At 69.1% G+C, this 56,119-nt stretch carries 52 protein-coding genes, 4 tRNA genes and 2 pseudogenes (1 of these 58 cut by a window edge); 31 read left to right on the top strand and 27 right to left on the bottom strand.

The annotated features are described in order from the left end of the window. From ACV530_RS25395 to ACV530_RS25385, 3 genes are all read left to right on the top strand, one after another. Positions 1-260, top strand: the 3' portion of a protein-coding gene (locus tag ACV530_RS25395; RefSeq protein ID WP_494334924.1) for a DUF6415 family natural product biosynthesis protein. It extends 82 nt beyond the left edge of the window; only the last 260 of its 342 coding nucleotides appear in the window; its start codon lies beyond the left edge, outside the window; it ends in the stop codon at positions 258-260. Between the two features lie 251 nt (positions 261-511). Then, positions 512-1,198, top strand: a complete 687-nt coding sequence (locus tag ACV530_RS25390; protein WP_494334925.1) for a hypothetical protein — start codon at positions 512-514, stop codon at positions 1,196-1,198. 154 nt (positions 1,199-1,352) lie between these two features. Then, positions 1,353-2,252: a hypothetical protein gene (locus ACV530_RS25385; RefSeq protein WP_494334926.1), complete on the top strand. Its 900-nt coding sequence runs from the start codon at positions 1,353-1,355 to the stop codon at positions 2,250-2,252. 10 nt (positions 2,253-2,262) lie between these two features. On the opposite strand, the gene ACV530_RS25380 is transcribed toward ACV530_RS25385, so the two are convergent. Further along, complete coding sequence (locus tag ACV530_RS25380) at positions 2,263-3,426, bottom strand: AAA family ATPase (protein WP_494334927.1); 1,164 nt, start codon at positions 3,424-3,426, stop codon at positions 2,263-2,265. 104 nt (positions 3,427-3,530) lie between these two features. Further along, positions 3,531-4,421 (bottom strand): transcriptional regulator CynR, encoded by an 891-nt coding sequence (gene cynR, locus ACV530_RS25375; RefSeq protein WP_494334928.1) that lies wholly within the window; start codon positions 4,419-4,421, stop codon positions 3,531-3,533. Positions 4,422-4,548: 127 nt separating this feature from the next. Here cynR (ACV530_RS25375) and ACV530_RS25370 point away from each other — a divergent pair, with 127 nt between their 5' ends. From ACV530_RS25370 to ACV530_RS25360, 3 genes are read left to right on the top strand one after another with little or no spacing between them, the layout of a single operon-like run. Next, a complete protein-coding gene (locus ACV530_RS25370) occupies positions 4,549-5,139 on the top strand; it encodes a carbonic anhydrase (protein ID WP_494334929.1) in 591 nt (196 codons plus the stop codon). A 56-nt stretch (positions 5,140-5,195) separates the two neighbouring features. Then, complete coding sequence (gene cynS / locus ACV530_RS25365) at positions 5,196-5,666, top strand: cyanase (protein ID WP_494334930.1); 471 nt, start codon at positions 5,196-5,198, stop codon at positions 5,664-5,666. Between the two features lie 19 nt (positions 5,667-5,685). Next, positions 5,686-6,150, top strand: a complete 465-nt coding sequence (locus tag ACV530_RS25360; protein WP_494334931.1) for a nucleoside deaminase — start codon at positions 5,686-5,688, stop codon at positions 6,148-6,150. Between the two features lie 49 nt (positions 6,151-6,199). Here ACV530_RS25360 and clpX (ACV530_RS25355) read toward each other — a convergent pair whose 3' ends face one another. The 5 genes from clpX (ACV530_RS25355) to ACV530_RS25335 all read right to left on the bottom strand — a co-directional run bounded on the left by clpX (ACV530_RS25355) (position 6,200) and on the right by ACV530_RS25335 (position 10,864). Beyond that, positions 6,200-7,486, bottom strand: coding sequence for an ATP-dependent Clp protease ATP-binding subunit ClpX (clpX, locus tag ACV530_RS25355; protein ID WP_494334932.1), 1,287 nt, complete (start codon positions 7,484-7,486; stop codon positions 6,200-6,202). 164 nt (positions 7,487-7,650) lie between these two features. Then, on the bottom strand, positions 7,651-8,322 hold the full coding sequence (locus tag ACV530_RS25350; RefSeq protein WP_494334933.1) for an ATP-dependent Clp protease proteolytic subunit: 672 nt from the start codon (positions 8,320-8,322) through the stop codon (positions 7,651-7,653). Positions 8,323-8,380: 58 nt separating this feature from the next. Then, positions 8,381-8,986 (bottom strand): ATP-dependent Clp protease proteolytic subunit, encoded by a 606-nt coding sequence (locus tag ACV530_RS25345; RefSeq protein WP_494334966.1) that lies wholly within the window; start codon positions 8,984-8,986, stop codon positions 8,381-8,383. Positions 8,987-9,283: 297 nt separating this feature from the next. Further along, positions 9,284-10,654 (bottom strand): trigger factor, encoded by a 1,371-nt coding sequence (gene tig, locus ACV530_RS25340; RefSeq protein ID WP_494334934.1) that lies wholly within the window; start codon positions 10,652-10,654, stop codon positions 9,284-9,286. Positions 10,655-10,787: 133 nt separating this feature from the next. After that, positions 10,788-10,864 (bottom strand) — tRNA-Pro (locus tag ACV530_RS25335). 166 nt (positions 10,865-11,030) lie between these two features. Here ACV530_RS25335 and ACV530_RS25330 point away from each other — a divergent pair. Then, positions 11,031-11,104 (top strand) — tRNA-Gly (locus tag ACV530_RS25330). Positions 11,105-11,178: 74 nt separating this feature from the next. On the opposite strand, the gene ACV530_RS25325 is transcribed toward ACV530_RS25330, so the two are convergent. Next, positions 11,179-11,373: a hypothetical protein gene (locus tag ACV530_RS25325; protein WP_494334935.1), complete on the bottom strand. Its 195-nt coding sequence runs from the start codon at positions 11,371-11,373 to the stop codon at positions 11,179-11,181. Positions 11,374-11,577: 204 nt separating this feature from the next. Here ACV530_RS25325 and ACV530_RS25320 point away from each other — a divergent pair, with 204 nt between their 5' ends. Further along, on the top strand, positions 11,578-12,666 hold the full coding sequence (locus tag ACV530_RS25320) for an acyltransferase family protein (RefSeq protein WP_494334936.1): 1,089 nt from the start codon (positions 11,578-11,580) through the stop codon (positions 12,664-12,666). Between the two features lie 220 nt (positions 12,667-12,886). Here ACV530_RS25320 and ACV530_RS25315 read toward each other — a convergent pair whose 3' ends face one another. Further along, positions 12,887-14,023, bottom strand: coding sequence for a PP2C family protein-serine/threonine phosphatase (locus ACV530_RS25315; protein ID WP_494334937.1), 1,137 nt, complete (start codon positions 14,021-14,023; stop codon positions 12,887-12,889). A gap of 208 nt (positions 14,024-14,231) precedes the next feature. Between ACV530_RS25315 and ACV530_RS25310 the strand changes: the two are divergent. Continuing rightward, positions 14,232-14,504: pseudogene (locus tag ACV530_RS25310) on the top strand (GNAT family N-acetyltransferase); the annotation flags it as partial. A 63-nt stretch (positions 14,505-14,567) separates the two neighbouring features. Here the strand turns inward: ACV530_RS25310 and ACV530_RS25305 are convergent. Next, positions 14,568-14,981: pseudogene (locus tag ACV530_RS25305) on the bottom strand (GNAT family N-acetyltransferase); the annotation flags it as partial. Between the two features lie 148 nt (positions 14,982-15,129). Between ACV530_RS25305 and ACV530_RS25300 the strand changes: the two are divergent. Continuing rightward, positions 15,130-16,266, top strand: coding sequence for a PP2C family protein-serine/threonine phosphatase (locus ACV530_RS25300; RefSeq protein ID WP_494334937.1), 1,137 nt, complete (start codon positions 15,130-15,132; stop codon positions 16,264-16,266). A 220-nt stretch (positions 16,267-16,486) separates the two neighbouring features. On the opposite strand, the gene ACV530_RS25295 is transcribed toward ACV530_RS25300, so the two are convergent. Continuing rightward, on the bottom strand, positions 16,487-17,575 hold the full coding sequence (locus ACV530_RS25295) for an acyltransferase family protein (RefSeq protein ID WP_494334936.1): 1,089 nt from the start codon (positions 17,573-17,575) through the stop codon (positions 16,487-16,489). Positions 17,576-17,779: 204 nt separating this feature from the next. Here ACV530_RS25295 and ACV530_RS25290 point away from each other — a divergent pair, with 204 nt between their 5' ends. Continuing rightward, a complete protein-coding gene (locus tag ACV530_RS25290; protein WP_494334935.1) occupies positions 17,780-17,974 on the top strand; it encodes a hypothetical protein in 195 nt (64 codons plus the stop codon). 74 nt (positions 17,975-18,048) lie between these two features. Here ACV530_RS25290 and ACV530_RS25285 read toward each other — a convergent pair. Next, positions 18,049-18,122, bottom strand: a tRNA-Gly gene (locus ACV530_RS25285). 166 nt (positions 18,123-18,288) lie between these two features. Here ACV530_RS25285 and ACV530_RS25280 point away from each other — a divergent pair. From ACV530_RS25280 to clpX (ACV530_RS25260), 5 genes are all read left to right on the top strand, one after another. Beyond that, positions 18,289-18,365, top strand: a tRNA-Pro gene (locus ACV530_RS25280). Between the two features lie 133 nt (positions 18,366-18,498). Then, positions 18,499-19,869 carry a trigger factor gene (gene tig, locus ACV530_RS25275; protein WP_494334934.1) on the top strand — a complete coding sequence of 457 codons (1,371 nt, stop codon included), beginning with the start codon at positions 18,499-18,501 and terminating at the stop codon, positions 19,867-19,869. Positions 19,870-20,166: 297 nt separating this feature from the next. Next, positions 20,167-20,772, top strand: coding sequence for an ATP-dependent Clp protease proteolytic subunit (locus ACV530_RS25270; protein ID WP_494334966.1), 606 nt, complete (start codon positions 20,167-20,169; stop codon positions 20,770-20,772). Between the two features lie 58 nt (positions 20,773-20,830). After that, entirely contained in the window at positions 20,831-21,502 is a 672-nt protein-coding gene (locus ACV530_RS25265) for an ATP-dependent Clp protease proteolytic subunit (protein WP_494334933.1), read from the top strand. 164 nt (positions 21,503-21,666) lie between these two features. After that, positions 21,667-22,953, top strand: a complete 1,287-nt coding sequence (clpX, locus tag ACV530_RS25260; protein WP_494334932.1) for an ATP-dependent Clp protease ATP-binding subunit ClpX — start codon at positions 21,667-21,669, stop codon at positions 22,951-22,953. 49 nt (positions 22,954-23,002) lie between these two features. Here the strand turns inward: clpX (ACV530_RS25260) and ACV530_RS25255 are convergent, their stop codons facing one another. Genes ACV530_RS25255 through ACV530_RS25245 form a run of 3 tightly spaced genes read right to left on the bottom strand, consistent with a single transcriptional unit; the run spans position 23,003 to position 24,604 of the window. Then, positions 23,003-23,467 carry a nucleoside deaminase gene (locus ACV530_RS25255; protein ID WP_494334931.1) on the bottom strand — a complete coding sequence of 155 codons (465 nt, stop codon included), beginning with the start codon at positions 23,465-23,467 and terminating at the stop codon, positions 23,003-23,005. Between the two features lie 19 nt (positions 23,468-23,486). Further along, positions 23,487-23,957, bottom strand: a complete 471-nt coding sequence (gene cynS, locus ACV530_RS25250) for a cyanase (RefSeq protein WP_494334930.1) — start codon at positions 23,955-23,957, stop codon at positions 23,487-23,489. Positions 23,958-24,013: 56 nt separating this feature from the next. Then, positions 24,014-24,604, bottom strand: a complete 591-nt coding sequence (locus tag ACV530_RS25245) for a carbonic anhydrase (protein WP_494334929.1) — start codon at positions 24,602-24,604, stop codon at positions 24,014-24,016. A 127-nt stretch (positions 24,605-24,731) separates the two neighbouring features. Between ACV530_RS25245 and cynR (ACV530_RS25240) the strand changes: the two genes are divergently transcribed. Together cynR (ACV530_RS25240) and ACV530_RS25235 are read left to right on the top strand one after the other, a co-directional pair. Further along, positions 24,732-25,622 carry a transcriptional regulator CynR gene (gene cynR, locus ACV530_RS25240; protein WP_494334928.1) on the top strand — a complete coding sequence of 297 codons (891 nt, stop codon included), beginning with the start codon at positions 24,732-24,734 and terminating at the stop codon, positions 25,620-25,622. A gap of 104 nt (positions 25,623-25,726) precedes the next feature. Beyond that, positions 25,727-26,890, top strand: a complete 1,164-nt coding sequence (locus ACV530_RS25235; protein WP_494334927.1) for an AAA family ATPase — start codon at positions 25,727-25,729, stop codon at positions 26,888-26,890. Positions 26,891-26,900: 10 nt separating this feature from the next. Here ACV530_RS25235 and ACV530_RS25230 read toward each other — a convergent pair whose 3' ends face one another. From ACV530_RS25230 to ACV530_RS25220, 3 genes are all read right to left on the bottom strand, one after another. Continuing rightward, positions 26,901-27,800, bottom strand: coding sequence for a hypothetical protein (locus tag ACV530_RS25230; RefSeq protein WP_494334926.1), 900 nt, complete (start codon positions 27,798-27,800; stop codon positions 26,901-26,903). Positions 27,801-27,954: 154 nt separating this feature from the next. Beyond that, positions 27,955-28,641 carry a hypothetical protein gene (locus tag ACV530_RS25225; RefSeq protein WP_494334925.1) on the bottom strand — a complete coding sequence of 229 codons (687 nt, stop codon included), beginning with the start codon at positions 28,639-28,641 and terminating at the stop codon, positions 27,955-27,957. A 251-nt stretch (positions 28,642-28,892) separates the two neighbouring features. Then, positions 28,893-29,234, bottom strand: a complete 342-nt coding sequence (locus ACV530_RS25220; RefSeq protein ID WP_494334924.1) for a DUF6415 family natural product biosynthesis protein — start codon at positions 29,232-29,234, stop codon at positions 28,893-28,895. Positions 29,235-29,452: 218 nt separating this feature from the next. Here ACV530_RS25220 and ACV530_RS25215 point away from each other — a divergent pair, with 218 nt between their 5' ends. Together ACV530_RS25215 and ACV530_RS25210 are read left to right on the top strand one after the other, a co-directional pair. Beyond that, on the top strand, positions 29,453-30,682 hold the full coding sequence (locus ACV530_RS25215; RefSeq protein WP_494334923.1) for an NsdA family TPR-like regulatory protein: 1,230 nt from the start codon (positions 29,453-29,455) through the stop codon (positions 30,680-30,682). Continuing rightward, entirely contained in the window at positions 30,679-31,227 is a 549-nt protein-coding gene (locus ACV530_RS25210) for a GNAT family N-acetyltransferase (RefSeq protein WP_494334922.1), read from the top strand. The genes ACV530_RS25215 and ACV530_RS25210 overlap by 4 nt, the downstream gene beginning before the upstream one ends. A gap of 6 nt (positions 31,228-31,233) precedes the next feature. Here the strand turns inward: ACV530_RS25210 and ACV530_RS25205 are convergent, their stop codons facing one another. The 4 genes from ACV530_RS25205 to ACV530_RS25190 all read right to left on the bottom strand — a co-directional run bounded on the left by ACV530_RS25205 (position 31,234) and on the right by ACV530_RS25190 (position 34,773). Further along, positions 31,234-32,091: a hypothetical protein gene (locus ACV530_RS25205; RefSeq protein WP_494334921.1), complete on the bottom strand. Its 858-nt coding sequence runs from the start codon at positions 32,089-32,091 to the stop codon at positions 31,234-31,236. Between the two features lie 39 nt (positions 32,092-32,130). Beyond that, on the bottom strand, positions 32,131-32,895 hold the full coding sequence (locus tag ACV530_RS25200) for a hypothetical protein (RefSeq protein ID WP_494334920.1): 765 nt from the start codon (positions 32,893-32,895) through the stop codon (positions 32,131-32,133). Positions 32,896-32,932: 37 nt separating this feature from the next. Next, entirely contained in the window at positions 32,933-33,892 is a 960-nt protein-coding gene (locus ACV530_RS25195; protein WP_494334919.1) for a hypothetical protein, read from the bottom strand. A 149-nt stretch (positions 33,893-34,041) separates the two neighbouring features. Then, entirely contained in the window at positions 34,042-34,773 is a 732-nt protein-coding gene (locus ACV530_RS25190; RefSeq protein ID WP_494334918.1) for a hypothetical protein, read from the bottom strand. A gap of 92 nt (positions 34,774-34,865) precedes the next feature. On the opposite strand from ACV530_RS25190, the gene ACV530_RS25185 reads away from it, so the two are divergent. Then, positions 34,866-37,487, top strand: a complete 2,622-nt coding sequence (locus ACV530_RS25185; RefSeq protein WP_494334917.1) for a valine--tRNA ligase — start codon at positions 34,866-34,868, stop codon at positions 37,485-37,487. A gap of 190 nt (positions 37,488-37,677) precedes the next feature. On the opposite strand, the gene ACV530_RS25180 is transcribed toward ACV530_RS25185, so the two are convergent. From ACV530_RS25180 to ACV530_RS25160, 5 genes are all read right to left on the bottom strand, one after another. Further along, positions 37,678-38,862 carry a hypothetical protein gene (locus tag ACV530_RS25180; protein WP_494334965.1) on the bottom strand — a complete coding sequence of 395 codons (1,185 nt, stop codon included), beginning with the start codon at positions 38,860-38,862 and terminating at the stop codon, positions 37,678-37,680. A gap of 130 nt (positions 38,863-38,992) precedes the next feature. Then, positions 38,993-40,357, bottom strand: coding sequence for an XrtP-associated glycosyltransferase (locus tag ACV530_RS25175; RefSeq protein WP_494334916.1), 1,365 nt, complete (start codon positions 40,355-40,357; stop codon positions 38,993-38,995). Between the two features lie 70 nt (positions 40,358-40,427). Next, positions 40,428-41,558 (bottom strand): non-hydrolyzing UDP-N-acetylglucosamine 2-epimerase, encoded by a 1,131-nt coding sequence (gene wecB, locus ACV530_RS25170; protein ID WP_494334915.1) that lies wholly within the window; start codon positions 41,556-41,558, stop codon positions 40,428-40,430. Positions 41,559-41,733: 175 nt separating this feature from the next. Continuing rightward, positions 41,734-42,438: a response regulator transcription factor gene (locus ACV530_RS25165; protein WP_494334914.1), complete on the bottom strand. Its 705-nt coding sequence runs from the start codon at positions 42,436-42,438 to the stop codon at positions 41,734-41,736. Beyond that, a complete protein-coding gene (locus tag ACV530_RS25160) occupies positions 42,435-43,553 on the bottom strand; it encodes a PAS domain-containing sensor histidine kinase (RefSeq protein ID WP_494334913.1) in 1,119 nt (372 codons plus the stop codon). Before ACV530_RS25160 ends, ACV530_RS25165 begins: the two co-directional genes overlap by 4 nt. A 75-nt stretch (positions 43,554-43,628) precedes the next feature. On the opposite strand from ACV530_RS25160, the gene folC reads away from it, so the two are divergent. From folC to ACV530_RS25110, 10 genes are all read left to right on the top strand, one after another. Further along, positions 43,629-45,164 carry a bifunctional tetrahydrofolate synthase/dihydrofolate synthase gene (gene folC, locus ACV530_RS25155; RefSeq protein ID WP_494334912.1) on the top strand — a complete coding sequence of 512 codons (1,536 nt, stop codon included), beginning with the start codon at positions 43,629-43,631 and terminating at the stop codon, positions 45,162-45,164. A gap of 1 nt (position 45,165) precedes the next feature. Further along, positions 45,166-45,519, top strand: coding sequence for a DUF4233 domain-containing protein (locus ACV530_RS25150; protein WP_494334911.1), 354 nt, complete (start codon positions 45,166-45,168; stop codon positions 45,517-45,519). An 89-nt stretch (positions 45,520-45,608) separates the two neighbouring features. Beyond that, a complete protein-coding gene (gene ndk, locus ACV530_RS25145; RefSeq protein ID WP_494334910.1) occupies positions 45,609-46,022 on the top strand; it encodes a nucleoside-diphosphate kinase in 414 nt (137 codons plus the stop codon). 282 nt (positions 46,023-46,304) lie between these two features. Beyond that, positions 46,305-47,324 carry a rod shape-determining protein gene (locus ACV530_RS25140; RefSeq protein ID WP_004950903.1) on the top strand — a complete coding sequence of 340 codons (1,020 nt, stop codon included), beginning with the start codon at positions 46,305-46,307 and terminating at the stop codon, positions 47,322-47,324. A 124-nt stretch (positions 47,325-47,448) separates the two neighbouring features. Next, positions 47,449-48,387 (top strand): rod shape-determining protein MreC, encoded by a 939-nt coding sequence (gene mreC / locus ACV530_RS25135; protein ID WP_494334909.1) that lies wholly within the window; start codon positions 47,449-47,451, stop codon positions 48,385-48,387. 10 nt (positions 48,388-48,397) lie between these two features. Beyond that, a complete protein-coding gene (gene mreD / locus ACV530_RS25130) occupies positions 48,398-49,075 on the top strand; it encodes a rod shape-determining protein MreD (RefSeq protein ID WP_494334964.1) in 678 nt (225 codons plus the stop codon). Beyond that, the gene (gene mrdA, locus ACV530_RS25125) at positions 49,072-51,210 is read left to right on the top strand and encodes a penicillin-binding protein 2 (RefSeq protein ID WP_494334908.1); all 2,139 of its coding nucleotides are present in this window, start codon (positions 49,072-49,074) and stop codon (positions 51,208-51,210) included. Before mreD ends, mrdA begins: the two co-directional genes overlap by 4 nt. Before the next feature lie 104 nt (positions 51,211-51,314). Continuing rightward, on the top strand, positions 51,315-52,493 hold the full coding sequence (gene rodA / locus ACV530_RS25120) for a rod shape-determining protein RodA (protein ID WP_494334963.1): 1,179 nt from the start codon (positions 51,315-51,317) through the stop codon (positions 52,491-52,493). A 40-nt stretch (positions 52,494-52,533) separates the two neighbouring features. Next, positions 52,534-54,051 carry a CYTH and CHAD domain-containing protein gene (locus ACV530_RS25115; protein WP_494334907.1) on the top strand — a complete coding sequence of 506 codons (1,518 nt, stop codon included), beginning with the start codon at positions 52,534-52,536 and terminating at the stop codon, positions 54,049-54,051. Positions 54,052-54,122: 71 nt separating this feature from the next. After that, positions 54,123-56,057, top strand: a complete 1,935-nt coding sequence (locus ACV530_RS25110; RefSeq protein WP_494334906.1) for a TIGR03960 family B12-binding radical SAM protein — start codon at positions 54,123-54,125, stop codon at positions 56,055-56,057. Positions 56,058-56,119: the final 62 nt, after the last annotated feature.

Raw genomic sequence — 56,119 nt, 5'->3', positions numbered from 1 at the left:
CCCGCCGCAGCGAGATCGACGAACTCACCCGCACCCTCCGCGAGCACCTCGAGCTGATGCTCGCCGAGGCTCAGTCACGCGCCGAGCAACTCACCATCGGCACCGTCCCCCGCGACCGCTGGGACGCGCTCATCGACCACATCCGCACCGACCTCGACTTCGCCACCGGTAGCGAACGCCCCGTCCTCTGCGCCGCCGACGCGTACATGCAAGTCCTAGCCCGGGATGCCCGTTTCCTTGCGGATTGCCTCGATGAGTGAGCGAAGCGCGGGGCGAGGAGAGGTAAGTGCCATAACTCACCCTCCGCGCCGGTCATAAGCACCCTTCCGGTACAAGTCCACGGCCACCGCCAAACGGCCCCCCTGCTCAGCGGCGTAACCGCTGGTAACCTCCGCCACCGGCAAAGCGCTCCCCACCTACGCCCCGCCTGCATAGCGGACGGCTGTAGTGCGCAAGGTCCGTAACGAGAAGTAGCCGCATGCCCAAAGCGGTTGGACCCGAAGGGAACCTCATGAAGAAGACGGCCGGGCTCACGATCGGCGCCGTTGCGCTCCTGGGCGCGACGGCGGGTGGCGCATACACCTTCCTTGGCAAGGGAAGCAGCGACGACAAAGTGAAGCCCTACACCATCGCGCTGACGGACACGTTGCTCGACGGGAAGTACTCGAAGCTGACCACGAAGGCGGCGACCGACCAACTCGCCCAGAACGCCGACATACCTGGCGGCACGACCGTCGGCGCCGCCTATGAGACCAGCGACAAGCTGGGGCTGGCGGTCACGGGCACCTACGGCAAAATCACCGATCCCGGCAAGGCCGTTGACGACTATGCGGCACGTCTCGACAAGCAGGAGAAGACGTACGCGGACAAGGTCAGCAAGAACAAGGCGAACGTCAGGGTCAGTACGGTGACCCCCCTCAACGAATTCCACCCGTCAGGCTTCGACGGCAGCAGCGCGGTGATGAAGTGCAAGGCCACAACGTTCACCTCCACGGTTGTCGACAATGCGGTCAAGGTTGAGGTCTCGACGTGCATATGGGGAGATTCCAGCGCCGTCGGGATCGTCCAGAACACGGTCAGCAAGAGCGACGCCGCTGTCGGCATCGGCAACAGCAACATCACGCCCGACGTGATGACGGCGAAGGACCTGGCCGACGCAACGGCCACCGTGCGCGGCGAGGTTCGTAAGGCGAAGTAGCCGCCAGGCCGGGGCACGGCCGGATAGCGACCGCCCGTGCCCCGCTCCCCCCCACCACCAGCAGCATCATGTCCGCCAAGAGGGCTGTCCGAGGCCACGGCTAAGATCCCAAAATGGCAGCCTCGGCACGGCGATTGGCCCCGAAGGGAACGACATGAGCTACAACCAGCCCAACCCATACGGCCAGCCCCCGCAGCCGAACCCGTACGCCCAGCAGCCCCAGCAACTCCCTTACGGGCAGCCACAACAACAGCCCGGCCCCTATGGAGCACCGCCGCCGTACGGCCAGCAGCCCGGCATGCCCCCGCCGTACCTGCCGCCGCCCATACCCCCGACGGGAGACAGTGGCGGCAAGGGCAAGGCCTTAGCCATCGGGATCGGTGCTGCGGTTCTGGTCGGGGCGATCGTCGGCGGCGCCTTCTACCTCATAGGTGACAACGGCTCCGACTCGCCCGCCCGGCACGGCAAGCACACAACGGCCAACGGTGGCACTCCGTCCCCCACCCAGAGCGGCAGCGGCAAGCGCTACAAGCTGACCGCTCCCGACACACTGGCCACCGATTTCCGCAAGGACGCCTCCAGCACACCGCAGGACTTCAACTCCGGTGACAAGGCAGACTTCGAAGGGAAGGGCGTCCACAACGCGGAGGGAACCATCGCCGAGTACAAGGCCGGCGTGGACACGGGCACCACGAAGCGCCTCCATCTCATCGGCGTCTGGGGCGAGATCAAGAACCCGGAGTGGGTGGTGGACAGCTCGCTCGACTCCCTGAAAGTGAAGCTCAAAAAGGGGAAGATGGAAGGCTTTTCCGCTCGGTTCTCGCCGAGCGGGCTCGATGACGACGCCGTCGTCAAGTGTCAGTACTACGCCTCCCCGGTGAGCACCGGCAAGGAACTCAAGCTGCCCATCTGTGTCTGGGCCGACCACAGCACCACCGGCATCATCATGTTCACCGATGCCGCGGCTCTGCTCAGCGGCCAGGCCACCCCTCTGGACCAGGCGGCGGAGCTGGCCGTCAAGGTCCGCCATGACGCCCGCGTCGAAATCCCCTGAGCCCCGTGCGTCACCGCTTGGGCCAGTGCCACGACGGCTCGTCGAGCGGGCCCTCCCGGCCCGCAACGCCCGTCTGCCCGAGGGCGTCCTTGACCAGGCCGATGGAGTTGACGTCGAGCCGGTGGCGCCGGGCACCTCGGGCGAGGGCCTCGGCGAGGCCCGGCGCGTGCGTGACCACGACGATCTGGGTGTCCCGGGCGGCGGTGAGGAGCAGGTCGGCCAGCGGGGGCAGCAGGTCCGGGTGGAGGCTGGACTCCGGCTCGTTGAGAACGAGCAGCGCGGGCGGCCGGGGCGTGAGCAGCGCCGCCGCCCACAGCAGGTAGCGCAGGGTACCGTCCGACAGCTCGTCCGCGCCGAGCGGGCGCAGCAGGCCGCTCTGGCGCAGCCGCAGCTCGAACCGGCCGCTCTCGCCGTCGATCTCCACCCGGCTGCCGGGGAACGCCGCGTCCACGGCGGCATCCAGGGCCTCGTGGTCGCCGATCTCGCGGATCGTCTGCAGCGCGGCCGCGAGGTCCGCACCGTCGTGGCCGAGCACGGGCGTACGCGTACCGATCCGGGCGCTGCGGACGGGGGCATGGGCATCGGTGCGTACGTGGTCGTAGAACCGCCAGGACCGCAGGTGCTCGCGCAGCCGCAGCAGGTCGGGGGCGAGCTGCGGGTCGGCGAGCTCGCTGAGCATGCTGTCGTACGGGCGGAGGGCGTTCACCGACTGGTGCCAGGTGCCGTCGGCGGTGCGGGTGCGTACGGCGGGGCCGGAGCGGTCCGACAGCAGTGCGGCGGGACGCAGCACGGGGCCTGCCCAGGTGCACTCGCGCTTGATCTCGGGGTCGAGGTTGAACAGGGACGGCGCGCCCCCACCGCCCGAGGTCGGGATGGGGTGCCCGAAGTCGACCGCGTAGCTGAATTCGTCCCCGGAAAAGCCGAGGCGGAGGCTGACGGCCGGCGAGCGGCCTGTGCCCTTCCTCTCCCCCGCCCACAGCACCGAGGGCAGCCCGCCCTCGCGCGCCAGCGCCGCCACCGCGCCGCCCTGGGCGGACGCGGCGAGCAGCCGCAGGGCCCGGTAGAGGCTGGACTTGCCGGCACCGTTCGCGCCGGTGATCACGTTGAGGCGGCCCAGCGGGACGATCAGGCGGCGCAGGGAGCGGTAGTTCTCGACGGCGAGGGTGGTGAGCATGGTGCCAGTGTGCCGAGGGGGTCGGACAGCGCGGGCGAACCGGGTACCGCTTTCCTCACGGCTGAGGGCAGTTCTCGGGCGGAAACCGGTACCCGATTCGTCAGTCACCCATCGCGGCGCGACCCCGTTCCCGCCGCCCTCGCGAGCTCCGCGAACGCCCGTGCCGCAGCGCTCTGGTACGCGGTGTCGCGCCGGAGCAGGGTGACCGTACGCGCGGGCAGCGCGGGCTCCAGGGGTACGGGGTGCAGGTCGGGCCGGGCGTGGGCGATCGCGTCCGGGAGCACCGTGGCGAGCCCGGTCCGGGTGACGATCTCGACGAGCGCGTGGACGGAGTCCGCCTCAATGGCGATCCTCGGGCGCACCCCGCATGCCGCGAAGTGCTCGTCGATGTGGCGGCGCGTGGCGAAGTCGGTGCTGAGCAGCGCGAGTTGCCGCTGCTCCAGCTCGGCCACGGGCAGCGGCGCACGACAAGACCCGTCGCCCACGACCAGGCTGAGCGTCTCCGTGAACAGCTCCTCGGCGGCGACCCCCGGCAGGTGCGCGCCGCCAAAGGCGATGCCGAGGTCCAACTCGTCGCCCATCAGCGCCGATTCGATCCGGTCCTGGGTCATCTCCCGCACCGTCAGCGCGATCCCGGGGTGCGCGGCGTGGAACCGCTCCACCAGCGGGCCGACCAGGTACGCCGTGAACGTCGGCGTCACGGCGAGGCGCAGGCTGCCCCGCGACAGGTCCTGGACGTCCAGCACGGCCCGCTCGCCCGCCGCGAGGTCCTGCAGGGCGCGCTGGGCGTAGTGGACGTACGCCTGGCCGGCGTCCGTGAGGCGCACGGTGCGGCCGGTACGGTCCAGCAATTGGACGCCCAAGGCCTTCTCCAGCTGCCTGACCTGCTGGGACAGGGTGGGCTGCGAGATGCGCAGCTCTTCGGCGGCGCGGGTGAAGTTGGCGTGCTCGGCGACCGCGAGCAGATAGCGCAGGTGACGTAGTTCCGGCTTCATATCCCCAACCATAGATGGCATCGATAGCAGCCAGTGGTATTGAGTCTTGGACACTATAGGTCGAGGTCATGCACAGTGAATGACGTCGGCCCCCCACCGACACCCCGATCGAAGGGAGTGAGAGGTCATGCGTCATCTCGCCCAGGGAATCGACCGCTTCCAGCGGGAGGTCTTCCCCGCCAAGGCCGGGCTCTTCGCCCACCTGGCCACCCACCACACGCCGCACACGCTGTTCATCGGCTGCTCCGACGCCCGCGTCGTCCCCGAGCTGATCACCGGCTGTGAGCCCGGCGAGCTGTTCGTCATCCGTACGGCAGGCAACCTCGTGCCCGCCTACGCACCCCGCACGGACGGCATCGCGGCCAGCATCGAATACGCGGTCGCCGCCCTGGGCGTGACGGACATCATCGTCTGCGGGCACTCCGCCTGCGGCGCGATGACCGCCCTGGCCGAAGGCCACGACCTGGGCGCCATGCCGACGACCGCGGACTGGCTGCGCCACGCCGACGCCGCCCGGGCCCGCACCACCGCTCCCGGAGTGGACGCTCTCGTACGGAGCAACGTCCGCGCCCAGCTGGCGAACCTGGTCACCCACCCCTCGGTGGCCCGCGCCCTGGAACAGGGCACGGTCACGCTGCACGGCTGGTGCTACGACATCGGCAGCGGCACCGTCGACGAACTCGACCTCGCCGGCCGGTCGTCCGCCCTCGCGGCCTGACCCCTTCGAACCACTCCCCACAACCCACAACCCATCCCCGAAAGGAAACCCTTCCCATGGTGCACGCCCAGTTCGACAACACCGCTCGCCAGGCCCTGGCCGCCAAGGCCGTCGAGGCGAAGGTCCGCAAGGACCTGTCCTGGCAGCAGATAGCCGACGCCGCGGGCCTGTCGGTCGCCTTCGTCACCGCCGCCGTGCTCGGCCAGCACCCGCTGCCCGAGGCCTCGGCCAAGGCCGTCGCCGAGCTCCTCGGCCTGGACGCCGACGACGCGATGACGCTGCAGACCATCCCGAACCGCGGCTCCATCCCCGGCGGCATCCCCACCGACCCGACCATCTACCGCTTCTACGAGATGCTCCAGGTCTACGGCACCACCCTCAAGGCCCTGGTCCACGAGCAGTTCGGTGACGGCATCATCTCCGCGATCAACTTCAAGCTGGACGTGAAGAAGGTCGCCGACCCCGAGGGCGGCGAGCGCGCCGTCATCACGCTCGACGGCAAGTACCTGCCGACCAAGCCGTTCTGACACCCGGGAGACCGAACCCATGGACTTCATCCAGCGCACCATCGATCTCGCCCGGGCCAACATCGCCGAGGGCGGACGGCCGTTCGCGACCGTCATCGTGAAGGACGGCGAGATCCTCGCCGAGAGCGCCAACAAGGTCGCGCAGACCAACGACCCCACCGCGCACGCCGAGATCCTCGCCATCCGCGAGGCATGCACCAAGCTCGGCACCGAGCACCTCACCGGCACGACCATCTATGTGCTCGCGCACCCGTGCCCGATGTGTCTCGGCTCGCTCTATTACTGCTCGCCCGACGAGGTCGTCTTCCTCACCACCCGCGACGACTACGCGCCGCACTACGTGGACGACCGCAAGTACTTCGAACTCGGCACGTTCTACGAAGAGTTCGCCAAGCCGTGGCAGCAGCGCCGACTGCCGATGCGCTACGAGCCGCGTGACGCCGCCACCGACGTCTACCGCGAGTGGCAGCAGCACAACGCGTGAACGTACGAAAAGGGGCCCGGCACAGGATGCCGGGCCCCTTTTCGCGAAATCACGCGCTCTTCTCGTGCCGCTCTCCCGGCTCGCTCCCGCGAGACCTCGGCACCAGAGTCGGGTTCACATTCGACTGCACCACGTCCGCGGTGATGACGACCCGGGCGACGTCCTTGCGCGAAGGCACCTCGTACATGACGGACATCAGCACCTCCTCCATGATGGCGCGCAACCCTCGCGCACCCGTGCCACGGAGGATGGCCTGATCGGCAATGGCCTCGAGCGCCGGGCGGTCGAAGTCCAGCTCCACTCCGTCGAGTTCGAAGAGGCGCTGGTACTGCTTCACCAGCGCGTTGCGCGGCTCGACGAGGATCTGGAGGAGAGCCGCACGGTCGAGGTTGTGCACGGAGGTGATGACCGGGAGCCGGCCGATGAATTCCGGGATCATCCCGAACTTCACCAGGTCCTCCGGCATGACCTCCTGGAACTGGTCGCTCGCCTCGATCTCGCGCTTGGAGCGGATGGTGGCGCCGAAGCCGATGCCCTTGGCGCCGGCCCGGGATTCGATGATCTTCTCCAGGCCGGAGAAGGCACCGCCCACGATGAACAGCACGTTCGTCGTGTCGATCTGGATGAATTCCTGGTGCGGGTGCTTACGGCCGCCCTGAGGGGGGACGGAGGCCGTGGTGCCCTCCAGGATCTTCAGGAGCGCCTGCTGGACGCCCTCGCCGGAGACGTCCCGGGTGATCGAAGGATTTTCGCTCTTACGGGCGACCTTGTCGATCTCGTCGATGTAGATGATGCCGGTCTCGGCCTTCTTGACGTCGTAGTCCGCGGCCTGGATCAGCTTCAGCAGGATGTTCTCGACGTCTTCGCCGACATAGCCGGCCTCCGTCAGCGCGGTCGCGTCGGCGATCGCGAACGGGACGTTCAGCATGCGCGCGAGCGTCTGCGCGAGCAGCGTCTTGCCCGAGCCCGTGGGGCCGAGCAGAAGAATGTTGGATTTGGCCAGTTCGATACCGTCGTCGCGGCCGCCGTGACCGGTCTCGCCGGCCTGCACCCGCTTGTAGTGGTTGTAGACGGCGACCGACAGGGCCTTTTTGGCGGCTTCCTGGCCGACGACATAGCCCTCGAGGAATTCGTAGATCTCACGGGGCTTGGGGAGTTCCTCCCAGCGCACCTCGGAGGTCTCCGCCAGCTCTTCCTCGATGATCTCGTTACAGAGATCGATGCACTCGTCGCAGATGTACACACCAGGACCCGCGATGAGCTTCTTCACCTGCTTCTGGCTCTTCCCGCAGAACGAGCACTTGAGCAGATCGCCGCCGTCACCGATGCGTGCCACGAGGTGCTTCCCCTTCGCCTGGGATCCGCCTTGTTCTGCGAACCCGAGTGCTTGCCTATCGACGGTACCTTGCCGGGCCCCCCGTGCGGGCCCCCCTTGCACTCTCCTCGGGCCAAGGGGGGTACCGGCGGCACTGTGTCCGAGACACCGTACTCAGACGGGCATCAGACGGATACTGACGACTTGCGCGTCGAAACGATCTGGTCAACGAGACCGTACGCGAGCGCGTCCTCAGCGGTGAGAATCTTGTCGCGCTCGATGTCGTCGCGGATCTTCTCGACGGGCTGGGTGGAGTGCTTGGCCAGCATCTGCTCCAGCTGGGTACGCATGCGCATGATCTCCTTCGCAGCGATCTCCAGGTCGGAGAGCTGCTCCCGGCCGGTCTGGCTGGACGGCTGGTGGATCAGCACCCGGGCGTTGGGGAGCGCCATGCGCTTGCCCGGCGTACCGGCGGCCAGCAGGATGGCCGCGGCGGAGGCCGCCTGGCCCATGCAGACCGTCTGGATGTCGGGCTTCACGAACTGCATCGTGTCGTAGATGGCGGTCAGCGCGGTGAACGAGCCGCCGGGCGAGTTGATGTAGATCGAGATGTCACGGTCGGGGTCCATCGACTCCAGGCACAGCAGCTGCGCCATGACGTCGTTGGCGGAGGCGTCGTCGATCTGGACGCCCAGGAAGATCACGCGCTCCTCGAAGAGCTTCGCGTACGGGTCGTACTCGCGGACACCCTGGGAGGTGCGCTCGACGAAACGCGGGACCACATAGCGGGCCTCGGCCTGGGGGCCCGTGTAGAGGCCGCTGGGGGCGGAGAAGTTGTTCATGCGGGTGTTCACCATCCTGATGGCGATCGGTGCGGTGGGCTGGGATACGGCTGTAGAGCGGTACTGCCGGGGATCAGGCCCCGGTGCCGCCGCCGCCCGGAACGCCGGCCGCGTGCGTGATGATCTCGTCGATGATCCCGTACTCCTTGGCCTCGTCCGCGGTGAACCAGCGGTCGCGGTCGCCGTCGCGGATGATCGTCTCCACGGTCTGGCCGGTGTGCAGGGCCGTGATCTCCGCCATGCGCTTCTTGGTGCGGAGCAGCTGCTCGGCCTGGATCTTGATGTCCGTGGCCGTGCCGCCGAGGCCCGCGGAGCCCTGGTGCATGAGGATGTCGGTGTTCGGCAGCGCGAAGCGCTTGCCGGGGGTGCCGCCGGTCAGCAGGAACTGGCCCATCGAGGCGGCCAGGCCCATGCCGATGGTGACCACGTCGTTCGGGATGTACTGCATGGTGTCGTAGACCGCCATGCCCGCCGTCACCGAACCGCCGGGGCTGTTGATGTAGAGGTAGATGTCCTTGTCCGGGTCCGCGGCCAGGAGGAGCATCTGCGCCGTGATCTTGTTGGCGATGTCGTCGTCGACCTGCTGGCCGAGGAAGATGATCCGCTCGTCGAGCAGCCGGCTGTAGACCTGGTCGCCGAGGCCACCACCGATGGAAGGCCCGCCGGCGGCGGAAGGCATCAGATTCATCACGTGATCCACCTGCTCGTCTCTGACGGCAACGGGCCGTCTCCGCGTCTTCACTCGGGGCCGGGGGTCGCATGGGCCGGTACGCTCCGGCGCACTCCAAGTCTTCCCCTGCCCTCGTATCTACGGACCCTAACGCGCTGGTCGGCGGGCGCCATCCCGCATGGGGAACTGTTCGCTCTGAGCGCAGGTTCCGGGCGGCGGCGGGAGCGCGTACGGGCCCGGCCGCGCCCCCGGGGCAGGGGACGCGGCCGGGCCCGTACGAACAGCTCGGCTGCCGCGGGGCGAGGATCAGGCCTCGGTGCCCTCGGCGGCCTCGACGACCTCGGCGGCTGCCTCGGTCTCGTCGTCCTCGTCCTCGAGGTCGACGATCTCGCCGTTGGTGTCCTTGACGGTGGCGGCCTCGACGACGGTCGCGAGGGCCTTGCCGCGGGCGACCTCACCGACGAGCATCGGGACCTGGCCGCCCTGGACGACCGCCTGGGCGAACTGGTCCGGGGACATGCCGGAGGACTGGGCGCGGCGCATCAGGTGCTCGGTGAGCTCCTCCTGGCCGACCGACAGCTTCTCCTTGTTGACGATCTCGTCGAGGATGAACTGGGTCTTGATGCCCTTCTCAGCCTGCTCCTTGAGCTCGGCGTCGAACTCCTCGGCGGACTTGCCCTGGATCTCCAGGTACTTGTCCAGGGTCAGGCCCATCTGACCGAGCTGGTGGTGCTCGAGGTTGTGCTTACGAGTGTTGACCTCGTCCTCGAGCAGCTTCTCGGGCATCGGGACCTCGACCAGCTTCAGCAGCTCGTCCAGGACCTTCTCCTGGGCCTGGGTGGCCTGGTCGAACTTCTTCATCCGGGCCAGGCGCTCACGGCTGTCGGCCTTGAGCTCGTCCAGCGTGTCGAACTCGCTCGCCAGCTGCGCGAACTCGTCGTCCAGGGCGGGCAGTTCACGGGACTTGACGGCGGTGACGTCGACCTTGACCTCGGCCTCCTTGCCCTCGGCGGAACCGCCCTTGAGCACGGAGGTGAAGGTGGCGGTGGCGCCGGCCTCGAGACCGGTCACGGCCTCGTCGATGCCGTCCAGCAGGTCACCGGAACCGATGGTGTAGTCGATGCCGGTGGCGACGCCGTCCTCGAGGACCTCGCCGTCGACCTTGGCCTCCAGGTCGACCGTGACGATGTCGCCCTCGGCGGCGGCACGCTCGACCGCGGTGGTGGTGGCGAAGCGCTCACGCAGCTGCTCGACGGACTTCTCGATGTCCTCGTCGGTCACCTCGGTGACGTCGACGGTGACCTCGATACCGGAGTAGTCCGGGATCTCCAGCACCGGACGGATGTCGACCTCGGCGGTGAAGGCCAGCAGCTCGCCGTCCTTCAGCTCCGTGATGTCGACCTCGGGCTGACCCAGCGGGTTGAGGTCACCCTCGTTGACGGCCTCGGTGTAGAACTTCGGGAGCGCGTCGTTGACGGCCTCCTCCAGCACCGCACCGCGGCCGAAACGCTGGTCGATCACGCGGTTCGGGATCTTGCCCTTGCGGAAGCCGGGCACCGAGACCTGCTGGTTGATCTTCTTGTACGCCGCGTCGAGGCTGGCCTTGAGCTCCTCGAAGGGCACCTCGACAGTGAGCCGAACCCGAGTCGGGTTCAGGGTCTCCACGGCGCTCTTCACGGTTCGGTCTCCTTGGGGCTGACTTCTGGGAATCTGCTGAGCTTCTCAGCGGACCGCGCCCGGTACAGAGACACACAGACGCGCAGCTTGCATAGTAACCGCACGCACGATGGGCCCCACAATGTGATCTTGCTGGTCGGGGTGGCCGGATTCGAACCGACGACCTTCCGCTCCCAAAGCGGACGCGCTACCAAGCTGCGCCACACCCCGTCGGTGCGAGACGTAGGGTACATGCCCGCGGGGGTGCGCAGATGCCGAATCGACCACGGAACAGCCGTCGGGCGAAGGCCCGGTGAAGGGGGTGTGCGATGAACCCCCGGGACCCGCTACGATGCACGTCAGTGCCATCGGCCCCACAGGGGTTCGAGCGGCGCGCGCGGGCGTAGCTCAATGGTAGAGCCCCAGTCTTCCAAACTGGCTACGCGGGTTCGATTCCCGTCGCCCGCTCCATCACGCCTCCGGCCGCCCAGCCGGAGGCGTTTCGTTTCTCCTCGGATCTCTCCCCGGACCTCTCCTCAAACCTCTCAGATCTTGATGTTCGTTATGGTCCGCGCGATCGAGTCGAGGAGGCTGTGGATCGAACCGGCCAGCGTGGTGGACGCGAGGAAGAAGCCGAAGAGGATCGCGATGAAGGCCGGGAAGACCTTGAGGTGGCCGTTGCGCGTCATCACCACCATGAGGATCCCCAAGAGCAACACGGTCGACAGCGAAATGATCACAGCGATCACACCCTCGGTTCGAAAGCACCTGCCCGGTTCGGGAGACGCTGCCCCGCAGGCCCCCTCCGCACCCATCGTGCCACCAACTCGGCCACCAGTGTGGTGACCTGACTGTTCATCGATGAATTGACCGAGTCGGTGGCGAATCGCTTTTCGGCCAGGTGGCTTGGTCGCGACCCCGGTTCCGCGATTAGGGTGCCTCGGGTGTCCCCCACCACCTCCACGGCGCCTCCGGCGCACTCCGGCTCCCCCGGTCCCGGCCGTACCCGGACCGACGCCGCCGGTGCGGCGCGGCGCGATCCGTTCTTCGACAACGCGAAGTACCTGGCGATCGTCCTTGTCGCCCTCGGCCATGCCTGGGAGCCGCTCACGGACAGCAGCCGGGCGGCGACGGCGCTGTACTACACCGTGTACACGTTCCACATGCCGGCGTTCATCCTGATCTCCGGCTACTTCTCGCGTGGGTTCGACTTCAGCCCGGCGAAGCTGAAGCGGTTGATCACCGGTGTGCTCGTGCCGTATCTGGTCTTCCAGGCCGTCTACATCGGCTTCCAGCACGCGCTGGAGCCGGATGCGCCGCCGGACGCGTTCTCACTGCTCAACCCGTGGTACCTGAACTGGTTCCTGGCCGCGCTGTTCGTGTGGCGGCTGACCACGCCGATCTGGAAGCTCGTGCGGTGGCCGGTGCCGGTCGCGTTCGCGATCGCGATCGTGGGGATGCTCACCCCGGGTGTCGGTAGTGACTTCGACCTCATGCGGGTCATGCAGTTCCTGCCGTTCTTCGTGCTCGGCCTGCACGTGAAGCCCGAGCACTTCGCGCTGCTGCGGCGGGGGTGGGTGCGGGTTGCGGCCGTGCCGCTGTTCGCCTGCGCGCTCGCCACCGCGTACTGGCTGGCGCCGCGCCTGGACAGCGGCTGGCTCTACCGCAACTCCAGCGTCCACGACCTCCACCAGCCCGCGTGGACCGCCCCCGTCATGACCCTGGCCCTGTTCGCCTGCGCCGCGGCCCTCACGGCGGGCTTCCTGGCATGGGTCCCGCGCCGCGAGACGTGGTTCACGGCGCTGGGCGCGGGGACGTTGTACGGGTATCTGCTGCACGGGTTTCTGATCAAGTTGTCGCGCTGGTACGAGTGGTATGACGCGTATGCGTGGGTTCGGGGGCCTGTGGGGGAGCTTGTGGTGACGGCGGTTGCCGTGGTGGTGGTGACGGTGCTGTGCACGGGGCCGGTGCGGAAGGTTTTCCGGTGGGTCATGGAGCCGCGCATGGAGTGGGCGTTCCGCTCGGGACGGTAGGGCCGGTGGGGGTTGTGCCCCGGTCCCTCCCTTTCACCGTTTCTTCCGGGGCTCCGCCCCGGACCCCGAAACCGGGCTGAATCTCAGCCCGTCCGGCGTTTGAGGACGAGCGGCGGAGCCGCGACAAGGGGGTCCGGGGGCGGAGCCCCCGAAGCGGGGTCCGGGGGCGAAGCCCCCGGGAAACGGAGAAAGGGCGGGACCGGGGCACACAACTCGCCCGCTAATCGCGGCAGATCAACAACAGCGCCCGATCATCGTTGACGTCCTTCGCGACCGCCTCGATCAAGTGCCATGCCGCGCCCACGAAACCGGACGTGACATAGCGGTCGGCCTCGCCCGTGAGGCGGTCCATGCCCTCGGTCAGTTCGCGCTCGGACGTCTCGACGAGGCCGTCCGTGAAGAGCATGAGGACGTCGCCGCGGCGCAGCGTGCCCTTGACGGAGTCGAAGTCCGCGCCGTCGTAGACACCGAGGAGAGGGCCCTCGGCGGACTTCTCCTCCCAGCGCCCCGTGCCCGCGCACAGGTGCAGTCCGGGGACGTGGCCGGCGGAGAAGAGTTCGTAGTCCCCGCTCTCGAGGTCGAGGACGAGGTGGACGGAGGTGGCGAAGCCCTCGTCCCAGTCCTGGCGGAGGAGGTAGCCGTTGGCGGCGGGCAGGAAGGCGTGCGGGGGCAGGGAGCCGAGCAGGCCGCCGAAGGCGCCGGAGAGGAGCAGGGCGCGGGAGGCGGCGTCCATGCCCTTGCCGGAGACGTCGGTGAGGACGACCTCGAGGGTGCGGCCGCCGTTCGTGCAGGCGCCGACGACGAAGTCGCCGGAGAAGGACTGGCCGCCGGCCGGCCGCAGGGCCATCTCGCGGTGCCAGCCGCGCGGCAGCTTGGGCAACTTGCTCTGGACGCGGATGCGTTCGCGCAGGTCGAACAGCATCGTGCCGCCGCGCCGCCACGGCACGCCGACGCGGCTGCGGAACTGGGCGATGAGCAGCCCGAAGAAGCCGACCGCGGCCACCACGAGGATCGTGCCCGGGGTGACGCGGTCGGCGCCGTACGCGTAGGGGTCGAGGACGGCGGACTCGACGATGAGCGCGGTGGCCGCCGCGGCGTAGAGGCCGAGCAGGCTGGCGGGGCGCAGCAGCAGTCCGCCGGCGACGATGGGCAGGACGAGCGAGGAGGGGGCGCACCACTCGGGCTGGACGATGGTGCCGAGGGCGAAGGCGGGGACGGAGAGCAGGAGTGCGGTCAGGGCGAGCCAGTCGGAGCCGTCGCCGCGGAAGTAGTCGACTCCGGACTTGCGCACGCTCGTGCGGGCCCGGTGCAGTGCTTTGCGCATCCGGGCCGTCGGGGTCTCCGCACCGCCAGTCATTGCTTCGGGACCTTATCCACCCATTCGGCGGTGCGTCGATTCACGCCGCGCCGACACGACAGCCTGGGGCGCGTCGGCCCGGCACCCCGGGTGCAACCTTATGCGAAATTCGTTCGCCTGCACGGATATGCGTTGCTAGGCATGGTTCGTGGCGAGGGAATTGCGCGCGGTGCGCGAGGACGGCTGGGACCAGTGGTACGAGACCTTGATGCTCGCGTTCGGCGGGGTGCCCGAGCCGACCGGGGTGATCAGCCTGTGGAACGGGCTGACCGATCTGGAACGCACCATCGGGGTCTGGGAGGACGGTGAGGTCGTCGGTACGGCCGGTGCGTTCGCCTTCCGGCTGTCCGTGCCCGGCGGAGCACTGGTGCCCACGGCCGGTGTGTCCATGGTGGGCGTACGCCCGACGCACCGGTGGCGCGGTCTGCTGACGGCCATGATGCGGCGGCAGTTGGACGACATAAGGGCGTGGGGCGAGCCGCTGGCGGCGCTGACCGCCTCCGAGCAGTCGATCTACGGGCGCTTCGGCTACGGCGTGGCGACCCTCGGCATGCATGCCGAGGGTCGCCACGCCGTAGCCGAAGCGCCCGTAGATCGACTGCTCGGAGGCGGTCAGCGCCGCCAGCGGCTCGCCCCACGCCCTTATGTCGTCCAACTGCCGCCGCATCATGGCCGTCAGCAGACCGCGCCACCGGTGCGTCGGGCGTACGCCCACCATGGACACACCGGCCGTGGGCACCAGTGCTCCGCCGGGCACGGACAGCCGGAAGGCGAACGCACCGGCCGTACCGACGACCTCACCGTCCTCCCAGACCCCGATGGTGCGTTCCAGATCGGTCAGCCCGTTCCACAGGCTGATCACCCCGGTCGGCTCGGGCACCCCGCCGAACGCGAGCATCAAGGTCTCGTACCACTGGTCCCAGCCGTCCTCGCGCACCGCGCGCAATTCCCTCGCCACGAACCATGCCTAGCAACGCATATCCGTGCAGGCGAACGAATTTCGCATAAGGTTGCACCCGGGGTGCCGGGCCGACGCGCCCCAGGCTGTCGTGTCGGCGCGGCGTGAATCGACGCACCGCCGAATGGGTGGATAAGGTCCCGAAGCAATGACTGGCGGTGCGGAGACCCCGACGGCCCGGATGCGCAAAGCACTGCACCGGGCCCGCACGAGCGTGCGCAAGTCCGGAGTCGACTACTTCCGCGGCGACGGCTCCGACTGGCTCGCCCTGACCGCACTCCTGCTCTCCGTCCCCGCCTTCGCCCTCGGCACCATCGTCCAGCCCGAGTGGTGCGCCCCCTCCTCGCTCGTCCTGCCCATCGTCGCCGGCGGACTGCTGCTGCGCCCCGCCAGCCTGCTCGGCCTCTACGCCGCGGCGGCCACCGCGCTCATCGTCGAGTCCGCCGTCCTCGACCCCTACGCGTACGGCGCCGACCGCGTCACCCCGGGCACGATCCTCGTGGTGGCCGCGGTCGGCTTCTTCGGGCTGCTCATCGCCCAGTTCCGCAGCCGCGTCGGCGTGCCGTGGCGGCGCGGCGGCACGATGCTGTTCGACCTGCGCGAACGCATCCGCGTCCAGAGCAAGTTGCCCAAGCTGCCGCGCGGCTGGCACCGCGAGATGGCCCTGCGGCCGGCCGGCGGCCAGTCCTTCTCCGGCGACTTCGTCGTCGGCGCCTGCACGAACGGCGGCCGCACCCTCGAGGTCGTCCTCACCGACGTCTCCGGCAAGGGCATGGACGCCGCCTCCCGCGCCCTGCTCCTCTCCGGCGCCTTCGGCGGCCTGCTCGGCTCCCTGCCCCCGCACGCCTTCCTGCCCGCCGCCAACGGCTACCTCCTCCGCCAGGACTGGGACGAGGGCTTCGCCACCTCCGTCCACCTCGTCCTCGACCTCGAGAGCGGGGACTACGAACTCTTCTCCGCCGGCCACGTCCCCGGACTGCACCTGTGCGCGGGCACGGGGCGCTGGGAGGAGAAGTCCGCCGAGGGCCCTCTCCTCGGTGTCTACGACGGCGCGGACTTCGACTCCGTCAAGGGCACGCTGCGCCGCGGCGACGTCCTCATGCTCTTCACGGACGGCCTCGTCGAGACGTCCGAGCGCGAACTGACCGAGGGCATGGACCGCCTCACGGGCGAGGCCGACCGCTATGTCACGTCCGGTTTCGTGGGCGCGGCATGGCACTTGATCGAGGCGGTCGCGAAGGACGTCAACGATGATCGGGCGCTGTTGTTGATCTGCCGCGATTAGCGGGCGAGTTGTGTGCCCCGGTCCCGCCCTTTCTCCGTTTCCCGGGGGCTTCGCCCCCGGACCCCGCTTCGGGGGCTCCGCCCCCGGACCCCCTTGTCGCGGCTCCGCCGCTCGTCCTCAAACGCCGGACGGGCTGAGATTCAGCCCGGTTTCGGGGTCCGGGGCGGAGCCCCGGAAGAAACGGTGAAAGGGAGGGACCGGGGCACAACCCCCACCGGCCCTACCGTCCCGAGCGGAACGCCCACTCCATGCGCGGCTCCATGACCCACCGGAAAACCTTCCGCACCGGCCCCGTGCACAGCACCGTCACCACCACCACGGCAACCGCCGTCACCACAAGCTCCCCCACAGGCCCCCGAACCCACGCATACGCGTCATACCACTCGTACCAGCGCGACAACTTGATCAGAAACCCGTGCAGCAGATACCCGTACAACGTCCCCGCGCCCAGCGCCGTGAACCACGTCTCGCGGCGCGGGACCCATGCCAGGAAGCCCGCCGTGAGGGCCGCGGCGCAGGCGAACAGGGCCAGGGTCATGACGGGGGCGGTCCACGCGGGCTGGTGGAGGTCGTGGACGCTGGAGTTGCGGTAGAGCCAGCCGCTGTCCAGGCGCGGCGCCAGCCAGTACGCGGTGGCGAGCGCGCAGGCGAACAGCGGCACGGCCGCAACCCGCACCCACCCCCGCCGCAGCAGCGCGAAGTGCTCGGGCTTCACGTGCAGGCCGAGCACGAAGAACGGCAGGAACTGCATGACCCGCATGAGGTCGAAGTCACTACCGACACCCGGGGTGAGCATCCCCACGATCGCGATCGCGAACGCGACCGGCACCGGCCACCGCACGAGCTTCCAGATCGGCGTGGTCAGCCGCCACACGAACAGCGCGGCCAGGAACCAGTTCAGGTACCACGGGTTGAGCAGTGAGAACGCGTCCGGCGGCGCATCCGGCTCCAGCGCGTGCTGGAAGCCGATGTAGACGGCCTGGAAGACCAGATACGGCACGAGCACACCGGTGATCAACCGCTTCAGCTTCGCCGGGCTGAAGTCGAACCCACGCGAGAAGTAGCCGGAGATCAGGATGAACGCCGGCATGTGGAACGTGTACACGGTGTAGTACAGCGCCGTCGCCGCCCGGCTGCTGTCCGTGAGCGGCTCCCAGGCATGGCCGAGGGCGACAAGGACGATCGCCAGGTACTTCGCGTTGTCGAAGAACGGATCGCGCCGCGCCGCACCGGCGGCGTCGGTCCGGGTACGGCCGGGACCGGGGGAGCCGGAGTGCGCCGGAGGCGCCGTGGAGGTGGTGGGGGACACCCGAGGCACCCTAATCGCGGAACCGGGGTCGCGACCAAGCCACCTGGCCGAAAAGCGATTCGCCACCGACTCGGTCAATTCATCGATGAACAGTCAGGTCACCACACTGGTGGCCGAGTTGGTGGCACGATGGGTGCGGAGGGGGCCTGCGGGGCAGCGTCTCCCGAACCGGGCAGGTGCTTTCGAACCGAGGGTGTGATCGCTGTGATCATTTCGCTGTCGACCGTGTTGCTCTTGGGGATCCTCATGGTGGTGATGACGCGCAACGGCCACCTCAAGGTCTTCCCGGCCTTCATCGCGATCCTCTTCGGCTTCTTCCTCGCGTCCACCACGCTGGCCGGTTCGATCCACAGCCTCCTCGACTCGATCGCGCGGACCATAACGAACATCAAGATCTGAGAGGTTTGAGGAGAGGTCCGGGGAGAGATCCGAGGAGAAACGAAACGCCTCCGGCTGGGCGGCCGGAGGCGTGATGGAGCGGGCGACGGGAATCGAACCCGCGTAGCCAGTTTGGAAGACTGGGGCTCTACCATTGAGCTACGCCCGCGCGCGCCGCTCGAACCCCTGTGGGGCCGATGGCACTGACGTGCATCGTAGCGGGTCCCGGGGGTTCATCGCACACCCCCTTCACCGGGCCTTCGCCCGACGGCTGTTCCGTGGTCGATTCGGCATCTGCGCACCCCCGCGGGCATGTACCCTACGTCTCGCACCGACGGGGTGTGGCGCAGCTTGGTAGCGCGTCCGCTTTGGGAGCGGAAGGTCGTCGGTTCGAATCCGGCCACCCCGACCAGCAAGATCACATTGTGGGGCCCATCGTGCGTGCGGTTACTATGCAAGCTGCGCGTCTGTGTGTCTCTGTACCGGGCGCGGTCCGCTGAGAAGCTCAGCAGATTCCCAGAAGTCAGCCCCAAGGAGACCGAACCGTGAAGAGCGCCGTGGAGACCCTGAACCCGACTCGGGTTCGGCTCACTGTCGAGGTGCCCTTCGAGGAGCTCAAGGCCAGCCTCGACGCGGCGTACAAGAAGATCAACCAGCAGGTCTCGGTGCCCGGCTTCCGCAAGGGCAAGATCCCGAACCGCGTGATCGACCAGCGTTTCGGCCGCGGTGCGGTGCTGGAGGAGGCCGTCAACGACGCGCTCCCGAAGTTCTACACCGAGGCCGTCAACGAGGGTGACCTCAACCCGCTGGGTCAGCCCGAGGTCGACATCACGGAGCTGAAGGACGGCGAGCTGCTGGCCTTCACCGCCGAGGTCGACATCCGTCCGGTGCTGGAGATCCCGGACTACTCCGGTATCGAGGTCACCGTCGACGTCACCGAGGTGACCGACGAGGACATCGAGAAGTCCGTCGAGCAGCTGCGTGAGCGCTTCGCCACCACCACCGCGGTCGAGCGTGCCGCCGCCGAGGGCGACATCGTCACGGTCGACCTGGAGGCCAAGGTCGACGGCGAGGTCCTCGAGGACGGCGTCGCCACCGGCATCGACTACACCATCGGTTCCGGTGACCTGCTGGACGGCATCGACGAGGCCGTGACCGGTCTCGAGGCCGGCGCCACCGCCACCTTCACCTCCGTGCTCAAGGGCGGTTCCGCCGAGGGCAAGGAGGCCGAGGTCAAGGTCGACGTCACCGCCGTCAAGTCCCGTGAACTGCCCGCCCTGGACGACGAGTTCGCGCAGCTGGCGAGCGAGTTCGACACGCTGGACGAGCTCAAGGCCGACAGCCGTGAGCGCCTGGCCCGGATGAAGAAGTTCGACCAGGCCACCCAGGCCCAGGAGAAGGTCCTGGACGAGCTGCTGAAGCTGGTCGAGGTCCCGATGCCCGAGAAGCTGCTCGAGGACGAGGTCAACACTCGTAAGCACAACCTCGAGCACCACCAGCTCGGTCAGATGGGCCTGACCCTGGACAAGTACCTGGAGATCCAGGGCAAGTCCGCCGAGGAGTTCGACGCCGAGCTCAAGGAGCAGGCTGAGAAGGGCATCAAGACCCAGTTCATCCTCGACGAGATCGTCAACAAGGAGAAGCTGTCGGTCGGCCAGGAGGAGCTCACCGAGCACCTGATGCGCCGCGCCCAGTCCTCCGGCATGTCCCCGGACCAGTTCGCCCAGGCGGTCGTCCAGGGCGGCCAGGTCCCGATGCTCGTCGGTGAGGTCGCCCGCGGCAAGGCCCTCGCGACCGTCGTCGAGGCCGCCACCGTCAAGGACACCAACGGCGAGATCGTCGACCTCGAGGACGAGGACGACGAGACCGAGGCAGCCGCCGAGGTCGTCGAGGCCGCCGAGGGCACCGAGGCCTGATCCTCGCCCCGCGGCAGCCGAGCTGTTCGTACGGGCCCGGCCGCGTCCCCTGCCCCGGGGGCGCGGCCGGGCCCGTACGCGCTCCCGCCGCCGCCCGGAACCTGCGCTCAGAGCGAACAGTTCCCCATGCGGGATGGCGCCCGCCGACCAGCGCGTTAGGGTCCGTAGATACGAGGGCAGGGGAAGACTTGGAGTGCGCCGGAGCGTACCGGCCCATGCGACCCCCGGCCCCGAGTGAAGACGCGGAGACGGCCCGTTGCCGTCAGAGACGAGCAGGTGGATCACGTGATGAATCTGATGCCTTCCGCCGCCGGCGGGCCTTCCATCGGTGGTGGCCTCGGCGACCAGGTCTACAGCCGGCTGCTCGACGAGCGGATCATCTTCCTCGGCCAGCAGGTCGACGACGACATCGCCAACAAGATCACGGCGCAGATGCTCCTCCTGGCCGCGGACCCGGACAAGGACATCTACCTCTACATCAACAGCCCCGGCGGTTCGGTGACGGCGGGCATGGCGGTCTACGACACCATGCAGTACATCCCGAACGACGTGGTCACCATCGGCATGGGCCTGGCCGCCTCGATGGGCCAGTTCCTGCTGACCGGCGGCACCCCCGGCAAGCGCTTCGCGCTGCCGAACACCGACATCCTCATGCACCAGGGCTCCGCGGGCCTCGGCGGCACGGCCACGGACATCAAGATCCAGGCCGAGCAGCTGCTCCGCACCAAGAAGCGCATGGCGGAGATCACGGCCCTGCACACCGGCCAGACCGTGGAGACGATCATCCGCGACGGCGACCGCGACCGCTGGTTCACCGCGGACGAGGCCAAGGAGTACGGGATCATCGACGAGATCATCACGCACGCGGCCGGCGTTCCGGGCGGCGGCGGCACCGGGGCCTGATCCCCGGCAGTACCGCTCTACAGCCGTATCCCAGCCCACCGCACCGATCGCCATCAGGATGGTGAACACCCGCATGAACAACTTCTCCGCCCCCAGCGGCCTCTACACGGGCCCCCAGGCCGAGGCCCGCTATGTGGTCCCGCGTTTCGTCGAGCGCACCTCCCAGGGTGTCCGCGAGTACGACCCGTACGCGAAGCTCTTCGAGGAGCGCGTGATCTTCCTGGGCGTCCAGATCGACGACGCCTCCGCCAACGACGTCATGGCGCAGCTGCTGTGCCTGGAGTCGATGGACCCCGACCGTGACATCTCGATCTACATCAACTCGCCCGGCGGCTCGTTCACCGCGCTGACCGCCATCTACGACACGATGCAGTTCGTGAAGCCCGACATCCAGACGGTCTGCATGGGCCAGGCGGCCTCCGCCGCGGCCATCCTGCTGGCCGCCGGTACGCCGGGCAAGCGCATGGCGCTCCCCAACGCCCGGGTGCTGATCCACCAGCCGTCCAGCCAGACCGGCCGGGAGCAGCTCTCCGACCTGGAGATCGCTGCGAAGGAGATCATGCGCATGCGTACCCAGCTGGAGCAGATGCTGGCCAAGCACTCCACCCAGCCCGTCGAGAAGATCCGCGACGACATCGAGCGCGACAAGATTCTCACCGCTGAGGACGCGCTCGCGTACGGTCTCGTTGACCAGATCGTTTCGACGCGCAAGTCGTCAGTATCCGTCTGATGCCCGTCTGAGTACGGTGTCTCGGACACAGTGCCGCCGGTACCCCCCTTGGCCCGAGGAGAGTGCAAGGGGGGCCCGCACGGGGGGCCCGGCAAGGTACCGTCGATAGGCAAGCACTCGGGTTCGCAGAACAAGGCGGATCCCAGGCGAAGGGGAAGCACCTCGTGGCACGCATCGGTGACGGCGGCGATCTGCTCAAGTGCTCGTTCTGCGGGAAGAGCCAGAAGCAGGTGAAGAAGCTCATCGCGGGTCCTGGTGTGTACATCTGCGACGAGTGCATCGATCTCTGTAACGAGATCATCGAGGAAGAGCTGGCGGAGACCTCCGAGGTGCGCTGGGAGGAACTCCCCAAGCCCCGTGAGATCTACGAATTCCTCGAGGGCTATGTCGTCGGCCAGGAAGCCGCCAAAAAGGCCCTGTCGGTCGCCGTCTACAACCACTACAAGCGGGTGCAGGCCGGCGAGACCGGTCACGGCGGCCGCGACGACGGTATCGAACTGGCCAAATCCAACATTCTTCTGCTCGGCCCCACGGGCTCGGGCAAGACGCTGCTCGCGCAGACGCTCGCGCGCATGCTGAACGTCCCGTTCGCGATCGCCGACGCGACCGCGCTGACGGAGGCCGGCTATGTCGGCGAAGACGTCGAGAACATCCTGCTGAAGCTGATCCAGGCCGCGGACTACGACGTCAAGAAGGCCGAGACCGGCATCATCTACATCGACGAGATCGACAAGGTCGCCCGTAAGAGCGAAAATCCTTCGATCACCCGGGACGTCTCCGGCGAGGGCGTCCAGCAGGCGCTCCTGAAGATCCTGGAGGGCACCACGGCCTCCGTCCCCCCTCAGGGCGGCCGTAAGCACCCGCACCAGGAATTCATCCAGATCGACACGACGAACGTGCTGTTCATCGTGGGCGGTGCCTTCTCCGGCCTGGAGAAGATCATCGAATCCCGGGCCGGCGCCAAGGGCATCGGCTTCGGCGCCACCATCCGCTCCAAGCGCGAGATCGAGGCGAGCGACCAGTTCCAGGAGGTCATGCCGGAGGACCTGGTGAAGTTCGGGATGATCCCGGAATTCATCGGCCGGCTCCCGGTCATCACCTCCGTGCACAACCTCGACCGTGCGGCTCTCCTCCAGATCCTCGTCGAGCCGCGCAACGCGCTGGTGAAGCAGTACCAGCGCCTCTTCGAACTCGACGGAGTGGAGCTGGACTTCGACCGCCCGGCGCTCGAGGCCATTGCCGATCAGGCCATCCTCCGTGGCACGGGTGCGCGAGGGTTGCGCGCCATCATGGAGGAGGTGCTGATGTCCGTCATGTACGAGGTGCCTTCGCGCAAGGACGTCGCCCGGGTCGTCATCACCGCGGACGTGGTGCAGTCGAATGTGAACCCGACTCTGGTGCCGAGGTCTCGCGGGAGCGAGCCGGGAGAGCGGCACGAGAAGAGCGCGTGATTTCGCGAAAAGGGGCCCGGCATCCTGTGCCGGGCCCCTTTTCGTACGTTCACGCGTTGTGCTGCTGCCACTCGCGGTAGACGTCGGTGGCGGCGTCACGCGGCTCGTAGCGCATCGGCAGTCGGCGCTGCTGCCACGGCTTGGCGAACTCTTCGTAGAACGTGCCGAGTTCGAAGTACTTGCGGTCGTCCACGTAGTGCGGCGCGTAGTCGTCGCGGGTGGTGAGGAAGACGACCTCGTCGGGCGAGCAGTAATAGAGCGAGCCGAGACACATCGGGCACGGGTGCGCGAGCACATAGATGGTCGTGCCGGTGAGGTGCTCGGTGCCGAGCTTGGTGCATGCCTCGCGGATGGCGAGGATCTCGGCGTGCGCGGTGGGGTCGTTGGTCTGCGCGACCTTGTTGGCGCTCTCGGCGAGGATCTCGCCGTCCTTCACGATGACGGTCGCGAACGGCCGTCCGCCCTCGGCGATGTTGGCCCGGGCGAGATCGATGGTGCGCTGGATGAAGTCCATGGGTTCGGTCTCCCGGGTGTCAGAACGGCTTGGTCGGCAGGTACTTGCCGTCGAGCGTGATGACGGCGCGCTCGCCGCCCTCGGGGTCGGCGACCTTCTTCACGTCCAGCTTGAAGTTGATCGCGGAGATGATGCCGTCACCGAACTGCTCGTGGACCAGGGCCTTGAGGGTGGTGCCGTAGACCTGGAGCATCTCGTAGAAGCGGTAGATGGTCGGGTCGGTGGGGATGCCGCCGGGGATGGAGCCGCGGTTCGGGATGGTCTGCAGCGTCATCGCGTCGTCGGCGTCCAGGCCGAGGAGCTCGGCGACGGCCTTGGCCGAGGCCTCGGGCAGCGGGTGCTGGCCGAGCACGGCGGCGGTGACGAAGGCGACCGACAGGCCCGCGGCGTCGGCTATCTGCTGCCAGGACAGGTCCTTGCGGACCTTCGCCTCGACGGCCTTGGCGGCCAGGGCCTGGCGAGCGGTGTTGTCGAACTGGGCGTGCACCATGGGAAGGGTTTCCTTTCGGGGATGGGTTGTGGGTTGTGGGGAGTGGTTCGAAGGGGTCAGGCCGCGAGGGCGGACGACCGGCCGGCGAGGTCGAGTTCGTCGACGGTGCCGCTGCCGATGTCGTAGCACCAGCCGTGCAGCGTGACCGTGCCCTGTTCCAGGGCGCGGGCCACCGAGGGGTGGGTGACCAGGTTCGCCAGCTGGGCGCGGACGTTGCTCCGTACGAGAGCGTCCACTCCGGGAGCGGTGGTGCGGGCCCGGGCGGCGTCGGCGTGGCGCAGCCAGTCCGCGGTCGTCGGCATGGCGCCCAGGTCGTGGCCTTCGGCCAGGGCGGTCATCGCGCCGCAGGCGGAGTGCCCGCAGACGATGATGTCCGTCACGCCCAGGGCGGCGACCGCGTATTCGATGCTGGCCGCGATGCCGTCCGTGCGGGGTGCGTAGGCGGGCACGAGGTTGCCTGCCGTACGGATGACGAACAGCTCGCCGGGCTCACAGCCGGTGATCAGCTCGGGGACGACGCGGGCGTCGGAGCAGCCGATGAACAGCGTGTGCGGCGTGTGGTGGGTGGCCAGGTGGGCGAAGAGCCCGGCCTTGGCGGGGAAGACCTCCCGCTGGAAGCGGTCGATTCCCTGGGCGAGATGACGCATGACCTCTCACTCCCTTCGATCGGGGTGTCGGTGGGGGGCCGACGTCATTCACTGTGCATGACCTCGACCTATAGTGTCCAAGACTCAATACCACTGGCTGCTATCGATGCCATCTATGGTTGGGGATATGAAGCCGGAACTACGTCACCTGCGCTATCTGCTCGCGGTCGCCGAGCACGCCAACTTCACCCGCGCCGCCGAAGAGCTGCGCATCTCGCAGCCCACCCTGTCCCAGCAGGTCAGGCAGCTGGAGAAGGCCTTGGGCGTCCAATTGCTGGACCGTACCGGCCGCACCGTGCGCCTCACGGACGCCGGCCAGGCGTACGTCCACTACGCCCAGCGCGCCCTGCAGGACCTCGCGGCGGGCGAGCGGGCCGTGCTGGACGTCCAGGACCTGTCGCGGGGCAGCCTGCGCCTCGCCGTGACGCCGACGTTCACGGCGTACCTGGTCGGCCCGCTGGTGGAGCGGTTCCACGCCGCGCACCCCGGGATCGCGCTGACGGTGCGGGAGATGACCCAGGACCGGATCGAATCGGCGCTGATGGGCGACGAGTTGGACCTCGGCATCGCCTTTGGCGGCGCGCACCTGCCGGGGGTCGCCGCCGAGGAGCTGTTCACGGAGACGCTCAGCCTGGTCGTGGGCGACGGGTCTTGTCGTGCGCCGCTGCCCGTGGCCGAGCTGGAGCAGCGGCAACTCGCGCTGCTCAGCACCGACTTCGCCACGCGCCGCCACATCGACGAGCACTTCGCGGCATGCGGGGTGCGCCCGAGGATCGCCATTGAGGCGGACTCCGTCCACGCGCTCGTCGAGATCGTCACCCGGACCGGGCTCGCCACGGTGCTCCCGGACGCGATCGCCCACGCCCGGCCCGACCTGCACCCCGTACCCCTGGAGCCCGCGCTGCCCGCGCGTACGGTCACCCTGCTCCGGCGCGACACCGCGTACCAGAGCGCTGCGGCACGGGCGTTCGCGGAGCTCGCGAGGGCGGCGGGAACGGGGTCGCGCCGCGATGGGTGACTGACGAATCGGGTACCGGTTTCCGCCCGAGAACTGCCCTCAGCCGTGAGGAAAGCGGTACCCGGTTCGCCCGCGCTGTCCGACCCCCTCGGCACACTGGCACCATGCTCACCACCCTCGCCGTCGAGAACTACCGCTCCCTGCGCCGCCTGATCGTCCCGCTGGGCCGCCTCAACGTGATCACCGGCGCGAACGGTGCCGGCAAGTCCAGCCTCTACCGGGCCCTGCGGCTGCTCGCCGCGTCCGCCCAGGGCGGCGCGGTGGCGGCGCTGGCGCGCGAGGGCGGGCTGCCCTCGGTGCTGTGGGCGGGGGAGAGGAAGGGCACAGGCCGCTCGCCGGCCGTCAGCCTCCGCCTCGGCTTTTCCGGGGACGAATTCAGCTACGCGGTCGACTTCGGGCACCCCATCCCGACCTCGGGCGGTGGGGGCGCGCCGTCCCTGTTCAACCTCGACCCCGAGATCAAGCGCGAGTGCACCTGGGCAGGCCCCGTGCTGCGTCCCGCCGCACTGCTGTCGGACCGCTCCGGCCCCGCCGTACGCACCCGCACCGCCGACGGCACCTGGCACCAGTCGGTGAACGCCCTCCGCCCGTACGACAGCATGCTCAGCGAGCTCGCCGACCCGCAGCTCGCCCCCGACCTGCTGCGGCTGCGCGAGCACCTGCGGTCCTGGCGGTTCTACGACCACGTACGCACCGATGCCCATGCCCCCGTCCGCAGCGCCCGGATCGGTACGCGTACGCCCGTGCTCGGCCACGACGGTGCGGACCTCGCGGCCGCGCTGCAGACGATCCGCGAGATCGGCGACCACGAGGCCCTGGATGCCGCCGTGGACGCGGCGTTCCCCGGCAGCCGGGTGGAGATCGACGGCGAGAGCGGCCGGTTCGAGCTGCGGCTGCGCCAGAGCGGCCTGCTGCGCCCGCTCGGCGCGGACGAGCTGTCGGACGGTACCCTGCGCTACCTGCTGTGGGCGGCGGCGCTGCTCACGCCCCGGCCGCCCGCGCTGCTCGTTCTCAACGAGCCGGAGTCCAGCCTCCACCCGGACCTGCTGCCCCCGCTGGCCGACCTGCTCCTCACCGCCGCCCGGGACACCCAGATCGTCGTGGTCACGCACGCGCCGGGCCTCGCCGAGGCCCTCGCCCGAGGTGCCCGGCGCCACCGGCTCGACGTCAACTCCATCGGCCTGGTCAAGGACGCCCTCGGGCAGACGGGCGTTGCGGGCCGGGAGGGCCCGCTCGACGAGCCGTCGTGGCACTGGCCCAAGCGGTGACGCACGGGGCTCAGGGGATTTCGACGCGGGCGTCATGGCGGACCTTGACGGCCAGCTCCGCCGCCTGGTCCAGAGGGGTGGCCTGGCCGCTGAGCAGAGCCGCGGCATCGGTGAACATGATGATGCCGGTGGTGCTGTGGTCGGCCCAGACACAGATGGGCAGCTTGAGTTCCTTGCCGGTGCTCACCGGGGAGGCGTAGTACTGACACTTGACGACGGCGTCGTCATCGAGCCCGCTCGGCGAGAACCGAGCGGAAAAGCCTTCCATCTTCCCCTTTTTGAGCTTCACTTTCAGGGAGTCGAGCGAGCTGTCCACCACCCACTCCGGGTTCTTGATCTCGCCCCAGACGCCGATGAGATGGAGGCGCTTCGTGGTGCCCGTGTCCACGCCGGCCTTGTACTCGGCGATGGTTCCCTCCGCGTTGTGGACGCCCTTCCCTTCGAAGTCTGCCTTGTCACCGGAGTTGAAGTCCTGCGGTGTGCTGGAGGCGTCCTTGCGGAAATCGGTGGCCAGTGTGTCGGGAGCGGTCAGCTTGTAGCGCTTGCCGCTGCCGCTCTGGGTGGGGGACGGAGTGCCACCGTTGGCCGTTGTGTGCTTGCCGTGCCGGGCGGGCGAGTCGGAGCCGTTGTCACCTATGAGGTAGAAGGCGCCGCCGACGATCGCCCCGACCAGAACCGCAGCACCGATCCCGATGGCTAAGGCCTTGCCCTTGCCGCCACTGTCTCCCGTCGGGGGTATGGGCGGCGGCAGGTACGGCGGGGGCATGCCGGGCTGCTGGCCGTACGGCGGCGGTGCTCCATAGGGGCCGGGCTGTTGTTGTGGCTGCCCGTAAGGGAGTTGCTGGGGCTGCTGGGCGTACGGGTTCGGCTGCGGGGGCTGGCCGTATGGGTTGGGCTGGTTGTAGCTCATGTCGTTCCCTTCGGGGCCAATCGCCGTGCCGAGGCTGCCATTTTGGGATCTTAGCCGTGGCCTCGGACAGCCCTCTTGGCGGACATGATGCTGCTGGTGGTGGGGGGGAGCGGGGCACGGGCGGTCGCTATCCGGCCGTGCCCCGGCCTGGCGGCTACTTCGCCTTACGAACCTCGCCGCGCACGGTGGCCGTTGCGTCGGCCAGGTCCTTCGCCGTCATCACGTCGGGCGTGATGTTGCTGTTGCCGATGCCGACAGCGGCGTCGCTCTTGCTGACCGTGTTCTGGACGATCCCGACGGCGCTGGAATCTCCCCATATGCACGTCGAGACCTCAACCTTGACCGCATTGTCGACAACCGTGGAGGTGAACGTTGTGGCCTTGCACTTCATCACCGCGCTGCTGCCGTCGAAGCCTGACGGGTGGAATTCGTTGAGGGGGGTCACCGTACTGACCCTGACGTTCGCCTTGTTCTTGCTGACCTTGTCCGCGTACGTCTTCTCCTGCTTGTCGAGACGTGCCGCATAGTCGTCAACGGCCTTGCCGGGATCGGTGATTTTGCCGTAGGTGCCCGTGACCGCCAGCCCCAGCTTGTCGCTGGTCTCATAGGCGGCGCCGACGGTCGTGCCGCCAGGTATGTCGGCGTTCTGGGCGAGTTGGTCGGTCGCCGCCTTCGTGGTCAGCTTCGAGTACTTCCCGTCGAGCAACGTGTCCGTCAGCGCGATGGTGTAGGGCTTCACTTTGTCGTCGCTGCTTCCCTTGCCAAGGAAGGTGTATGCGCCACCCGCCGTCGCGCCCAGGAGCGCAACGGCGCCGATCGTGAGCCCGGCCGTCTTCTTCATGAGGTTCCCTTCGGGTCCAACCGCTTTGGGCATGCGGCTACTTCTCGTTACGGACCTTGCGCACTACAGCCGTCCGCTATGCAGGCGGGGCGTAGGTGGGGAGCGCTTTGCCGGTGGCGGAGGTTACCAGCGGTTACGCCGCTGAGCAGGGGGGCCGTTTGGCGGTGGCCGTGGACTTGTACCGGAAGGGTGCTTATGACCGGCGCGGAGGGTGAGTTATGGCACTTACCTCTCCTCGCCCCGCGCTTCGCTCACTCATCGAGGCAATCCGCAAGGAAACGGGCATCCCGGGCTAGGACTTGCATGTACGCGTCGGCGGCGCAGAGGACGGGGCGTTCGCTACCGGTGGCGAAGTCGAGGTCGGTGCGGATGTGGTCGATGAGCGCGTCCCAGCGGTCGCGGGGGACGGTGCCGATGGTGAGTTGCTCGGCGCGTGACTGAGCCTCGGCGAGCATCAGCTCGAGGTGCTCGCGGAGGGTGCGGGTGAGTTCGTCGATCTCGCTGCGGCGGGGGCGGACGATCCGTTCCGCGAGGGCGCGGCGGGTGACGGCGCGGATCGTGACGAGGTCGAGGGGGATGTTCTCTCCGGTCATGAGGGTTGCCGGTGGCAGGGGATGCTTTGAGTGATCGGGTCGCATCGGTGTGGCTCCTGGGGGTGTGGGTCTTCGCTGCTTCCCAGTCAAGGCCGCAGAGGGGCGCGGGGCCCAGGGCAGAACATGGGCAGTTACCGACGAGCGGCCGGACAGTTTTACCTACGGGACAGCGGTTGCCGTGGCTGTCAGTTCTTTGCGCTCAGACCCGAGGGGGCCGGATGGGCCGACAGCGGAACACCACGTTGGAAGGCTTGCTGGATGCGTATGGGTTGAGCCAGCAGGAACTCGCCAGGGAGGTCAATCGGGTCGTTGCCGAGATGTGTGGATCGCCAGGTGACTGCACTGACCGTCACGTACGGCGCTGGATCTCGGGTGAGGTGCGATGGCCATGGACGCGCTATCTCTTGGCACTTCAGCGAATCTTCGACAAGCCTGCCGAGGCAATGGGGTTTGTCCCTCGGGGCAAGAGCACTCGGCTTCCCGTACCGCCTCGGACCTCCGTCCCTGTACCGGAGGAGGACCCAGCGCAGCGCACGTTCCTCGCCGGAGCTCTTGTCACGACCCTGGGTATTGACCAAGTGCCTCAGCGCGGGCGTCTTGGCGCAAGCGATATCGAGCGGATCGAGCGGACGATCAGTCTGCTGGATGCCCACTTCAACGGGTTTGGCGGCGTGGCTACCATCGACGTGGCGACCGACTACCTCCGTCGCCTGCGTCACGTGCTGGATCACTGCTTTTATGGAAGTACTGTCGAAAAGGCGCTGTATCGAGCCATTGGGGCCGTGGCTGGCTGTGCGGGATGGTCTGCCCACGACAGTGGCCGGTGTGACGAGGCTGCACGGTTGCGGAATGAGGCCCTCCAGGCCGCGGTTCTCGCAGGTGATCGGGTCGCGGGAACTCGTGCTTGGTCCGATCTTGCAGCTCAGGCTGAGCAGGCTGGGCGGCCTGCCGAGGCTGCTCGTATCAATCGGACCGCTTTGAGCGAACGTCACATTCGACAGCACCCGTTGATTGCCACGTTGTTGCACTCGCGATTGGCCGACTGCCTGGGGTCCACGGGAGACCCTTCGGGCATGGGACGTCACCTCGCAGCTGCTGAGCGGGTCTTTGATCGTGCTGGTGCAGCCGATTCCTCGAGTTGGCTGGCCTTCGTTACTCCGGCCGAAGTCAGTGGTCTTGCGGCCCTGGCTCATCAAAGTGCAGGTTGTTACGACCGTGCTGAGCACCTCACGACGCAAACACTTGAACTGCTTGGCGCTGAATTCACGCGAAACCGCACCTTTTACACCGTCTTGCTTGCCGAACTACAGCTTGCCCGGGGTGATTTGGAACAGGCAGCGGCTGCTGTTGCTGCCGCAATGACTGCAACCACGACCAGTAGCCGTGTGACTCAGCGCCTTGAGCATGTGGCAGAAGCTCTTGCACACTCAACGAAAGGCAGGCCATGAGCAGCTTGAATCGCGACGTGCGGCAGTACGCAGGCCGAGAGGTCAAGTCCATCCGAGAGCTCCTGCTCGACGTGCACGACGAGGTATACACCGACAGCGGTGATCCACTGGCCGACCGCGCTCAGTTCGCCGGTTTCCTGGATCACTGGTCCGGCCTCCCCGGCTTCTCCTGCGTCGTCGGTTACGACGCTGGAGAGCCGGTGGGCTACGCGTACGGCGCCCCGTTGAGCGCGTCCACGGCATGGTGGGCGACCGTTGAACCGCGCCCGGAGGAACCCTTCGCCGCTGAGACCGGCACCAGGACCTTCGCCTTGTCCGAGCTCATGGTCCGCACGCCATGGCGTGGGACCGGGTACGCCCGCCGTATCCACGACGAACTGCTCGTCGGCCGCCCCGAGGAGCGTGTCACACTCCTGGTGCACCAGATGCATGCCAAGGTACGGGCGCTCTACGAAGAGTGGGGCTATGAGGCGGTGGGGAGGACCACACCGGACTTTCCCGACGCCCCTGAACTGTGTGCCATGGTGCGGCCAATGAACAAATAGCTCGGCTCACTTGATCTCGACGCGCGCGTCCTGCCGCACCCTTGCCGCGATGCCCGCAGCCTCCTCGATCGTCGTGCTCTTGCCGGACGTCACCGCGGAAGGATCCACGAGCATCGTGAGGGCGACCGTGCTGTGGTCGGCCCAGACGCAGAACGGGGTCCTGAAGCCCTTCGGTGCTGCGGGGTTGCCCACCATCTTGATGTACTGGCACTTCATGACGGCGTTGTCGAGACCGCTGGGGGACACCTTCTGCGGAGTGCCCTCGAGTTCGCCCTTTCCGCCGTTGCCGGTGGAGGAGTCCTTTTTCGCCTCGTCCGCCATGACCTTGAACATACCGTCGACCACAGCGTCGGGGTCCTTCACCTCACCCCAGACGCCGCCGAATTGGAGCACCCTCGGGGCGAATCCGCTGGACTTGTACGAGGCGCTGGCGTCCTGCGGATTCTTGACGCCCAGCTCTTCGAACTTGGACTTGTCCCTCGCTGTGGAGAAACCGCCGTCGTCGCCTTCGGAGGCGTCCTTCTTGAACTCACCCGCGACCGTGTCCGGAGCCGTGAGCTTGTAGCGCTTTCCATCGTCGGCGACGGAGCTGCTGCCCTTGTCGCTGTTGGTGAAGAGGAGCATGCCGCCGATGACGGCGCCCACGACGGCCACGGCGCCTACCGCCAGGCCTATGACGACACCCTTGCTCTTGCCGCCGCCGCTCTGCGGGGGCATGGGCGGCGGCGGGGGGTAATACGGCTGCTGCTGGGGCGGTTGGGCCGGTGGGGGATAGCCGTAGCCGGGCTGGCCCGTGGGGCCGTTCTGGCCATAGGGGTTGGGCTGGTTCGGCTGGCCGTACGGGTTGGGCTGGTCGTAGCTCATCTCGTTCCCTTCGGAGCCCATCGCCTTGCAGGGGTGTTGCTACTTCTCCTTGCGAACCTCGTCGCGCACCTTGACCGTGGCCTCGGACAGTTCCTTGGCGGACATCACGTTGCCGGTCTCGGAGCGGGAGTTGCCCGTGTCGTAGACAGAGCTTGCCTCCACCGTCATGTCCTCGACCAGGGTCACCGCGCTGGAGTCGCCCCAGATGCAGATGCTGGCGTTCGTGGCCGTGGTGAAGGCGCCGTTCGCCCTGGTGGACTTCTCGGTCTGGCACTTCATCGTGACGCCGTCGAAGCCTGCCGGGTGGAATTCTGCCCAGGGTGTGACGACCTCGACCTTTTCATCGCTGGGTGCGTTCTCGTCGTGCCGGGCCGCCCAGGCGTCTACCGACTTCTGAGGGTCGGATATTCCGCCGTAGATACCGACCACGATCATGGTCTTCTTCTGGGGGCCGTAGTAACTGTTGGACACCTGAGTCCCGTTGTGAATTCCCAGGCGATTGTTGCTCAGCTGTTTGGGGTCGGTGTCCTTGCCGTGCTTGGCGTACGTGCCGTCCAGCAGCTTTTCGGGCAGCGTGACCGTGTACGGCTTCACGCCGTCGATGGGGGCGTCGCCCTTGACGTAGAGGTAGCCGCCCGCGAGTGCGCCCACGAGGACGACGGCAGCCGCGGAAATGCCGATCACCTTCGCGTCGTTGCTGCCGCCGCTCTTCGGGGGCAAAGGCGGCTGGCCCGGAGGGGTGTGGCCGCTCCCGTAGGGGCCGGGGTCTCCGGCCGGGAGGGAGGGGCTCGGGGTATTGCTCATGGTTCTTTCCTCCGGGCCAACCACCTTGTGCGGTTGGCTACTTGTCCTTGCGGACTTCGGTGCGGACCTTGGCCGTGAGGTCGGCCAGGTCCTTGGCGGACAGCGGGTCCGCCGAGGACGAGCCGACGCCGCCGGTGATGCCGCCGGTCATCTTCTGGGTCACGTGCTGGACCACGGTCAGGGCGCTGGAGTCCCCCCAGATGCAGGTGCTGATGTTGACCGAGCTTGACATGGTGCCGAAGGAGGTCGAGGTCTTCTCGGCCTTGCACTTCATGACGGCACCGTCGAAGCCGCTCGGGTGGAACTCGGTCCAGTCCGTGACGGTTTCTTTCTGGCCGGCCCCCATGGTCCCCTGGTTCTTCTTGGAGGACTCGTCCATCTTCGCGATCATCGCGTCGGTCGACTTCTTCGGGTCGGAGATGTCGCCGTACATGCCGATGATCATCATCCGCTGCTTGTCGTCGTTGGAGTAACTCCCGACGACACCCGTGCCGTTGGAGACGCCCAGCTCCTTGGCCTTGTCGTTGTTGGCGAGGCTCTCGGTCTGCTTTTGCGGGTCGGCGGACGGAGCCTTCGTGTACTTCCCGTCCGCCAGCTTGTCCTGCAGCACGATCGTGTACGGCTTCACATTGCCGTCACTGCTACCGCCCTTGAGGAACACGAACGCGCCGCCCGCGATCGCGCCCACGAGCACCACCGCTCCGATCACGATGCCGACCGTCTTGCCCTTGCCGCCGCCCTGCGGCGGTACCGGGGCCGGGTACGGGGCCTGCATCGGCATGCCCGGCTGCTGGCCGTACGGCCCCTGCGGCGGAGCGCCGTACGGCGGCTGCTGGGGCGGGGCGCCGTACGGGGCCTGCGGGGGCTGCTGGCCGTACGGGTTGCCCTGCGGGTAGCCGTAGCCGGGCTGGCCCGGGGCGCCGCCCTGGCCGTACGGGTTGGGGCCCCGGGGAGGCTGGGGCGGCTGGCCGTAGGGACCCGGCTGGTGGTTGCTCATGGTGTGTCTGTGTCTCTCTCGTTCGCTGTGGGGCGCGCACGCGTCATTGCGTCGCGACATCCTTGCCGACGGCTTATTCCGGCTTTACAGCGGGGGAGCAACGGTTTTGGAACAGTCGCAGAGGGGAGGGTGGTTGAGCCCCAAGGGTCCTATTTGTCTTTGCGGATTTCGTTGCGCACCTTGGCGGCCGCCTCGGACAGCTCCTTCGCCGACATCGCGTTGCCGGTGGCGTTCGGCTTGATGCCCTTCGCGGTGGCGGGCAGGCCGGTGGTCTTCGTAACCGAGTGCTGGACGGCGCCCAGGGCGCTGCCGTCGGCCCACATGCACTGGGCGAACTCGGACGAGAGCGAGGCGAGGCCCATGTTCATCGTGCTCTTCGAGGACGTGCATTTCATGACCGCGCCGTCCATGCCGGCCGGGTGGAACTCGGTCCAGGGTGTGACGGTCTCCGTCTTGATGCCGGACTCCTCGGAGCCGCCCTTCGACTTGGCCACCATGGCGTCGAGGGTCTTGGCGGGGTCGGCGATCGTGCCGTAGGCGCCGAAGATGTTCAGGTTCTGCTTCTTGTCGTTGATGTACGCGCCCCCGACGGCCTTGCCGTCGACGATGCCCATCATCTTGGCGGTCTTGTCCCTGGCCAGGTCCTCGGGGGCCTCGTCGTTGTCGGAGGACTCCTTGTCCTGGGCGTACTCGCCGCCGAGGAGCTTCTCCGGCATCACGATCGTGTAGGGCTTCGTGCCATCGTCACCGTCGTCGCCGGTGAAGAACCAGAGCCCGGCACCCGCGACCGCGAGCGCGCCCGCCGTGATGGCGATCACCCTGCCTCTGCCTCCGCCTCGCGGGGCCGGGTGATCCATCGGGGCTATGGGGGTGGTGCTCATGTTGCCCCATCTTTCCCGACGTCTTACCTGCGCTTTACCCCGGGGGTGAAACCGGTCGTGGGCTGTCGGACCTGCCCCGTAGAATTTCGCCCGTGACCGATAACACTCAGCAGCCGAACAGCAGCACCCCCGAACTGCCGACCCAGTACGCGCCGGCCGAAGTAGAGGGGCCGCTGTACGAGCGCTGGGTAGAGCGGGGCTACTTCACGGCCGACGCCTCGAGCGAGAAGAAGCCGTACACGATCGTCATCCCCCCGCCCAACGTCACCGGCTCCCTCCACCTGGGCCACGCCTTCCAGCACACGCTGATGGACGCCCTCACCCGCCGCAAGCGCATGCAGGGCTTCGAGGCCCTGTGGCTGCCCGGCATGGACCACGCCGGCATCGCCACGCAGAACAAGGTCGAGCAGCAGCTCGCCGAGGAGGGCAAGTCCCGCCACGACCTCGGCCGTGAGGCGTTCACCGACCGCGTGTGGCAGTGGAAGGAGGAGTACGGCGGCAGGATCCTCGGCCAGATGCGCCGGCTCGGCGACGGCGTGGACTGGTCGCGCGAGCGCTTCACCATGGACGAGGGTCTGTCCAAGGCCGTCCAGACGATCTTCAAGCGGCTCTACGACGACGAGCTGATCTACCGCGCCGAGCGCATCATCAACTGGTGCCCCCGCTGCCTCACCGCGATCTCCGACATCGAGGTGGAGTACCAGGAGGACGACGGCGAGCTCGTCTCCATCCGCTACGGCGAGGGCGAGGACTCGCTGGTCGTCGCCACCACCCGCGCCGAGACGATGCTGGGTGACACGGCCGTGGCCGTCCACCCGGAGGACGAGCGGTACGCGCACCTCATCGGCAAGCACATCAAGCTGCCGCTGACCGACCGCACGATCCCCGTCGTGGCCGACACGCACGTCGACCCGGAGTTCGGGACGGGCGCGGTCAAGGTGACGCCGGCCCACGACCCCAACGACTTCGCCATCGGCCAGCGCCACAACCTGCCGTCGATGACCGTGATGGACGAGCGCGGCAACATCACCGTCCACGGCCCGTTCCTCGGCCTGGACCGCTTCGAGGCGCGCTCCGCGATCGTCCGCGCGCTGCGCGAGCAGGGCCGGATCGTCGCCGAGAAGCGTCCGTACGTCCACTCCGTCGGCCACTGCTCCCGGTGCAGCACGACCATCGAGCCGCGGCTGTCGATGCAGTGGTGGGTCAAGGTCGGTCCGCTGGCACAGGCCGCCGGTGACGCCGTCCGCGACGGCCGGGTGAAGATCCACCCCGAGGACATGTCGAAGCGCTACTTCGACTGGGTGGACAACATGCACGACTGGTGCATCTCCCGCCAGCTGTGGTGGGGCCACCGGATCCCCGTCTGGTACGGCCCGGACGGCGAGGTCGTCTGTGTCGGACCGGACGAGCAGCCGCCGTCGGGCGAGGGCTGGCACCAGGACACGGACGTCCTCGACACCTGGTTCTCCTCCGGCCTGTGGCCGTTCTCCACGCTGGGCTGGCCCGAGAAGACGCCGGACCTGGAGAAGTTCTACGGCACCGACGTCCTGCTCACCGGCCACGACATCATCTTCTTCTGGGTCGCCCGGATGATGATGTTCGGCCTCTACGCGATGGACGGCGTCGCGCCGTTCCACACCATCGCCCTCACCGGCCTGGTGCGCGACGAGCGCGGCAAGAAGATGTCGAAGTCCTTCGGCAACGTCGTCGACCCGCTGGACTGGATGGACGCGTACGGGTCCGACGCCGTCCGCTTCACTCTCGCCAAGGGCGCCAACCCCGGTACGGACGTGCCGATCGGCGAGGACTGGGTCCAGGCGTCCCGCAACTTCGCCAACAAGATCTGGAACGCGACCCGCTTCGCGCTGATGAACGGCGCGACGGTGGAGGGCGAACTGCCGCCCGCCGAGCAGATGTCGGCCACCGACCGCTGGATCCTGTCCCGGCTCAACGCGACCGTCGCCGAGGTGGACGCGTTCTACGAGGACTACCAGTTCGCCAAGCTGTCGGACGCGCTCTACCACTTCGCGTGGGACGAGGTCTTCGACTGGTACGTCGAGCTGTCCAAGACCACGTTCATGGGCGGCGGCGAGCAGGCCAAGGTGTCGGCGCGGGTCCTCGGCGAGGTTCTGGACGTCACGCTGAAGCTGCTCCACCCGGTCGTCCCGTTCGTCACCGAGACGCTGTGGACCACGCTCACGGGCAAGGAGTCGCTCGTCGTCGCCGACTGGCCGAAGGACAGCGGCTTCCGTGACGCGGCTGCCGAGACCGAGATCGAGAACCTCCAGCAGGTCATCACCGAGGTCCGCCGCTTCCGCGCCGACCAGGGCCTGCAGCCCGGCCAGCGGGTGCCGGCCGAGCTCGACCTGAGCGGCACGTCGCTGGCCGCGCACGAGGGTGCGATCCGCCAGCTGCTGCGCCTGCAGCCGGCGGAGGAGGGCTTCACCGCGACGGCGACGCTGCCGGTCGCCGGGGCGACGGTCGCGCTCGACCTGTCGGGCACGATCGACGTCGAGGCGGAGCGCAAGCGCCTGGCCAAGGCGCTGGCCGCGGCCGAGAAGGACAAGACGCAGTGCACGGCCAAGCTGGGTAACGAGGCGTTCCTGGCCAAGGCGGCCGAGCAGGCGGTGGAGAAGATCCGTACGCGGCTGGCCAAGGCCGAGGCCGACATCGAGCGGATCACCGCGCAGCTGGCCTCCCTGCCGCAGGGCTGAGACGGCTGATACAGCGAAGGCCTCGCACTCCTCTCAAGAGGGGTGCGAGGCCTTCGCCGTTGTCGGCCAACGGGCCGGTGCCTGTCCGGCGGCCTGGACCCAGCTGCGGGGGCACCGACACGAGCGCAGTTCCCCGCGCCCCTTCGGGACGCGGTACCGCACCGGACTTCAACAAGCCCGCTCAGCGGGCTCAGGGCTTCGTACGGCCCGGGTCCCACATCGGACCCCACGGTCCTTCCAGGGGCTCGTGCTCCACCCGGTTCCCCCGGCGGTTGTTGCGGTCCCGGCGGTCGCGCTGCGGCCAGAACAGGACGTACACCGTCGTCACGGCGACGAAGACCAGACGGATCAGGCCCCGCGTGGAGTCGTCGTGCACGATGAACACGCTGCCGTAGAGGACGGCCAGCGCCAGCCAGCTCCACAGCGGCACCAGGCGCCGCTGGCCGCACACGTCCCACAGCAGGGTGCCCAGCAGTACGGACGCCGTGTAGTAGGTGTAGACGCTGGGGTCCAGGACGATACGGGCGTTGGCGCCCAGCAGTACCACTGCCGCCCATCTGCCGCGCCATACCGCGATCGCGCCCAGCGTCAGGCCGACCGCGGCCTGCGCGGGGCGGGCCCAGTCGGGCGTCACCGGGGTGTTGCCGCCGAGCCAACGCAGCGCCGACGCCGGGCTGTTGGGGATGGTGAACTTCGCGGCGGCGAAGGAGTGCACGTCCATGAGGAAGAACGGCAGCCAGGCGACCGCCACCAGGCCCGCGCACCACAGCCCGGCGCGCACCCACCGGTCCTTCGGCAGGGCGAGCAGCAGCGGCAGGAAGGCGAGGGCGGTCGGTTTGGAGTCCAGGGCGAGCGCCATGCAGATGCCGGTGGCCGCCGCGTTGTTGCGCGTCAGGTAATAGACGGCCAGGGCGGTGAAGAACAGCGCGAGGACGTCGTCGAGATGCGCGAAGCGGACCGAGACCTCGATCCACATGGGGATGAAGGCCAGGCCCGCGATGAGGACGCGCTGCCGCAGCTTCTGGTGGTTGGTACCGGTGCCCAGGAGGTGCATGGCCGCGCTGCGGCCGGCCAGCACCACGATCACCAGGCCCAGGGCGGACATCAGCGCCTCGGCCATGACCTGGCCGACCACGGCGGGGAACGGGTTGAAGAGCCCCGCCATCAGGAAGCTGACCGGGCCCATCTGCAACTCGGGGTGGCGGGCGTAGAGGTTGAGGCCGCCGTCGTCCGACGAGCCGCCGTTGTAGATGAGTTCGCCGCCGGTGCGCAGATAGTGCCAGGAGAACCCACCGCTGGGCTCGACCACGAGGAACCAGAGAACGGCCCACGCGGTGAGCAACAGCAGATGGGTCCTATTGCTCAGTACCGGTATCCGCACAACGCTCCGTTCCACAGCCCGGAGCCCTGCCGGCTCCGGGCACACCTGTCACCGGCGGTGAGAGGGTGGAACGCTATCCGGGGTTGCCTGCGTCTGCTGTGACTCAGGCCTCATCTGCCGTGGCTCAGGCCTCGATTGCGACAGGGCCGGACTCGACCTTCTCGGCGTTGCGGCGGGTCTTGGCCCAGCCGTTGCGGCCGCGCAGCATCCGGACGAAACCGCGGGCGGACACCGGGAAGAGGTGGTACGCGTACAGCCACAGCGCCAGCCCCCACAGCAGCGCGGTGAGCAGCGAGCGGTCGGTCGCACGGTCGCGGCGGTAGATCGGGCCCCACAGCACGAACGGCATGACGGAGACTACGGCCAGGCCCAGGATGAGCGGCCAGAGGGCGATCATCCCACCGAAGGCGGAACCGACGCCGTCCTCGGCGGCGGCCAGGCCGAGGTACACGAACATCACTGCGCACAGCGCGAGCGTGACCAGGTGGGCGACGGGCTGGAGGAAGGTGTACAGCGTCTCGAGGACACCCTTGCCGCTGTAGTGGCGCGAGGAGATGATGCGCGGCGCGTAGCGGACGCACTGGAGGTTGCCCTGCGCCCAGCGGGTGCGCTGGGTGAAGAACCGGCGGCCGTGCGGCAGGCCCTCCTGGGAGACCCAGGTGTCGGCTATGTGGGATATGCGGTCACCGCTGAGGATCATGTGCAGGCCGAGCTCGTAGTCCTCCAGCAGCGCGCCGTGCTTCCACGGGCGGCGCTCCTGCTCCGCGATGCGGTCGAGGGCGGAGAGACGGGTGAACTGGCCGTTGCCGCCGAGGCCGACGGAACCGGTGCGGCCGCGCAGCAGCTGCATACCGGCGTTGGAGACGGAGAACTCCATGTCCTGCATGCGCACCAGCAGCCGGGCGAACGCATTGCGGGCGCGGCCGCGGTCGGGCAGCGGGCGCTCGTCCTCGGTGTTGCGCATACGGACGCTGACCTGGACGCCACCGGTCTCGGGGTCGCCGAAGCCGGCCGGGCCGCTGACGATGTTGAGGGCGTTGGGGTCGAGCTGGCCGTCGGCGTCGATGACGCAGACGACGACGCGCTCGCGGTCGGTGTCCTTGGACAGGAACTGGTTCAGCTCGTCGTACGCGGCGTTGAGCGCGGCGCCCTTGCCCTGGCGGGCGTTGGGGCGGTGACGGCGCACGAGGTGCACACGGCGGTCGTCCTCGGCGAGCTCGGCGACGATCGCGCCGGTGCGGTCCTCGCTGTCGTCGTCGATCACCCACACATGGGCGCGCGGGTGGTCGGCGCGCAGGCGGCCGACGGTGGTGGCGACCACGGCCTCCTCGTCACGGCAGGGAACGAAGAAGTGCCAGTCGAGGGCGCCGGGGTCGCCGGTGACGACCTCGGGGCGGCGCGTGTAGGCGTGGCGGGCGCCGGCCCAGTAGAGGAGGAAACAGGCGAGGAGGAAGAAGGGGAAGGCGAGCAGGAGGGGGCTGGAGAACATGCGGAAGTACCTGGGGGGTTGGGGGAGTTTCCGGGGGCGGGCGCGGGGCGGCGGTTGCGCGCGAAGGCGGTTATGCGGCGAGGCGCACGGGCACGGAAACCTCGGCGATGCGGGCCAGCAGGGCCGTGATCCGCTCCGAGGCGAGGCCGTCGCCGAACGGGCTCGGCAGCGCGGCGAGACGGCGGAGCCCCTCGGAGCCCTCCGCCAGCCGCTTGCGGGCGAGCTCGCCGATGCGCCGGCCGGGCTCGACGAGGTCGGCGAAGTCGGCCATGGCCTCGGGGCGTTCGGTGGAGCGGCGTACGACCACCAGCGGGCGGCCGAGGACGGTGACCTCCTCCTGCACGCCGCCGGAGTCGGAGACGATCAGCGCGGCGTGCCGGGCCACCGCGAGGAACTCGGCGTAGCCGAGGGGCGCGGTCACCACGAGCGGGGCGAGCAGCTCCGCCAGCCCGGCGGAGGCGATGCGGGCCCGGGTGCGCGGGTGCAGGGGGAGCAGGACGGGGGTGCCGTCGCCCGCGATGCCGGCCAGCTCGGTGAGCACGGCGCGCAGGGCCTCGGGGTCGTCCGTGTTCTCGGGCCGGTGGACGGTGGCCAGAACGTAGGAGTCGGCGGTCAGCCCGTGCCGCTCCAGGAGCGCGGCGCGCTCGGCGGCGCCGGGGAGCTGGTTGCGTACGGCCTCGACGACGGTGTTGCCGGTGACGGCGATACGGGCGTCGTCGATCCCCTCGGCGAGCAGGTTGGCGCGGTTGTCCTCGGTGGCGGCGCACAGCACGTCGGCGATGCGGTCGATGAGGACGCGGTTGTGCTCCTCGGGCATGTTGCGGTCGTGGCTGCGCAGACCGGCCTCGACGTGCAGCAGCGGGATGCCGCGGGCGTTGGCGGCCAGCGCACCGGCGAGGGCGGCGTTGGTGTCGCCCTGCACGACGACGGCCAGCGGCGGCTCGGCCGTGAACAGCTCGTCGAGCTGGGCGAGCGCGGCGGAGATCTGCACGGCGCGCGGCTGCCCGCCGACACCGGTGAGGAACGTGGGCTCGGGCAGCCCCAGCTCGGTCAGGAAGCGGCCGGACAGCTCCTCGTCGTAGTGCTGACCGGTGTGCACCAGGTGGGCGGCGGGGCCCAGCAGGCGGACGAGGTCGGTGAGCTTGACGAGCTCGGGGCGGGTACCGAGGACGACAGCGACGCTACGGGAGGGGAGAGACATGGGGGTGCTCCTGCTGGGGCTGACGGCGGGGACAGCACCAGACAGTGCGGGGGGTCGGTTGTCCGTGCGGATGGAGTTCGGTTGCGGGACGGTTGCGGATCGCTGCGCGGGGGGTGCGGGGGACTTTGGTCCCGGCCGTCCGGCCCGGGGCAACGCGGCTCCGCCGCGTTGGTCCTCAATCGCCGGACGGGCTGGAACCCTCCACCCGGTACCGGTACCCCAGCCCCCGCACCGCCTCCAGCGGATCCGCCGCCTCGTCCCCCGCCGCCTGCCGCAGCTTCCGCCGCAGCCTCAGCACCGCGAACTTCACCCGCTCCCGCCCCGTGCCCTCCTGGTCGTCCCACACCCGGTCGAGCAACTGGTCGGTCGTGATCACCCGCCCCCGGTTGCGGACGAGCACCTGGAGCAGCCGGTACTCGATGTCGCTGAGCCGGGCCTCCTGCCCCTGCCACACCGCCGAGCGGCGTTCGGGGACGAGCCGCAGCCCGTCGTCGAAGGAGTCCCCGGCCCAGCGGCCGGGCGCGCTGCGGCGCAGCAGGGCCTCGACGCGGGCGAGCAACTCGTCGTTGCCGAAGGGCTTGGGCAGGTAGTCGTCGGCCCCGGAGCGCAGCCCCCGCACCCGGTCGCTCTCGGCGCCGCGCGCGGTGAGCAGCAGGACGGGCAGGTCGCTGAGGTCCCGGGTGCGTTCGAGCACCTCCCAGCCGTCGAGCTCGGGCAGGCCGATGTCGAGGATCAGCAGGCCGGGCCGTTCGGCGAAGAGCAGGCGCAGCGCCTCGCGGCCGTCGTCGGCGTGGACGACCTCGTGGCCGGCCCGGGTGAGCAGGGTGCGCAGGGCGAGGGCGAGGTCGGCGTCGTCCTCGACGACGAGGACGCGCGTCATGGCACGTCCTCCTCGGGCGGCGGGGAAGGCGGGCCCGCGACGGGCAGGAGGATGGTGAAGACGGCACCCTCCCCCTCGACGCCACCGGCGGTGAGCGTGCCGCCGTGCAGCTCGACGAGCATGCGGCCTATGGCCAGCCCGAGCCCGGTCCCGGGGTAGCCGCCCGCGCGGGCGTTCGCGGCGCGTACGAAGCCGGTGAAGATGCCCTCGCGGGCGTCCTCGGGGATGCCGATGCCGGTGTCGGCGACCTCGATCGTCCAGTGCGCGCCGTGCGCCGCGGCGGTGACGGTGATCCGGCCGTCGGGCGGGGTGAATTTGGCGGCGTTCTCGAGCAGGTTGCCCAGGACGTGCTGGAGGCGGTGCCGGTCGCCGCGCAGGGCGGGGCCGGGCGCGCAGTCCAGGACGGTGAAGACGATCGGCCGGCGGGCGGCGGTCAGGAAGTCCAGGACGGCGTCCTGGAGCATGGCGGGCACGTCGACGGCCCCGAACTCCAGCTCGGGCGTGGTGGCCCGCATATGGGTGGTGAACAGCAGGTCGGATATCACCCGCTGCATGCGCTCGCCGTTGCGGCGGATGGCCTCGACGAAGGCGCGCTGCTCCGAGGTGAGGGCGCCGAACGCCGGGTCGGTGAGGAGCTCGCCGAAGCTGATGACGGTGGTGAGGGGGGTGCGCAGCTCGTGCGAGGCGGCCGCCGTGAAGGCGTTGCGCTGCCGGGCGAGCTCGGTGAGGGCGCGGTTGTCCCGCTCGAGGTCGTGCTCGCGCCGTTTCTGCTCGGTGATGTCGGTGAACGTCCACAGCGCGCCCAGGTAGGTGCCGCCGTGGCGGAGGGGCTCGACGCGGCGGCGTATGGTGCGCCCGTCGGCGAGGGGGATCTCGGCGACGCGGTGGACATGGGGCCGGGCGGGTTCCCCGCCGAAGGCCCGTACGAGCGGCACGAGCGGGACGAGCGGCCGCATGGGGGCGCCGGGGGAGAGGTCCGCCCGGCCCTCGAGGCCGAACATGCGGATGAATTGCCGGTTGACCGCCACTATCTCGTCGGCGGGGCTCTGCAGGAGCGCGCCGGCGGGCAGTGCCTCCAGGACCGCTTGGAGCCGGTCCCGGTCCTCGGAGCCCATGGAAAAACCGTATGCCAAAGCAGAGGGACGTGCTCCTTGCCCTGTGTGTCGTACCCGCTCCGTAGACTGGACGGCGTGAGCGAGCGCCCCCAGAACAACGACGACGACAGCACCGAGAATCCCGAGAACCCCGAGGACCGTTTCGACGAGATCGTGGACGCGGAAGCCGACCGCGACCCTGACCTCGCCGTGATCGAGGCAGGCAGCCGTACGCTGCGCACCCAGGCCGGGCCGCCGCAGGGCGACGCCGTGCCGGCCCGCCCCGCGGACCCGGAGGTCGACCGCGCGCTGCGCGAGGTGGAGGCCGAGCTGGCGGGGCGCTGGGGCGAGACCAAGCTCGACCCCTCGCTCGTGCGCATCCGCAAGCTCATGGACATCCTGGGCGAGCCGGAGCGCGCGTACCCCTCGATCCACATCACCGGCACCAACGGCAAGACCAGCACCGCCCGCATGATCGAGGCGCTGCTGCTCGCCTTCGACCTGCGCACCGGCCGCTACACCAGCCCGCACGTGCAGTCGGTCACCGAGCGCATCAGCCTGGACGGCGCGCCGATCAGTGCCGAGCGCTTCATCGAGACCTACCGCGACATCGAGCCGTATGTGCGGATGGTCGACGAGCGCGAGGAGTTCCGGCTCTCGTTCTTCGAGGTGCTCACCGGCATGGCCTTCGCGGCCTTCGCGGACGCCCCGGTCGACGTGGCGGTCGTCGAGGTCGGCATGGGCGGCACCTGGGACGCGACGAATGTCGTCGACGGCACGGTCGCGGTCGTCACGCCGATAGCGCTCGATCACACCGACCGGCTCGGCGAGACGCCCGGCGAGATCGCCGCCGAGAAGGCGGGGATCGTCAAGCAGGACGCCACGGTCGTGCTGGCGCAGCAGCCGGTGGACGCCGCACAGGTGCTCCTCAAGCGCGCGGTCGAGGTCGATGCGACGGTCGCCCGCGAGGGCATGGAGTTCGGCGTCGTCGCCCGCGAGGTCGCGGTCGGCGGCCAGCTGCTGACCCTGCGCGGGCTCGGCGGCGAATACCCCGGGATCTTCCTCCCGCTGCACGGCGCGCACCAGGCGCACAACGCGGCGGTGGCGCTCGCGGCGGTCGAGGCGTTCTTCGGCATCGGCTCGCAGCACGCCCGCACGCTGGATCTCGACGTCGTGCGCCGGGCCTTCGCCTCGGTCACCTCGCCGGGGCGCATGGAGGTCGTGCGCAGCAGCCCCACGGTCGTGCTGGACGCCGCGCACAACCCCGCGGGCGCGCGGGCGGCCGCCGAGGCCGTCACCGAGTCCTTCGGCTTCAGCCGGCTGATCGGCGTGGTCTCCACCAGTGCCGACAAGGATGTCCGGGGCCTGCTCGAGGCGTTCGAGCCGGTCTTCGCCGAGGTCGTCGTGACCAGCAACTCCACCCACCGCTCCATGGACGCCGACGAGCTGGCCGCGCTGGCGGTCGAGGTGTTCGGCGCCGAGCGGGTGCAGGTCGAACCGCGGCTGGACGACGCCCTCGAGGCGGCGATCACCCTTGCCGAAGAAGAGGGTGAGTTCGCGGGCGCCGGCGTGCTGGTGACCGGCTCGGTGTACACGGTGGGCGAGGCCCGGCTGCTGCTGGGAAGGAGTTGACATGCGGACGCTCTGCGCGAGCACTCTGATCGGTGAATTCTTCGTGATCGGCTTCGCCGGTCTGGTCGCGATGAAGATGACGGACCTGTCCACGGGCACGGTCTGGGCGGTCAGCGGCACGGCCATGGTGCTGAGCGTGCTGCTGTGCGGCATGATCGGCCGGCCCGGCGGGGTCCAGCTGGGCTGGGCGCTGCAGATCGGTCTGCTGGCGAGCGGCTTCGTCATCCCGACGATGTTCATCCTCGGCGCGGTCTTCGGCGGCTTGTGGTGGGCGTCTGTCCACTACGGCCGCAAGATCGACGAGGCGAAGGCCCGCTGGGCGGCCGCGGCGGAGGCCGCGGCAGAGGCCGCATAGGTCCAGGCCAGGTCCGGGGTGTCACCCCGGTGGGGTGCCCCTGTACCCTCTGGGCCACCACACTCGATCGCCCCGCAAGGAGCCGCAGTATGAGCCAGCGCACCCTCGTCCTCCTCAAGCCGGACGCCGTCCGGCGCGGGCTGGTCGGCGAGATCATCGGCCGCCTCGAGCGCAAGGCGGGCTGGGTGATCACCGCGCTGGAGCTGCGCACCCTGGACCGGGCGACCCTGGAACAGCACTACGCCGAGCACGTCGGCCGTGAGTTCTACGAGCCCCTGATGGGCTTCATGTCCTCCGGCCCCGTCGTGGCCATGGTGGTCGAGGGCGAGCGGGTCATCGAGGGTGTACGGGCGCTGGCCGGGCCGACCGACCCCATCTCGGCCGCCCCGGGTTCCATCCGTGGTGACTTCGGCACCATCACGCGCGAGAACCTCATCCACGCCTCGGACTCCGAGGAGTCCGCCGAGCGAGAAATCAAGATTTTCTTTCCGGGCCTCGCCTGATACTTGATCAGGCGCACGCCCATTGTGATCAGGGGCGACCGATTTTCCTTTCGGTCGCCCTCTGACATATGCGTGCCGAACGGGGGAACCTCTCACTCCGACACGACGTCACCATTACAGGGGAGGACTTGCGTTCCGCCGACAATGGCGGAGCATGTCGCGCCGCCTTGACCCGGTCGCGACTACGATGAAGTTTCCGCGCACCGCAGCGCACCACCTGCCGACCTCAAGTAAGCAATCGCTCCAGTTGGGAAGGCCAGACGTATCCTCATGGGGAACAACATGTCGTTCATCGGCCGTGACATGGCTGTCGACCTCGGGACCGCCAACACGCTGGTGTACGTCAGAGGTCGCGGGATCGTACTCAACGAACCGTCAGTAGTCGCCATCAATACCAACACCGGCGGCATCCTGGCAGTGGGTGCCGAGGCGAAGAAGATGATCGGCCGCACCCCGGGGAACATCGTCGCGGTCCGGCCTCTGAAGGACGGCGTGATCGCCGACTTCGAGATCACCGAGCGCATGCTGCGCTACTTCATCCTCAAAATCCACAAGCGCCGCTGGATGGCCCGCCCGCGTGTCGTCGTCTGCGTGCCCTCCGGCATCACCGGCGTCGAGCGCCGTGCCGTCATCGAGGCGTCCACGCAGGCCGGTGCCCGCCAGGTGCACATCATCGAGGAGCCGATGGCCGCCGCGATCGGCTCGGGCCTGCCGGTCCACGAGGCCACCGGCAACATGGTCGTCGACATCGGCGGCGGCACCACCGAGGTCGCCGTGATCTCGCTGGGCGGCATCGTCACCGCGCAGTCCATCCGCGTCGCGGGCGACGAGCTGGACAACGCGATCATCCAGCACATCAAGAAGGAATACAGCCTCCTGCTGGGCGAGCGCACCGCCGAACAGATCAAGATCACCATTGGCTCGGCGTACGACCTGGAGCAGGACGAGCACACCGAGATCCGCGGCCGTGACCTGGTCAGCGGTCTGCCGAAGACGGTGGTCATCTCGGCCGCCGAGGTCCGCAAGGCCATCGAGGAGCCCGTCAACTCCATTGTCGACGCGGTCAAGACCACGCTCGACAAGTGCCCGCCCGAGCTCTCCGGTGACGTCATGGACCGGGGCATCGTGCTCACCGGCGGCGGCGCCCTGCTGCGCGGCCTCGACGAGCGGCTGCGCCGCGAGACCGGCATGCCGATCCATATCGCCGAGGACCCGCTGGACTCCGTGGCGCTCGGCTCCGGCAAGTGTGTCGAGGAATTCGAGGCGTTGCAGCAGGTGCTGGACGCCCAGCCCCGTCGTTGATGGTGCGTTGATGGTGGGTGGCCGGATCAGGCCCGAACAACCTGATATACAGGCACAACGCTGCCGATGACCGGCTCGGGCCCGCAGTCGGGGCCGGTCCGACGAGAAGGGCATGCCGCCGCACGTGAGGGACACACGAGAGAGTCGGCTGCTGTTGGTTCTACTGGTCGCCGTCGCGTTCGCGTTGATCACGATCGACATTCGCGGCGGCGAGCAGTCCCCCCTGGACGGTGTCCGGCACGGCGCCGCCTCGGCGTTCGGCCCGGTGGAGAAGGGCGTCGCCGCGGCCGTCGACCCGGTGGCGAACGCCGTCGCCGCCATCCGGGACTCCGGTGACCGCAGCAAGAGGATCACCGACCTCGAGCGCGAGAACACCGAGCTCAAGCAGCGGCTCGGCAGCGACGACCGCAACCGCGCCCGGGTCCGTGAGCTCGACAGCATGCTCAAGACCGGGGGCCGAGGCCAGTACGGCATCAAGGCCGCCCAGGTCATCGCCATAGGAGCGGCCCAGGGCTTCTCCTGGACCGTCACCATCGACGCCGGCAGCAACGACGGCATCCGGCGCGACATGACCGTGCTCAACGGCGACGGCCTCGTCGGCCGGGTGACCACCGTCGCACCGTCCACCGCCACCGTGCTGCTGGCCAGCGACCCCAAGTTCACCGTCGGCACCCGGCTCGAGAAGAGCGGCGAGATCGGCTTCGCGGGCGGCCAGGGCGACAGCACCCTGCGCGTGGAACTCCTCAACGGCAAGGCGGCCGTTCACCGCGGCGACCGGCTCGTCACCTTCGGCTCCAGCAAGGACAAGCCGTTCGTGCCCGGCGTCCCCGTCGGCGAGGTCGTCCGTGTCGAACCGGCCGGCGGCAGCCTCACCCGCACCCTCCAGGTCCGTCCCTTCGTCGGCTTCAGCAAGCTCGACCTCGTCGGCGTCGTCGTCCAGCCGCCCCGCGCGGACCCCCGGGACTCGGTACTGCCGCCCAAGCCGGAAGCGCCCAAACCGACGCCCACGGTGACCGTCACGGCCACACCCTCAGCGAGCGCCAACCCCAGCCCCAGGGACTGAACCGATGCCGATGCGCCTCAACCGGATTCTGCTCTCCACCGCGCTCGTGGTGATCGCCCTCGTGCTGCAGGTCTGCGTCTTCGCCCGGCTCCATCTGCCCGGCGCCGTCCCCGACCTGCTGCTGCTCGTCGTCGTCGCCCTCGGCCTCGTCTACGGGCACGCCGGCGGCTGCCTCGTCGGCTTCGGCGCGGGCCTCCTCGCCGACCTCGCCCCGCCCGCCGACCACGCCGCCGGGCGCTACGCACTGGTGCTGTGCGTCGTCGGCTACGCGGTCGGCCTGGCCCGCCCGGAGACCGGGCGGCTGCGGTCGGCCACGGTCCCGATGCTCGTCGTCGTGGCCGCGGCCATCGCCTCGACGCTGCTGTACGCCGGGGTCGGCTCGCTCGTCGGCGACACCGCCGCCCGCCATGTCGGCCTGACCGGGCTGCTGTTCACCGCCACGCTCTACGACCTGCTGCTCGCGCCCTTCACCGTGCCACTGATCATGGCGCTCGCCCGCAAGGGCGAGAGCGACCAGCTCACCGGTGACGGCGCCCCCGTCACCGGCGGCGACGGCTCGTACGGCTGGCTCTCGAGCGTCAGCCTCCGCGGCAGCCGGACGAGCCGCCTCGGCGGCGGCCAGCGCGGGGGGCTGCTGGTGCGGGGGACGAGCCGGAGGGCCTGGGGCAAGGGGGGCAAGCGGCTATGAGCAACATCCCGGAGACCGGACGGACTTCGCGGGTCAGTATCCGGCTCATCGTCATCCAGATCCTCGTCGTCTCCCTGCTCGTCACCCTCGGCGGCCGGCTCTGGTACCTCCAGATCCGCAACGGCGACCAGTACACCGCCGAGGCCGCCAACAACCACATCCAGCAGGTCATCGCCCCCGCCACCCGCGGATCGATCCTCGACGCCCGCGGGGTGCCGCTCGCCGACAACCAGACCCGGCTCGTCGTCTCCGCCAACCGCACCGACCTGATGAAGATGCGCGACAAGGGCAAGGGCGTCATCGGCCGGCTCTCCGCCGTCCTCGGCCTGAAGCCCCGGGACGTCGCGGACAAGGTCCGGCTGTGCGACGCCAAGACGCCCAAGCCCTGCTGGGCCGGCTCGCCCTACCAGCCCATCCCCATCACCGACGAGGCCACCACCCAGCAGGCCCTGCAGATCCGCGAGCGCGCCGAGGAGTTCCCCGGCATCACCGCCGAGCCCATGGCCGTACGCCGCTACGGCGCACCGGGCGGCGCCAACGCGGCCCAGGTGCTGGGCTATCTGTCGCCCGTCACCAACGACGAGATGACCAAGTCCAAGGAGTCCGAGACCCCGCTCGTCCGCTCCGACCAGGTCGGCCGCTCGGGGCTCGAGCGGCAGTACGACACCCAGCTGCGCGGCAAGGCCGGGATCACCCGCTACGAGGTCGACAACCTCGGCCGCGTCATCGGCAAGGCCAAGAGCGACAAGGCCGAGCCCGGCGCCAACATCGTCACCAGCATCGACGCCCGCGTGCAGGCCATAGCGGAACGGGAGCTGGACCAGGCGATGAAGGACGCCCGCCAGGAGTACGACCACAACACCGGCGAGAAGTACAAGGCCGACGCCGGTGCCGTGGTCGTCATGGAGTCGAGGACGGGCCGTGTCGTGGCCATGGCCTCCAACCCCACCTACGACCCCAACGTCTGGGTGGGCGGCATCTCCGGCAAGGACTACCAGAACCTCACCGGCAACGACTCCGACTACCCGCTGCTCAACCGGGCCATCCAGGGTCAGTCCGCGCCCGGTTCGGTGTTCAAGGTCATCTCGGCCACCGCGTCCGTCAACGCCGGCTACGGCTTCAACGACAACTACAACTGCTCCAGCTCGTACAGCATCGGCCGGCAGACCTTCGCCAACTACGAGTCCAAGGGCTACGGCCCCATCAACATCGGCCGCGCGCTCGAGGTCTCCTGCGACACCGTCTTCTACGACCTCGCGTACCGCCAGTGGCAGAAGGACGGGGGCAACAACCCCAAGAACCCGGCGGACTGGTTCTACAAGACGGCCCACCAGTTCGGTCTCGGCAAGGAGACCGGCATCGACCTCCCGAACGAGGTGCGCGGCCGCGTCCCCGACCGCGACTGGAAGAAGCGTTACTGGGAGGCCAACAAGGACGCCTGGTGCAAGCAGGGCAACAGCCCCAAGGACTACGCGGGCCAGATCGCCAAGGAGAACTGCGAGTCCTTCGCCCGGATGCGCGCCGGTGACTCCGTCAACTACTCCATCGGCCAGGGCGACACCCTCGTCACCCCCATCCAGATGGCCACCATCTACGCCGCCGTCAGCAACGGCGGCACGCTCTGGAATCCCACCATCGGCAAGGCGGTCGTCAGCCCCGACGGCAAGGACGTCCGGGAGATCAAGCCGGCCGCGCACGGCAGGCTGCCGTTCAAGGGCAACACCCGCAACCAGATCGACGCCGCCCTCGCCGGCGTGGCCACCGAGGGAACGGCCGCCTGGCGGTTCGGCGGCTGGCCGCAGAAGGAGATCCCGATGCACGCCAAGACCGGCACCGCCGAGGTCGCCGGCAAGCAGACGACCTCCTGGTTCGCGACGTACACCAAGGACTACACGGTCATCATGACGATCTCCCAGGGCGGCACCGGCTCCGGTGCCTCCGGCCCTGCGGTGCGCAACATCTACAACGCCCTCTACGGTGTCGACGGCAATGGCAAGATCGACGAGAAGAAGGCGCTGCTGTCCCACCCCGAGGCCGGGCTGCCGAAGATCGACAAGGACGGCAGCATCCAGGCCCAGCACGTCGACCCGCCGCCGTCCCCGTCCGCGAGCCCGTCCCGCAAGGAGGACGAGTGAGCGGCGCACGCACGGCCGCCGGGCTGCAGACGAAAGCGATAGCCGCACCTCTGCGCCGTGCGGGCGGAGAAGCGAACAGAGGGAGGGGGCGCGTCGTTGCTCCTATACGGCGCTTCGCTCCCGGACGCTCCGGCCGGGAGCGGCTCGCCGGCCGCGACTCCGTCCTGTGGCGGCTCGACTGGCCGATGCTGCTCGCCGCTCTCGCGCTCTCGGTCATCAGCACCCTGCTCGTCTACTCGGCGACCCGGGGACGCCACCAGCTCACCCACGGGGACCCGCACTACTTCCTGCTCCGCAACATCCTCAACACCGGCATCGGCGTCGCCCTCGCCGCCGGGGTGATCTGGGCCGGACACCGGGCGCTGCGCGGGGCCGTACCGGTGCTCTACGCCCTGTCCGTCCTGGCCACCGCCTCCGTGCTCACCCCGCTCGGGGCGACGATCAACGGTGCCCGGTCCTGGATCCAGCTCGGCGCCGGCTTCTCGATCCAGCCCTCCGAATTCACCAAGATCACCATCATCCTGGGCATGGCGATGCTGCTCGCCCGGCAGGTCGACGCGGGGGACCGGGACCGTCCCGGTCACCGCAGCGTCCTGCAGGCCCTCGGTGTCGCAGGCCTGCCGGTCCTGGTCATCCTGCTGATGCCCGACCTCGGCTCGGTCATGGTCCTGGTGGTGATCGTCCTCGCCGTCCTGCTGGCCTCCGGCGCCTCGAACCGCTGGATCGCCGGCCTGGCCGGGGCCGGGGTGCTCGGCTGCGTCCTCATCTGGCAGCTCGGGATCCTCGACGAGTACCAGATCAATCGTTTCGCCGCCTTCGCCGACCCGTCCTTCGACCCGATGGGCATCGGCTACAACACCATGCAGGCCCGCATCGCCATCGGCTCCGGCGGCCTGACCGGCGCGGGCCTCTTCCACGGGCCGCAGACCATCGGCCAGTTCGTACCGGAGCAGCAGACCGACTTCGTCTTCACCGTCGCGGGCGAGGAGCTCGGCTTCGTCGGCGCGGGCGCCATCATCCTGCTGGTCGGGGTGGTGCTGTGGCGCGGGTGCCGGATCGCCCGGGAGGCGACCGACCTGTACGGGACGATCGTGGCCGCCGGGATCATCGCCTGGTTCGCCTTCCAGTCCTTCGAGAACATCGGCATGACGCTCGGCATCATGCCGGTCACCGGACTGCCGCTGCCCTTCGTCTCCTACGGCGGCTCGTCGATGTTCGCCGCCTGGATCGCCGTGGGGCTGCTCCAGGCGATCAGGACCCAACGTCCGCTCGTGGCGGCATAGGGTCTGCCGTCCCGCTCGTTCGCCGACTAGATTCGGCGACATGGCGGACACCGTGCGAGAGATCGAGCGGAAGTACGAATCCGGCGATGAACCGGGCGCGGCCCGGCTCCCCGACCTGAGCAAGGCCGCGCCCGTCGCGAGCGTCACCGACCGGGGCACGGCCGAACTGGACGCCGTCTACTACGACACCGCCGACCACCGGCTCCTCGCCGCCGGCATCACCCTGCGCCGCCGCACCGGTGGCGACGACGCCGGGTGGCACCTCAAGCTCCCCGTCGCCCCCGGGGTACGGGACGAGATCCGCGCCCCGCTCTCCGCCCGCGTCCCGCGCGCCCTCGCGGCGCTCGTCCGCTCCCGGACCCGGGACACGGCGCTGCTGCCGGTCGTACGGATCGCCACCCGGCGCCGCGTACAGCACCTGCTCGACGACCGGGGCGCCCTGCTCGCCGAGGCCTCGGCGGACGACGTCACCGCCACCCGCCTGCACGGCGAAGAGGGTACGGTCCGCTGGACGGAGGTCGAGGTCGAGCTGGCCCGGGACTCCGGCCCCGAGCTGTTCGACGCCCTCGAACCCCGCCTGCGCAAGGCGGGGTTGAGGCCCGCCGCATGGCCCTCCAAGCTCGCTCGCGCGCTGGAACGGCACGAGGAGCCACCGCGCAAGCGCAAGGGCAGGCCCACCGCGGGGGACTGCGTCCTCGCATACGTCCGCGAACAGGCCGAGGCCATCGCCGCCCTCGACCCCGGGGCCCGCCGCGGCACCGAGGACGCCGTGCACCAGATGCGCGTCGCCACCCGGCGGCTGCGCGGCGCCTTCCGCTCGTACGGCAAGGTCCTCGACCGGCGGGCCACCGACCCGCTCGGCGAGGACCTCAAGTGGCTCGCCGCCGAGCTGGGCGTCGACCGCGACCGCGAGGTGCTCGCCGACCGGCTGCGCGAGCGGCTCGGCGAGGTGCCGCGCACCCTGGTCCGCGGGCCCGTCCGCGCCCGGCTGCGCTCCTGGTCGAGCGGCCGCCGCGGGGCGTCGCGGCGGCGCGTGGCCGCCGTCCTCGACAGCAAGCGCTACCTCGCGCTGCTCGATGCCCTCGACACCCTCCTCGCCGACCCGCCGCTGGGGCCCGCCGCCGCGCGCCCGCCCCGGCCGGTGCTGGCCAAGGCCGTGCTGCGCGACTACGGCCGCCTCGCCGCCCGCGTCGAGCACGCCCTCGCGGCGGACCCGGGCACCGGGCGGGACACCGCCCTCCACGAGGCCCGCAAGGCCGCCAAGCGTGCCCGCTACGCGGCGGAGGCCGCGACCCCGGCCCTGGGCCGGGACGCGGGCCGCTTCGCCCGTCAGATGAAGGCCGTACAGACCCTGCTCGGCGACCACCAGGACAGCGTCATGGCCCGCGGCGCCCTCCGGGGCCTCGAGGCCGAGGCCCACGCCGCGGGGGAGCCGGGCTTCACGTACGGGCTGCTGTACGGCCGCGAGGAGCAGCGCGCCGCCGACGACGAGCGGGCGCTGCCCGGGGTGTGGGGCGAGGCGTCCGCACGGCGGTGGCGGGAGGGCCTGGGGGCGTGACCCGAATGGGCCCTTCGCGGGCGGGTTACCCTTGAGGGTCACCCCTGTCCGCTCATGAGAGACATTCGCGAATGCCTGTCGAGTCGGTCGAGTCGGTCTTCCCACGCTTGGAAGCCCTTCTTCCGCACGTTCAGAAGCCGATCCAGTACGTCGGTGGCGAGCTGAACTCCACCGTCAAGCCTTGGGAAAGCACTGACGTCCGCTGGGCGCTCATGTACCCCGACGCCTACGAGGTCGGTCTGCCCAACCAGGGCGTCATGATCCTTTACGAGGTCCTCAACGAGCAGGAGGGCGTCCTCGCCGAGCGCACGTACAGCGTGTGGCCGGACCTCGAGAAGCTGATGCGCGAGCACGACGTGCCGCAATTCACCGTGGACGCGCACAGGCCGGTCAAGGCCTTCGACGTCTTCGGCCTGAGCTTCTCCACCGAGCTCGGCTACACCAACATGCTCACGGCCCTGGACCTGTCCGGCATCCCGCTGGAGGCCAAGGACCGCGGCATCGACGACCCGGTCGTCCTGGCCGGCGGGCACGCCGCGTTCAACCCCGAGCCCATCGCCGACTTCATCGACTGCGCCGTCATCGGCGACGGCGAGCAGGCTGTGCTGGAGATCACGAAGATCGTCCGCGCCTGGAAGCAGGAGGGCCGCCCGGGCGGGCGCGACGAGCTGCTCTTCCGCCTGGCGAAGACGGGCGGGGTGTACGTCCCCAAGTTCTACGACGTGGAGTACCTGGCCGACGGCCGGATCGGCCGCGTCGTGCCCAACCGCTCCGGCGTGCCGTGGCGCGTGTCCAAGCACACCGTCATGGACCTCGACGAGTGGCCCTACCCCAAGCAGCCGCTGGTCCCGCTCGCGGAGACCGTGCACGAGCGGATGTCCGTCGAGATCTTCCGCGGCTGCACGCGTGGCTGCCGCTTCTGCCAGGCGGGCATGATCACCCGCCCGGTGCGTGAGCGCAGCATCACCGGTATCGGCGAGATGGTGGACAAGGGCCTGAAGGCGACCGGCTTCGAAGAGGTCGGCCTGCTCTCCCTCTCGTCCGCCGACCACACCGAGATCGGCGACGTCGCCAAGGGCCTGGCCGACCGCTACGAGGACGACAAGATCGGCCTCTCCCTGCCGTCGACCCGCGTCGACGCGTTCAACGTCGACCTGGCCAACGAGCTGACCCGCAACGGCCGTCGCTCCGGTCTGACCTTCGCCCCCGAGGGCGGCTCCGAGCGCATGCGCAAGGTCATCAACAAGATGGTCTCGGAAGAGGACCTCATCCGGACCGTCGCGACCGCGTACGGCAACGGCTGGCGCCAGGTGAAGCTGTACTTCATGTGCGGCCTGCCCACCGAGACCGACGAGGACGTCCTCCAGATCGGCGACATGGCGGTCAACGTGATCGCCAAGGGCCGTGAGGTGTCGAAGTCCAACGACATCCGCTGCACCGTGTCCATCGGCGGCTTCGTGCCCAAGCCGCACACGCCGTTCCAGTGGGCCCCGCAGCTCTCCGCCGAGGAGACCGACGCCCGGCTGCAGAAGCTGCGCGACAAGATCCGCGGCGACAAGAAGTACGGCCGCTCCATCGGCTTCCGCTACCACGACGGCAAGCCCGGCATCGTCGAGGGCCTCCTCTCGCGCGGCGACCGCCGCGTGGGCGCGGTCATCCGCGCCGTGTACGAGTCCGGCGGCCGCTTCGACGGCTGGCGCGAGCACTTCAGCTACGACCAGTGGATGAAGAGCGCGGAGGAGACGCTGCCGCCGCAGGGCGTGGACGTCGACTGGTACACGACGCGTGAGCGCACGTACGAGGAGGTCCTGCCCTGGGACCACCTGGACTCCGGTCTCGACAAGGACTGGCTCTGGGAGGACTGGCAGGACGCCCTCGACGAGACCGAGGTCGAGGACTGCCGCTGGTCGCCGTGCTTCGACTGCGGGGTCTGCCCGCAGATGGACACCTCCATCCAGATCGGCCCCACGGGCAAGAAGCTTCTGCCGCTTTCCGTGGTCAAGTAGGACCGTGGGGGGGGGGGGGGGGGTGTGTCCCCCCCCCCCCCCCCCCCTCCCCCCCCCCGGAG

The organism is Streptomyces sp. SX-6 (assembly GCF_059089585.1).
This window is presented reverse-complemented; position numbering and strand designations above follow the sequence as displayed.

Coding starts and splice junctions, on each gene's coding strand:
- ACV530_RS25385 (WP_494334926.1), top strand. CDS start 1,353: ATGAGCTACAACCAGCCCAACCCATACGGCCAGCCCCCGCAGCCGAAC.
- cynR (WP_494334928.1), top strand. CDS start 24,732: ATGAAGCCGGAACTACGTCACCTGCGCTATCTGCTCGCGGTCGCCGAG.
- ACV530_RS25215 (WP_494334923.1), top strand. CDS start 29,453: ATGGGCCGACAGCGGAACACCACGTTGGAAGGCTTGCTGGATGCGTAT.
- ACV530_RS25350 (WP_494334933.1), bottom strand. CDS start 8,322: ATGGTGAACACCCGCATGAACAACTTCTCCGCCCCCAGCGGCCTCTAC.
- ACV530_RS25205 (WP_494334921.1), bottom strand. CDS start 32,091: ATGAGCTACGACCAGCCCAACCCGTACGGCCAGCCGAACCAGCCCAAC.
- ACV530_RS25210 (WP_494334922.1), top strand. CDS start 30,679: ATGAGCAGCTTGAATCGCGACGTGCGGCAGTACGCAGGCCGAGAGGTC.
- ACV530_RS25190 (WP_494334918.1), bottom strand. CDS start 34,773: ATGAGCACCACCCCCATAGCCCCGATGGATCACCCGGCCCCGCGAGGC.
- ACV530_RS25175 (WP_494334916.1), bottom strand. CDS start 40,357: ATGTTCTCCAGCCCCCTCCTGCTCGCCTTCCCCTTCTTCCTCCTCGCC.
- cynR (WP_494334928.1), bottom strand. CDS start 4,421: ATGAAGCCGGAACTACGTCACCTGCGCTATCTGCTCGCGGTCGCCGAG.
- ACV530_RS25195 (WP_494334919.1), bottom strand. CDS start 33,892: ATGAGCAACCACCAGCCGGGTCCCTACGGCCAGCCGCCCCAGCCTCCC.
- ACV530_RS25150 (WP_494334911.1), top strand. CDS start 45,166: ATGCGGACGCTCTGCGCGAGCACTCTGATCGGTGAATTCTTCGTGATC.
- ACV530_RS25235 (WP_494334927.1), top strand. CDS start 25,727: ATGCTCACCACCCTCGCCGTCGAGAACTACCGCTCCCTGCGCCGCCTG.
- ACV530_RS25115 (WP_494334907.1), top strand. CDS start 52,534: ATGGCGGACACCGTGCGAGAGATCGAGCGGAAGTACGAATCCGGCGAT.
- wecB (WP_494334915.1), bottom strand. CDS start 41,558: ATGTCTCTCCCCTCCCGTAGCGTCGCTGTCGTCCTCGGTACCCGCCCC.
- ACV530_RS25370 (WP_494334929.1), top strand. CDS start 4,549: ATGCGTCATCTCGCCCAGGGAATCGACCGCTTCCAGCGGGAGGTCTTC.
- ACV530_RS25140 (WP_004950903.1), top strand. CDS start 46,305: ATGTCGTTCATCGGCCGTGACATGGCTGTCGACCTCGGGACCGCCAAC.
- ACV530_RS25390 (WP_494334925.1), top strand. CDS start 512: ATGAAGAAGACGGCCGGGCTCACGATCGGCGCCGTTGCGCTCCTGGGC.
- ACV530_RS25360 (WP_494334931.1), top strand. CDS start 5,686: ATGGACTTCATCCAGCGCACCATCGATCTCGCCCGGGCCAACATCGCC.
- ACV530_RS25315 (WP_494334937.1), bottom strand. CDS start 14,023: ATGACTGGCGGTGCGGAGACCCCGACGGCCCGGATGCGCAAAGCACTG.
- cynS (WP_494334930.1), top strand. CDS start 5,196: ATGGTGCACGCCCAGTTCGACAACACCGCTCGCCAGGCCCTGGCCGCC.
- ACV530_RS25270 (WP_494334966.1), top strand. CDS start 20,167: ATGCCTTCCGCCGCCGGCGGGCCTTCCATCGGTGGTGGCCTCGGCGAC.
- ACV530_RS25345 (WP_494334966.1), bottom strand. CDS start 8,986: ATGCCTTCCGCCGCCGGCGGGCCTTCCATCGGTGGTGGCCTCGGCGAC.
- ACV530_RS25200 (WP_494334920.1), bottom strand. CDS start 32,895: ATGAGCAATACCCCGAGCCCCTCCCTCCCGGCCGGAGACCCCGGCCCC.
- ACV530_RS25230 (WP_494334926.1), bottom strand. CDS start 27,800: ATGAGCTACAACCAGCCCAACCCATACGGCCAGCCCCCGCAGCCGAAC.
- ACV530_RS25165 (WP_494334914.1), bottom strand. CDS start 42,438: ATGACGCGCGTCCTCGTCGTCGAGGACGACGCCGACCTCGCCCTCGCC.
- cynS (WP_494334930.1), bottom strand. CDS start 23,957: ATGGTGCACGCCCAGTTCGACAACACCGCTCGCCAGGCCCTGGCCGCC.
- ACV530_RS25160 (WP_494334913.1), bottom strand. CDS start 43,553: ATGGGCTCCGAGGACCGGGACCGGCTCCAAGCGGTCCTGGAGGCACTG.
- ACV530_RS25220 (WP_494334924.1), bottom strand. CDS start 29,234: ATGACCGGAGAGAACATCCCCCTCGACCTCGTCACGATCCGCGCCGTC.
- ACV530_RS25300 (WP_494334937.1), top strand. CDS start 15,130: ATGACTGGCGGTGCGGAGACCCCGACGGCCCGGATGCGCAAAGCACTG.
- ACV530_RS25110 (WP_494334906.1), top strand. CDS start 54,123: ATGCCTGTCGAGTCGGTCGAGTCGGTCTTCCCACGCTTGGAAGCCCTT.
- ndk (WP_494334910.1), top strand. CDS start 45,609: ATGAGCCAGCGCACCCTCGTCCTCCTCAAGCCGGACGCCGTCCGGCGC.
- mrdA (WP_494334908.1), top strand. CDS start 49,072: ATGAGCAACATCCCGGAGACCGGACGGACTTCGCGGGTCAGTATCCGG.
- ACV530_RS25255 (WP_494334931.1), bottom strand. CDS start 23,467: ATGGACTTCATCCAGCGCACCATCGATCTCGCCCGGGCCAACATCGCC.
- ACV530_RS25245 (WP_494334929.1), bottom strand. CDS start 24,604: ATGCGTCATCTCGCCCAGGGAATCGACCGCTTCCAGCGGGAGGTCTTC.
- ACV530_RS25225 (WP_494334925.1), bottom strand. CDS start 28,641: ATGAAGAAGACGGCCGGGCTCACGATCGGCGCCGTTGCGCTCCTGGGC.
- mreD (WP_494334964.1), top strand. CDS start 48,398: ATGCGCCTCAACCGGATTCTGCTCTCCACCGCGCTCGTGGTGATCGCC.
- ACV530_RS25380 (WP_494334927.1), bottom strand. CDS start 3,426: ATGCTCACCACCCTCGCCGTCGAGAACTACCGCTCCCTGCGCCGCCTG.
- ACV530_RS25265 (WP_494334933.1), top strand. CDS start 20,831: ATGGTGAACACCCGCATGAACAACTTCTCCGCCCCCAGCGGCCTCTAC.